This is a genomic window from Chromobacterium piscinae (assembly GCF_021129175.1).
Lineage (GTDB): Bacteria > Pseudomonadota > Gammaproteobacteria > Burkholderiales > Chromobacteriaceae > Chromobacterium > Chromobacterium piscinae.
The window spans coordinates 54,507-106,964 of record NZ_JAJOHV010000068.1 but is presented as its reverse complement, the minus strand read 5'-3'; the positions used below and the strand labels follow the sequence as shown (position 1 = coordinate 106,964).

At 64.0% G+C, this 52,458-nt stretch carries 60 protein-coding genes and 1 tRNA gene (1 of these 61 cut by a window edge); 20 read left to right on the top strand and 41 right to left on the bottom strand.

Going from position 1 to position 52,458, the window contains the following annotated elements; translation table 11 throughout:
* The 30 genes from LQR33_RS17700 to LQR33_RS17555 form a co-directional block, all read right to left on the bottom strand.
* Window positions 1–833 (bottom strand): DNA circularization N-terminal domain-containing protein (locus LQR33_RS17700; protein ID WP_231469952.1); only part of this gene is annotated, 833 nt, incomplete at its 3' end.
* Window positions 833–2,944, bottom strand: coding sequence for a phage tail tape measure protein (locus LQR33_RS17695; RefSeq protein ID WP_231469950.1), 2,112 nt, complete (start codon window positions 2,942–2,944; stop codon window positions 833–835). The genes LQR33_RS17695 and LQR33_RS17700, both read right to left, overlap by 1 nt.
* Before the next feature lie 102 nt (window positions 2,945–3,046).
* On the bottom strand, window positions 3,047–3,385 hold the full coding sequence (locus tag LQR33_RS17690; protein WP_231469948.1) for a phage tail assembly protein: 339 nt from the start codon (window positions 3,383–3,385) through the stop codon (window positions 3,047–3,049).
* A gap of 144 nt (window positions 3,386–3,529) precedes the next feature.
* Window positions 3,530–3,808: a hypothetical protein gene (locus LQR33_RS17685; RefSeq protein WP_231469946.1), complete on the bottom strand. Its 279-nt coding sequence runs from the start codon at window positions 3,806–3,808 to the stop codon at window positions 3,530–3,532.
* A gap of 33 nt (window positions 3,809–3,841) precedes the next feature.
* The gene (locus LQR33_RS17680) at window positions 3,842–4,327 is read right to left on the bottom strand and encodes a hypothetical protein (RefSeq protein ID WP_231469944.1); all 486 of its coding nucleotides are present in this window, start codon (window positions 4,325–4,327) and stop codon (window positions 3,842–3,844) included.
* The gene (locus LQR33_RS17675) at window positions 4,290–4,484 is read right to left on the bottom strand and encodes a hypothetical protein (RefSeq protein WP_231469942.1); all 195 of its coding nucleotides are present in this window, start codon (window positions 4,482–4,484) and stop codon (window positions 4,290–4,292) included. The genes LQR33_RS17680 and LQR33_RS17675 overlap by 38 nt, the downstream gene beginning before the upstream one ends.
* Window positions 4,477–5,034: a hypothetical protein gene (locus LQR33_RS17670; RefSeq protein WP_231469940.1), complete on the bottom strand. Its 558-nt coding sequence runs from the start codon at window positions 5,032–5,034 to the stop codon at window positions 4,477–4,479. The genes LQR33_RS17675 and LQR33_RS17670 overlap by 8 nt, the downstream gene beginning before the upstream one ends.
* A 52-nt stretch (window positions 5,035–5,086) precedes the next feature.
* Window positions 5,087–5,467, bottom strand: a complete 381-nt coding sequence (locus tag LQR33_RS17665) for a hypothetical protein (RefSeq protein ID WP_231469938.1) — start codon at window positions 5,465–5,467, stop codon at window positions 5,087–5,089.
* Between the two features lie 249 nt (window positions 5,468–5,716).
* Window positions 5,717–6,070 (bottom strand): phage tail tube protein, encoded by a 354-nt coding sequence (locus tag LQR33_RS17660; RefSeq protein WP_231469936.1) that lies wholly within the window; start codon window positions 6,068–6,070, stop codon window positions 5,717–5,719.
* 12 nt (window positions 6,071–6,082) lie between these two features.
* Window positions 6,083–7,564 (bottom strand): phage tail sheath C-terminal domain-containing protein, encoded by a 1,482-nt coding sequence (locus tag LQR33_RS17655; RefSeq protein WP_231469934.1) that lies wholly within the window; start codon window positions 7,562–7,564, stop codon window positions 6,083–6,085.
* A 3-nt stretch (window positions 7,565–7,567) separates the two neighbouring features.
* Complete coding sequence (locus LQR33_RS17650; protein ID WP_231469931.1) at window positions 7,568–7,771, bottom strand: DUF2635 domain-containing protein; 204 nt, start codon at window positions 7,769–7,771, stop codon at window positions 7,568–7,570.
* A complete protein-coding gene (locus LQR33_RS17645) occupies window positions 7,734–8,345 on the bottom strand; it encodes a hypothetical protein (protein WP_231469929.1) in 612 nt (203 codons plus the stop codon). The genes LQR33_RS17650 and LQR33_RS17645 overlap by 38 nt, the downstream gene beginning before the upstream one ends.
* The gene (locus LQR33_RS17640) at window positions 8,342–8,629 is read right to left on the bottom strand and encodes a hypothetical protein (RefSeq protein ID WP_231469927.1); all 288 of its coding nucleotides are present in this window, start codon (window positions 8,627–8,629) and stop codon (window positions 8,342–8,344) included. Before LQR33_RS17640 ends, LQR33_RS17645 begins: the two co-directional genes overlap by 4 nt.
* The gene (locus LQR33_RS17635) at window positions 8,619–9,191 is read right to left on the bottom strand and encodes a hypothetical protein (RefSeq protein WP_231469925.1); all 573 of its coding nucleotides are present in this window, start codon (window positions 9,189–9,191) and stop codon (window positions 8,619–8,621) included. The genes LQR33_RS17640 and LQR33_RS17635 overlap by 11 nt, the downstream gene beginning before the upstream one ends.
* Window positions 9,181–9,438, bottom strand: a complete 258-nt coding sequence (locus LQR33_RS17630; RefSeq protein WP_231469923.1) for a hypothetical protein — start codon at window positions 9,436–9,438, stop codon at window positions 9,181–9,183. The genes LQR33_RS17635 and LQR33_RS17630 overlap by 11 nt, the downstream gene beginning before the upstream one ends.
* Window positions 9,438–9,626, bottom strand: a complete 189-nt coding sequence (locus LQR33_RS17625; protein ID WP_231469921.1) for a hypothetical protein — start codon at window positions 9,624–9,626, stop codon at window positions 9,438–9,440. The genes LQR33_RS17630 and LQR33_RS17625 overlap by 1 nt, the downstream gene beginning before the upstream one ends.
* Complete coding sequence (locus LQR33_RS17620; protein WP_231469919.1) at window positions 9,611–10,099, bottom strand: lysozyme; 489 nt, start codon at window positions 10,097–10,099, stop codon at window positions 9,611–9,613. The genes LQR33_RS17625 and LQR33_RS17620 overlap by 16 nt, the downstream gene beginning before the upstream one ends.
* Complete coding sequence (locus tag LQR33_RS17615) at window positions 10,099–10,641, bottom strand: hypothetical protein (protein WP_231469917.1); 543 nt, start codon at window positions 10,639–10,641, stop codon at window positions 10,099–10,101. The genes LQR33_RS17620 and LQR33_RS17615 overlap by 1 nt, the downstream gene beginning before the upstream one ends.
* Window positions 10,638–11,267 carry a hypothetical protein gene (locus LQR33_RS17610; RefSeq protein WP_231469916.1) on the bottom strand — a complete coding sequence of 210 codons (630 nt, stop codon included), beginning with the start codon at window positions 11,265–11,267 and terminating at the stop codon, window positions 10,638–10,640. Before LQR33_RS17610 ends, LQR33_RS17615 begins: the two co-directional genes overlap by 4 nt.
* Window positions 11,264–11,758 carry a hypothetical protein gene (locus tag LQR33_RS17605; RefSeq protein ID WP_231469914.1) on the bottom strand — a complete coding sequence of 165 codons (495 nt, stop codon included), beginning with the start codon at window positions 11,756–11,758 and terminating at the stop codon, window positions 11,264–11,266. Before LQR33_RS17605 ends, LQR33_RS17610 begins: the two co-directional genes overlap by 4 nt.
* Before the next feature lie 45 nt (window positions 11,759–11,803).
* Window positions 11,804–14,359, bottom strand: a complete 2,556-nt coding sequence (locus LQR33_RS17600; protein ID WP_231469912.1) for a phage protease — start codon at window positions 14,357–14,359, stop codon at window positions 11,804–11,806.
* A 184-nt stretch (window positions 14,360–14,543) separates the two neighbouring features.
* Entirely contained in the window at window positions 14,544–15,443 is a 900-nt protein-coding gene (locus LQR33_RS17595; RefSeq protein ID WP_231469910.1) for a hypothetical protein, read from the bottom strand.
* Complete coding sequence (locus LQR33_RS17590; protein WP_231469908.1) at window positions 15,433–16,833, bottom strand: portal protein; 1,401 nt, start codon at window positions 16,831–16,833, stop codon at window positions 15,433–15,435. The genes LQR33_RS17595 and LQR33_RS17590 overlap by 11 nt, the downstream gene beginning before the upstream one ends.
* Complete coding sequence (locus LQR33_RS17585; RefSeq protein ID WP_231469905.1) at window positions 16,820–17,044, bottom strand: hypothetical protein; 225 nt, start codon at window positions 17,042–17,044, stop codon at window positions 16,820–16,822. The genes LQR33_RS17590 and LQR33_RS17585 overlap by 14 nt, the downstream gene beginning before the upstream one ends.
* Window positions 17,041–18,699, bottom strand: coding sequence for a hypothetical protein (locus LQR33_RS17580; RefSeq protein ID WP_231469903.1), 1,659 nt, complete (start codon window positions 18,697–18,699; stop codon window positions 17,041–17,043). Before LQR33_RS17580 ends, LQR33_RS17585 begins: the two co-directional genes overlap by 4 nt.
* Entirely contained in the window at window positions 18,696–19,655 is a 960-nt protein-coding gene (locus LQR33_RS17575; RefSeq protein WP_231469901.1) for a hypothetical protein, read from the bottom strand. Before LQR33_RS17575 ends, LQR33_RS17580 begins: the two co-directional genes overlap by 4 nt.
* Window positions 19,656–19,699: 44 nt before the next feature.
* Window positions 19,700–19,948 carry a hypothetical protein gene (locus LQR33_RS17570; protein WP_231469899.1) on the bottom strand — a complete coding sequence of 83 codons (249 nt, stop codon included), beginning with the start codon at window positions 19,946–19,948 and terminating at the stop codon, window positions 19,700–19,702.
* Between the two features lie 462 nt (window positions 19,949–20,410).
* Window positions 20,411–21,427 (bottom strand): tyrosine-type recombinase/integrase, encoded by a 1,017-nt coding sequence (locus LQR33_RS17565; RefSeq protein WP_231469897.1) that lies wholly within the window; start codon window positions 21,425–21,427, stop codon window positions 20,411–20,413.
* 637 nt (window positions 21,428–22,064) lie between these two features.
* Window positions 22,065–22,140 (bottom strand) — tRNA-Thr (locus tag LQR33_RS17560).
* A 46-nt stretch (window positions 22,141–22,186) separates the two neighbouring features.
* A complete protein-coding gene (locus LQR33_RS17555) occupies window positions 22,187–22,780 on the bottom strand; it encodes a hypothetical protein (protein WP_231469896.1) in 594 nt (197 codons plus the stop codon).
* Here LQR33_RS17555 and LQR33_RS17550 point away from each other — a divergent pair.
* Window positions 22,779–24,386 carry a methyl-accepting chemotaxis protein gene (locus LQR33_RS17550; RefSeq protein WP_205692365.1) on the top strand — a complete coding sequence of 536 codons (1,608 nt, stop codon included), beginning with the start codon at window positions 22,779–22,781 and terminating at the stop codon, window positions 24,384–24,386. The genes LQR33_RS17555 and LQR33_RS17550 overlap by 2 nt on opposite strands.
* 88 nt (window positions 24,387–24,474) lie before the next feature.
* Here the strand turns inward: LQR33_RS17550 and LQR33_RS17545 are convergent, their stop codons facing one another.
* Genes LQR33_RS17545 through LQR33_RS17530 form a run of 4 tightly spaced genes read right to left on the bottom strand, consistent with a single transcriptional unit; the run spans window position 24,475 to window position 29,734 of the window.
* Window positions 24,475–25,026, bottom strand: coding sequence for a cob(I)yrinic acid a,c-diamide adenosyltransferase (locus LQR33_RS17545; protein ID WP_231178901.1), 552 nt, complete (start codon window positions 25,024–25,026; stop codon window positions 24,475–24,477).
* Window positions 25,019–27,760 (bottom strand): hypothetical protein, encoded by a 2,742-nt coding sequence (locus LQR33_RS17540; RefSeq protein ID WP_231469894.1) that lies wholly within the window; start codon window positions 27,758–27,760, stop codon window positions 25,019–25,021. The genes LQR33_RS17545 and LQR33_RS17540 overlap by 8 nt, the downstream gene beginning before the upstream one ends.
* A complete protein-coding gene (locus LQR33_RS17535; protein ID WP_021477573.1) occupies window positions 27,757–28,182 on the bottom strand; it encodes a DNA polymerase III subunit chi in 426 nt (141 codons plus the stop codon). Before LQR33_RS17535 ends, LQR33_RS17540 begins: the two co-directional genes overlap by 4 nt.
* Entirely contained in the window at window positions 28,169–29,734 is a 1,566-nt protein-coding gene (locus tag LQR33_RS17530; protein WP_166438275.1) for a leucyl aminopeptidase, read from the bottom strand. The genes LQR33_RS17535 and LQR33_RS17530 overlap by 14 nt, the downstream gene beginning before the upstream one ends.
* 194 nt (window positions 29,735–29,928) lie before the next feature.
* Here LQR33_RS17530 and lptF point away from each other — a divergent pair, with 194 nt between their 5' ends.
* From lptF to LQR33_RS17500, 6 genes are all read left to right on the top strand, one after another.
* Window positions 29,929–31,035, top strand: a complete 1,107-nt coding sequence (gene lptF / locus LQR33_RS17525) for an LPS export ABC transporter permease LptF (RefSeq protein ID WP_231469892.1) — start codon at window positions 29,929–29,931, stop codon at window positions 31,033–31,035.
* A gap of 12 nt (window positions 31,036–31,047) precedes the next feature.
* Window positions 31,048–32,124, top strand: a complete 1,077-nt coding sequence (gene lptG / locus LQR33_RS17520; protein ID WP_166438273.1) for an LPS export ABC transporter permease LptG — start codon at window positions 31,048–31,050, stop codon at window positions 32,122–32,124.
* A 1-nt stretch (window position 32,125) separates the two neighbouring features.
* Window positions 32,126–34,696 carry a [protein-PII] uridylyltransferase gene (locus tag LQR33_RS17515; RefSeq protein WP_231178903.1) on the top strand — a complete coding sequence of 857 codons (2,571 nt, stop codon included), beginning with the start codon at window positions 32,126–32,128 and terminating at the stop codon, window positions 34,694–34,696.
* A 67-nt stretch (window positions 34,697–34,763) separates the two neighbouring features.
* Window positions 34,764–35,330 carry a GNAT family N-acetyltransferase gene (locus LQR33_RS17510; RefSeq protein WP_231469890.1) on the top strand — a complete coding sequence of 189 codons (567 nt, stop codon included), beginning with the start codon at window positions 34,764–34,766 and terminating at the stop codon, window positions 35,328–35,330.
* A 118-nt stretch (window positions 35,331–35,448) separates the two neighbouring features.
* Complete coding sequence (locus tag LQR33_RS17505; RefSeq protein WP_166438270.1) at window positions 35,449–36,210, top strand: alpha/beta fold hydrolase; 762 nt, start codon at window positions 35,449–35,451, stop codon at window positions 36,208–36,210.
* Window positions 36,211–36,283: 73 nt separating this feature from the next.
* Window positions 36,284–36,766 carry a MaoC family dehydratase gene (locus LQR33_RS17500; protein ID WP_166438269.1) on the top strand — a complete coding sequence of 161 codons (483 nt, stop codon included), beginning with the start codon at window positions 36,284–36,286 and terminating at the stop codon, window positions 36,764–36,766.
* Window positions 36,767–36,829: 63 nt separating this feature from the next.
* On the opposite strand, the gene LQR33_RS17495 is transcribed toward LQR33_RS17500, so the two are convergent.
* Both LQR33_RS17495 and LQR33_RS17490 read right to left on the bottom strand, forming a co-directional pair.
* Window positions 36,830–37,780 (bottom strand): GMP reductase, encoded by a 951-nt coding sequence (locus tag LQR33_RS17495; protein ID WP_231469888.1) that lies wholly within the window; start codon window positions 37,778–37,780, stop codon window positions 36,830–36,832.
* 183 nt (window positions 37,781–37,963) lie between these two features.
* Window positions 37,964–38,611, bottom strand: coding sequence for a ParA family protein (locus tag LQR33_RS17490; protein ID WP_166438267.1), 648 nt, complete (start codon window positions 38,609–38,611; stop codon window positions 37,964–37,966).
* 103 nt (window positions 38,612–38,714) lie between these two features.
* Here LQR33_RS17490 and LQR33_RS17485 point away from each other — a divergent pair, with 103 nt between their 5' ends.
* Window positions 38,715–39,374 carry an HAD family hydrolase gene (locus LQR33_RS17485; protein ID WP_231469887.1) on the top strand — a complete coding sequence of 220 codons (660 nt, stop codon included), beginning with the start codon at window positions 38,715–38,717 and terminating at the stop codon, window positions 39,372–39,374.
* Window positions 39,375–39,406: 32 nt separating this feature from the next.
* Here LQR33_RS17485 and LQR33_RS17480 read toward each other — a convergent pair whose 3' ends face one another.
* Window positions 39,407–40,342: an exopolyphosphatase gene (locus LQR33_RS17480; protein WP_104947526.1), complete on the bottom strand. Its 936-nt coding sequence runs from the start codon at window positions 40,340–40,342 to the stop codon at window positions 39,407–39,409.
* A 24-nt stretch (window positions 40,343–40,366) separates the two neighbouring features.
* Window positions 40,367–40,957: an IMPACT family protein gene (locus LQR33_RS17475; RefSeq protein WP_231469885.1), complete on the bottom strand. Its 591-nt coding sequence runs from the start codon at window positions 40,955–40,957 to the stop codon at window positions 40,367–40,369.
* Window positions 40,958–41,079: 122 nt separating this feature from the next.
* Between LQR33_RS17475 and LQR33_RS24245 the strand changes: the two genes are divergently transcribed.
* The 9 genes from LQR33_RS24245 (at window position 41,080) to LQR33_RS17435 (ending at window position 46,363) form a co-directional block, all read left to right on the top strand.
* Window positions 41,080–41,208, top strand: coding sequence for a hypothetical protein (locus tag LQR33_RS24245; protein ID WP_260454949.1), 129 nt, complete (start codon window positions 41,080–41,082; stop codon window positions 41,206–41,208).
* A 94-nt stretch (window positions 41,209–41,302) separates the two neighbouring features.
* A complete protein-coding gene (locus tag LQR33_RS17470; RefSeq protein ID WP_021477586.1) occupies window positions 41,303–41,725 on the top strand; it encodes an NfeD family protein in 423 nt (140 codons plus the stop codon).
* An 11-nt stretch (window positions 41,726–41,736) separates the two neighbouring features.
* Complete coding sequence (locus tag LQR33_RS17465; RefSeq protein ID WP_046156586.1) at window positions 41,737–42,678, top strand: SPFH domain-containing protein; 942 nt, start codon at window positions 41,737–41,739, stop codon at window positions 42,676–42,678.
* A gap of 60 nt (window positions 42,679–42,738) precedes the next feature.
* On the top strand, window positions 42,739–43,272 hold the full coding sequence (locus LQR33_RS17460; RefSeq protein ID WP_231469883.1) for a septation protein A: 534 nt from the start codon (window positions 42,739–42,741) through the stop codon (window positions 43,270–43,272).
* Window positions 43,272–43,574 carry a YciI family protein gene (locus LQR33_RS17455; RefSeq protein ID WP_166438263.1) on the top strand — a complete coding sequence of 101 codons (303 nt, stop codon included), beginning with the start codon at window positions 43,272–43,274 and terminating at the stop codon, window positions 43,572–43,574. Before LQR33_RS17460 ends, LQR33_RS17455 begins: the two co-directional genes overlap by 1 nt.
* On the top strand, window positions 43,571–43,837 hold the full coding sequence (locus LQR33_RS17450; RefSeq protein ID WP_021477590.1) for a BolA family protein: 267 nt from the start codon (window positions 43,571–43,573) through the stop codon (window positions 43,835–43,837). The genes LQR33_RS17455 and LQR33_RS17450 overlap by 4 nt, the downstream gene beginning before the upstream one ends.
* A gap of 20 nt (window positions 43,838–43,857) precedes the next feature.
* The gene (locus tag LQR33_RS17445) at window positions 43,858–44,646 is read left to right on the top strand and encodes a peptidylprolyl isomerase (RefSeq protein ID WP_021477591.1); all 789 of its coding nucleotides are present in this window, start codon (window positions 43,858–43,860) and stop codon (window positions 44,644–44,646) included.
* A 28-nt stretch (window positions 44,647–44,674) separates the two neighbouring features.
* Window positions 44,675–45,457 carry a peptidylprolyl isomerase gene (locus LQR33_RS17440; RefSeq protein ID WP_166438261.1) on the top strand — a complete coding sequence of 261 codons (783 nt, stop codon included), beginning with the start codon at window positions 44,675–44,677 and terminating at the stop codon, window positions 45,455–45,457.
* Window positions 45,458–45,634: 177 nt separating this feature from the next.
* Window positions 45,635–46,363, top strand: coding sequence for a peptidylprolyl isomerase (locus tag LQR33_RS17435; RefSeq protein WP_231178908.1), 729 nt, complete (start codon window positions 45,635–45,637; stop codon window positions 46,361–46,363).
* Between the two features lie 22 nt (window positions 46,364–46,385).
* On the opposite strand, the gene LQR33_RS17430 is transcribed toward LQR33_RS17435, so the two are convergent.
* Window positions 46,386–47,699 carry a chitinase gene (locus tag LQR33_RS17430; protein ID WP_231469881.1) on the bottom strand — a complete coding sequence of 438 codons (1,314 nt, stop codon included), beginning with the start codon at window positions 47,697–47,699 and terminating at the stop codon, window positions 46,386–46,388.
* A gap of 204 nt (window positions 47,700–47,903) precedes the next feature.
* On the opposite strand from LQR33_RS17430, the gene LQR33_RS17425 reads away from it, so the two are divergent.
* Window positions 47,904–49,406, top strand: coding sequence for a S41 family peptidase (locus LQR33_RS17425; RefSeq protein ID WP_231469879.1), 1,503 nt, complete (start codon window positions 47,904–47,906; stop codon window positions 49,404–49,406).
* A 61-nt stretch (window positions 49,407–49,467) separates the two neighbouring features.
* Here the strand turns inward: LQR33_RS17425 and LQR33_RS17420 are convergent, their stop codons facing one another.
* Window positions 49,468–50,151: a DsbA family protein gene (locus LQR33_RS17420; protein WP_231469877.1), complete on the bottom strand. Its 684-nt coding sequence runs from the start codon at window positions 50,149–50,151 to the stop codon at window positions 49,468–49,470.
* A 5-nt stretch (window positions 50,152–50,156) separates the two neighbouring features.
* Window positions 50,157–51,017, bottom strand: coding sequence for an MBL fold metallo-hydrolase (locus LQR33_RS17415; RefSeq protein ID WP_221668297.1), 861 nt, complete (start codon window positions 51,015–51,017; stop codon window positions 50,157–50,159).
* A 139-nt stretch (window positions 51,018–51,156) separates the two neighbouring features.
* On the opposite strand from LQR33_RS17415, the gene LQR33_RS17410 reads away from it, so the two are divergent.
* Both LQR33_RS17410 and LQR33_RS17405 read left to right on the top strand, forming a co-directional pair.
* Window positions 51,157–52,086, top strand: a complete 930-nt coding sequence (locus tag LQR33_RS17410; protein WP_166438257.1) for a LysR family transcriptional regulator — start codon at window positions 51,157–51,159, stop codon at window positions 52,084–52,086.
* Between the two features lie 234 nt (window positions 52,087–52,320).
* Window positions 52,321–52,458 carry the beginning of a class II glutamine amidotransferase gene (locus tag LQR33_RS17405; protein WP_166438256.1) on the top strand. It continues 645 nt past the right edge of the window, so only the first 138 of its 783 coding nucleotides appear in the window; its start codon is at window positions 52,321–52,323; the stop codon falls past the right edge of the window.

Genomic DNA, 52,458 nt, shown 5'->3' with positions numbered 1-52,458 from the left:
GCGCTGTAGGTCGCCACGCCGCCGGCCGGCCTGCCGCCTGGGCGGCTGGCCCCCGGTGCATCGGCGGGCCGCCGGCCCCGGTTGGGCTCCAGCGTCTGGTAGGGATGCAGCACGTCGCCGCGCAGCAGCTTGCGCCAGCTGGACAGCCCGGAAAACGGATTGCGCAGCCGGCCAATCAGCGACTGGATGCGGCCCTGAATGCGGCCTACCAGCGCCAGCGGCGCGTTGATGATGCGCTGCACGGCGTTGATCACCCCGTCAACGAATGCCAGCGCGGCGTCCAGCGGCGCCAGGAAACTCTCCAACGTAGCGCACAGCTGCTCCACCACAGCAGCGGCCTCCTCCGCCAGGCCGACGATGTCGTCCATCCAGTTGCGGGACAGCTCCTCCCCGCTGGCGGCCAGCGCCTCGTCCGCCGCCTCGTCCAGCTGGGCGTCAGTATCGTCCGCGGCGTTCGGCTCCAGGTTCTGGCCCGCCTCCACGAACACCATTTCCACCTCGGTGACGCCGCCGACGAAATCCGGGTCTCGTACCGTCGCCTTGCCCTGCAGCTGACACAGCAGCCGGCCGTGATAAGGGTGGTCCAGCTCGCCTGGGCCGGCGGCTTCCAGATCGTCCAGCAGCAGCTGCAGGTCTTGTTTGGCCGTGGGGCCGATGAACAGCGCGGTGACGCGGTACACCCGTGCCGCGCGGCCGATGTCCTCGCCGTAGGGAATGTCCCGGTACGGGTATTCGTGCAGCACGTTGCGCCGGCCCACCTCCGCGCCGGCACTCTTGAAATAGAACGGCCGGCCGCGCCAGCTGCCATAGATCGGGTCTGGTTTGGCCGCCATCAGTTGGGCCCCTGCATGGTGCGGCCCACCTGGAACTTCATGCGGCTGCTGGCCGGGGTGGCTTGCACGGTTGCAGTGGTTCCTGGCGCGGTTTCCACCTGGATCTTCACTGTCCCGCCCAGGTCAGCCTGTTTGATTTTTTCCGACAACGCTATCGCCCGCTTCGCGTCCTCTTCGCCGTAGCGCTGCAGAACCTTGTTGAGGCGGTTGGTTACGTCAGCATCGGAATCTTGCCGGGATTGAGCCGCTTTTGCCGCCTGCTTGGCCTCCTGCGCGGCTTTGGCTGTTTGCGCATAGGAGGACGCGGGGAATGGCGACGGATGTTTTTCCCCCTCAGAAATTTCTCTCGCCGTTTTTACGGTAGGAGACTCGGCGGCGGGACCGCCGCCTCTCAGCTCTTGAATCCTGCGGTTTGTCTCGATCGCCGTTTTTGCCTCTACGTTGCCAAACAGCGCGAGCACATGGGCAATCCCACCGCCAATCTTGTCAACGATCCAATCTCCCGCGCGGGTCCCCTCTGACAATTTGCTGGCGCCCGTGCCTACTCCATAACCCGCAGCCGCGGATGCCAAAACGCCAGCCGCAGCTGTCGCCCAGGCGCTGGCGCCCAACGACAAAAATTCCTTCAGAGGCAGCCCCATAGCCAGCGCAGCACCGGCCCGCCAGCTTACTACCCCTGCAGCACCAGCGGCAGCGCCGCCAGCAGCGCCACCAGGGAGGCCTGGAGCGGGAGGGACTGCCCCGCCAGGCAGACCACCAGACGGCATATTGACTACGTACACCGGCGTCACGCCGGCGGCTTCCTGCAACGCCTTGCCAGTCGCCACGCCGGCAGCGGTGCCGCCCAGCTTTCCAGCGATCCCTCCGATCAGTTTGCCGCCATATCGCGCGGTCAATGCGGTGCCAGCAACCACGCCCACCCCACCCAGCAGCATGTCCTTGCCGTCCAGCTCCAGACCACCATTTTTCTTTTTATCCATTGCCCAGCGAATGGACATTTGCAGGGTGTCGTTGATGGGCCTGGCGAAGCCGTCGGCAGCCTCTCGCAGCGAGGCTTTCAGCCTGCCGGTCTGGTCAACCGCGTTGCTGATGGCTTCCGGCAGCTCGCGCTTCAGCGTGCCAGACGCGTTGCGGATGCTGTTGTCGAAATCCTTGACGTTGGCCAGCGACTGTCCGGACAGCAGGATTTTCAACCCCTTGATCGTGTCAAGGTCGGCCTTGCCGAATGCCTTCTGCAGCCACAGCGCGCGCTCCTTGTCCGTCTTCAACTTCTGGAATCTGACGCGCAGGTCCTCCAGCACCGCCACGGTGTCACGCCGGCTTCCGTCGGCGTTGAAAAACTTAACCTTGGTCGCCTTGGCTGCGTCTTTGGCGTAGTGGAGATTGTTGAATAAACGCAGCGTGGAATCCGCCAGAGTCGCCAACCGCTCCGGCTGCCTCTCAACCATCGACAACGCCTCAATGAAGGCGAGGGTTTTTGTGAACCCCATTCCTGCAGATGCTGCGCTCGGCCCCACTCTGGCGAAAATATCCGACAGATTCTCCAGCTCGGCATTTCCTTTGCGTCCTGCCACAGTCATCTGGTCCAGCAGCTCCAGCGCGTTCCCCTCTTTCGAGAGATCAAAATTGAATGTCGCGCTTGCCACACCAAGCGCACCAGTCAATTTGTCCGCATTAGCGCCGCTGACCGCCATGGCGATGTTGGTCGCCTCGATTTCCTGCCGAGCCTCTTTCCACCCCTGCCCCATCTGGACAAGGTTATTGAAGCCCTGTTTGAGATCATCCACTCCCCGTCCGGTATCCGATCCCATCGCAAAAAGATCTCGACGCAGCTGCTCCATTTCTGTGTAGGTTGCGCCCGCCGTGAGTTTGATGTTGGTCAGGCTCTTGTCGAGGCCTGCCGAATCCATCCCCACTTTCAGCGCAGTCAACCCACCCGTGAGGGTCAGAATCTGGCCGTGGAGCCCGCCAAACATCTCCTTCACCGAAGTCAGCTCTTTGCGAACCGCCGCTGAGAATTTCGCAGTTTCACGAATGCCAACGCCCAGCCCTGCCGCGTAGCGGGCGGCATCGGCCATGATTCGGACGGTCAAAGGCAGTTCGTTATTCATCGTCGGTTTCAGCGGCTTCTATCAGGGTGTCGCGGTAGTAAACAAATTCCGGCACTGGCAGGCGCAAAATCTCATCACGCCGCCAGCCAGTTTTCAGCGCGATCAGCAGGACTCCACCGAGGAGGCCTTGCCGTCGTCGCTGCCGGCTTCCCCCAGCTGTTGCACCTCATGTAGGCCAGCCGAAAGCGCAGCCCAATCCGAGCCCTTCAGCTTGCCCAGCATGCCAGGCGTCACCGGGACGTCGGTGTCACCCAGCTTGACGATTTGGCGGGCTACAAGGGCGCGGCGGTAGGCCAGCGGCGTCAACGCGCTGTTGGCCTCCTCTTCAGCGGCGATCATGTCGTCAAGCAACGGCTCGCGCAGGACAACGGATTTGTGAATGGTGCCTCTCAGCGTGATGCCATGCTTCAGGTTGACGGTGAGGATTGCGAGTTCGGACATGCCAGCTCCTGAAAGAGAAAAAGATGGCGCGGGCGCGCCATGCTGGCATTGTGGGCGGGGAGTGATGGTGGGATAAGGGGTGGATTTGGACGAAGAAAAGCCCCGCGCATGCGGAGCCATTTATCAATTCAAATTTTACATTGCTTAAAAAGCGTCAACTAACTGCAAGATAGTACCCAGTGTCATGAGTAGAAATCCACCTCTATTAATCATGTTCCAACGCTTAATTAGCCTTTCCCCTATCTCATTTGCTTCTTTATGCGATAGCACAGACTGCCCTGGCTCGGCATCCAAATCATAACGCATATTTCGCTCAAAAATAACATTCTTAACCTGTTTGCTAGGATTCGCAAAGCAAAACAAAATTCCAGCCCCTATTGCATTTAAGCACAAACCCGTTATCGCAAGCATATTACTTGGCATGTTTTACATCTCCTAACACAGATATATAAACTGTTACTTTGTGACTCCTATCCTACTCGCTCGCAACGCGATGGCGTTGACAGTCCTGCCTGGCAGGTACTCCACCATGCCGGCGGGGCCGGTTGCTAGGTAGCGCTCACGGATCACCTGATCCTCTGCTGGGCTCCACCTCGGCGAGCTGGCATTGCCTCGCGGCCGTTGTTCGATGGGACGGTTTTCGACATGGTATGCCAGCCGGAACAGGATCAGCACCCTGTCGCGGGTGCTGATCGGGCGGTGCGTTGTACATCCTGGGGCGGTGCGCCATGACTCGACGGTATTCAGCGAGACCATGGCTATCTCAGCCAGCAGATGGTTTGTCAGCGGCTCGCCGGTGCGTTTGCGATACCAGTCTCGCAGTCCGTCCAGGAATTCCAGCTGGCCAAACTCCGCCAGGGCGGCGGGATCGGGCGGAGGGAGCCGGCGGCGCCAGTTCCAGCTGTTACTCTCCGTCACGTTGTTCAGCCTGATGCGCTGCATGGAATATGGCCCGAATGCGCGCCTGGCCGATGCTGTGCAGCCAGGCTTTGATTTCGGGGCTCACCATCACTTTCGCCGGCACCAGGCCGGAAGCGCCGTCGGCAGTTTTCCGGCCTGCGCCCTGGCGGGCACCGCCGCGCTGGGGCTTGTCATCCATGGTTCGGCCCTGCCGGCAGGTGATGGAAAAACACAGATGAAATTACCAGTGGGAAATGTTTCTCGCTATTTGCCTCGTAATCCATCCTGACATGCTCCAAATCAACCCATAACGCACGGAGCCATACCAGGTCGTAGACGCTACAAGGGCTGAATTTCTGCCCATGTGTTCGCAAAACCTTGATCATTTCAACTAGCCGGTCTCCAAACATGGTCCAGTCGTCTGTTGGCGTTTTAACCAAACGCTCAAACCGCGCCACGTTGATGTGTTTGCCATTTGGTTTATGCCAGGCCGTTTTTGAAAATGCGGTAATGCAGTCCTGAGCATTGCCATCCCATTCTAAATGTCGCAACTCTACAAGGGCACGCGCCAGGCACAGCAAACTATCAAATCGCTCTGAGCGACCATTATCGAGTGGCCATTTCTGGGAAATATATTTTGACAGCATTGCCGACAGGCGCAGTACATCAACCCGACTATCTGGGCATAGCTCCCTGAAAACACCTCGGCCAGGCTGTGGTGTCAAATGGAGTAATTGAAGTTCTTTCATTGTGTCTCCATGCAGTATGGCGGGGTTAACCCCGCCTCGGCTTGATCGATGCTTATCTGCCGTGATTCACGAATTTCCCCGATTGCACATCCGCGATTAGATCGGCGGCATTTTCTGACGGAGTGGCGGGCTTTGGGTAGCTCCAGCGATCGCGTTTCCAGTCAGCCAGGCGTTCTTGATAAATTTCGCTGTTTAGATCGTCATTTTCGGCCATGGCGTGATAGGAGAGCCGCACGCCATCTAATTCTATCCAGCAAACCCCGCGCCCGATATTGCCATAGCTGCGGGTGTTTGATTCTCTCACCTGGCGCAGCAGTTTGACTGCGCGCAGCAGGTTCTTGGGGGTGGTATTGAGTTCATGCTCGGTGGTGATGTGGTCGTCAGCGTGACCGGCGATGCTGGGATTGATTTGAGACTTGATGGTGATCGACATGACGCTCTCCTGAGTGGTTTGGTTCAGTGCTGTCCTGCTATGCTTGAATAATGGACCAAATCAAAAAGGATCGCAAGGGGAATTTGATCAGCATAGCGTACCTGTGGTTTCTGCGTACCAGGCAAAGAAAAACCCCAGCCACAAGGCCGGGGTTTGGGTCGGTTGCCACACCGTAGCACTACAAGAGGAGAACGCCATGAAGCGCAGGGCCAGTATGGCCCCCGCCGGGCGGTGTAAACAGGGGTGGAATCAGATCAGTTCGGCCGGATCGCCTGCCATGGTCATGTCCACTTTATTGCCCTTCAGCTCCACCTCCCCCACCGTGCCGGCATTGGCCACCAGGTAGCGCTGGCCGCTGTCGGTTTCAAAAATCAGCGTCACACCTTCCAGCTGCTGCAGCGCCACCACGTCCTCATCGCTCGCGTGCCGCAAGGAAAATTTCACTTCTCCGCCGATCACTTCCTTGGTGGCCAGGCCGCAGGGGCCGTTGGCGTCCTTGATCTGCTCGCGGATCTTGCCGCCCGGCTTGAGGCTGGCGTCGCCCTCGCTGCGCTTTTTTTGGCCATTGAGCGTGATGTACACCACGCCAGTCATGCGTGCCATGGTTGGTTTCCTTTACAGACGGTACTGCACGGAGGCAGCGAAGGTGACGAACTGGTTGACCAGGTTGGGCGGCAGCACGGCGTTGACGCGGTCCACGTCGGCGTCGCTGCGCATCACGATCAAATCGCGCTTGAATTGGTCAGTGTCTTCCACGATGCCGGCGAACTCCAGTTCGCGGTGCAGCGCGATCAGCTCGGCGCGGATGATGGACGGCGTCACCAACGCCTGGCCGGGGGAGACGTTGATGCCGTCGTTTGCCAGCTTGTGGCGCGGAAAACGCAGGGCGATGCGGCTGCGCACGGCGTAGCGGTAGTAGTCGGCCGTCCATTTGGTTTCCAGGCGCAGCAAGCTTTCGTCATCCATGCCGAATGGCGATTTCTGGTAGGTGGTGATCACCCGTTCCAGGATCACCTTGCCGCCGCTGTCCACCACGGTGGAGCTGATGCCGTCGCGCAGCAGCAGCTCGCGCTCGTTGCGACTGAAGCGGTCCTTGAGCCGCGGCGCCAGCACGCCCGGTACTTCCACCGCGCGCAGCGGCAGCGCGGGGTCGATCGCGCCGTGGAATTCGCACACGCCGGCCCAGGCAGCCGCACGCACCGGCGCCCAGGTGGGGCAGCCCTTCAGGCCCCAGGCGCTGACGTGAGGGCTGTTGCGTGCCGCGCCCCAGGTTGTGAGCTGGGCGTGGGTGCCGTCCCGCGCGGTAAACACGTGGCCGGTGCGCATGTTCATGCCGCCCCAGCGACCGTCCATGTCCGCCTCCAGCGCGGACAGGGTGGCGCCGTCGCTGTAGGGGCTGACGATGCTGTAGAACCAGTCCTCCGCCACGGCGGCCAGCGCCGCGCCCACGTCCGGGTTGCCGGCGCCGCCGGCGAGGTTGGCGCAGACGGCGGTGACGCCTTCCGGCAGCGCGTCCTCGTCGTAGTAGGCCACGGACAGCTCCATGCCGTTGCCGGCGTCGCCCTTGTGGCGGCTGGAGACAGTTACAACGCCGGCGGCGGCGCTGGCGGTAACGGGCAGATCCGCGTTGGCGCTGATGGCGTCGGCCAGCTTGGCGGCCAGCGCGGCGTTGGTGTCGCCGATGCTGGCGGCGGCCCGCACGCGCTCGCCGCCAATCCAGGCGGTAAGAACGCCGGGCTTGGTGACGGCGCCGGTCAGCGTGATAGTGCCGCTGGCGGCCACGCCAGCGGGTAGATCCTCAAGCGCCACGGCGTAGACGTCGATCAGGCCGTAGCGCGCCTTCACCGCGTCCAGGGCGCGCGCCATGACGTGCAGCATGGAGCCGCGGCCGTACTGGGTGGCGGCGTCGTCGGCATTGAGGATGCGGGATGGGACCAGCGCCGCGGTTTTGCCGGCCGGCAGGCGCTGGCCCAGCACCAGCAGCTTGCGTTCCATCTGCGGCAGGCCGTGAACCGCCTTAGTGTGGTCGATCTCCACGTAAACGCCGCCGGTGCGGACACCCACGGGGATGGACATGTAGGTGATGTTGTCGGGCATCGATTATCCCTCCGCTTTCTGTTTCGCCGACTTGGCCGGCTCCGGTTCGGGCTGTGCTTCCACCGCGTCGCCATCGGCCATGCGGCGGCGGTAGTAGGCGGTGAGCGGCACGGGCTGGCCGGCGGCCGGCAGGTAGCCGCTGCCGTCCTCCAGCCGCACCAGCAGGCCGTCAGCCGCCGGTTTCAGGTTGATCATGATCAGGTCCATGATGCTGGGTCTCCAGGGTGAGTTCCGGCCGGCTGGCGCTGTAGTCGCCGTGCAGCCATTTGTTGTGCTCGTCGCGGGTTTCGTGCGGTGCCAGGTCCACGTCCATGTGGGCGCGCAGCAGTCGGCCGGGCTGTTGGTTGGGCGGGTAGGTTTCGCTGTCCGGCGCGTCGGTCTCGTCCAGCGGGCCCATGTCCAGCTCCAGCGCCACCCAGCCATAGGGAAATTCCAGCTGGGAGCTAAAGCGCGCGCTACGCAGCGTCAGCCGCGGCACGGCCGGGCCGGGGTTGCGCAGCCAGGCGCGCAGCTGGCCGTACAGCGCCAGCTCGGCCGCTTCAACGTCATGCGGCTTGCAGACGTGCTTGCGCACCTGCAGCTGGCCCACCACGCGCAGCCGCAGCGTGCTGTCCCAGTCGCCGGGTTCGATCTCCGGCAACAGCGCCGTCACCACGCCCTGCTCCAGTTCGGCCGGCTGGCGCTGGACGTGGTCAACCAGTGACGCGGTGTGGATGCGATCGGGCAGCGCGGCGGCCAGGCTGGCGCGCAGGGCGTCCATGGCGCGGGCGATGGCGGTCATTGGCGGTTCCTCTGGTCGAGTTGCCGATCCACCAGCTTGTCCAACTTGAAGTCCATGGCTTTCAGCTGGTCCTTCACCTCGTTGGTCTGCTCGCGCTGGCGTTCATCCTGCTGGCGGTCAATCACCACCTGCTGGGTCTGCTTCTCTTCCACCACGGTCAGGCGGCGGTCCAGCGTCAGCATGAAGCCCAGCAGCGTGCCCACCAGCGCCAGGGTGGTCAGCACGTCCCCCAGGTTGATCCGTTTCTCAAAATGCCAGCTGGGCGCGCGCGATTCATTGGCCATGGGCGGCCTCCGCATGGATCTGGATCAGCGCGCCGCGGCTGGCGGCGACGGACTGGCACCAGGCGCCATAGTCGCGGGCATGGGCGAGGAGGTCCGCGCGTGATACCCCGCTGTCAGCGGCGGCGGCGGCGGCATTGTCCGCGTCAGGTTGGCCGGCAGCGGGGGCGCTGGCGTCGGCGCGCAGGCCGAGGGCGTCGTTGTAGACGCGCAGGCCGTCAACAGAGAGCAGGCCAGGATTGTCAGCGCCGGCAACCGGCGCAGGGCGTTGAGCGGCACGGGTTATCCTCCGGGTGATCTGGTCGCGCGCGGCGTCCAGAGCGGTCAGGGTGACATCCAGCTGTCCGGACACGTCGGCCAACTGTCGGGTTTGCTCCTGGTAGCGCAGCAGGGCGGCGGCGCCGTCGATGCGCCGCTGTTCCGCCACCTGGCCGCGGTAGGCGGACAGTTCGGCCCGGCCGACGGCCAGGCCCTGCTGGTATTGGCTATGCCCGTACCAGAACCCGCCAATGGCGGCGGCCAGCGCCGCCAGCAGCGCGGCGTCGAGGAGAGCGTTATTCGGCATTGCCCCTCCCCTCCGGCAGCAGCGCGCCCAGCCGGTCCGGCGCGTCGGACTGCGGGCAAGATTTTGCCTGGCAGCGATGCAAGGCTGCATTGTCGATGCGTCGTTGCTCCGCGACCTGTGCGCGGTAGGCGAACAGTTCGGCCCGGCCGGTTGTGCGGCCGGCGCTATATGCCAGCCCTCCCACTACCGCCAAGTCGATCAGCCCAAGCAAGACGGGCAAAATCATTCGTTTGAGGAAATCGACCATCAGTCCCCCTTCCTCTCCGGCAGCAGCGCGCCCAGCAGGCCGGAAACGGCCAGGCCAATGGCGATGATGGCGTTTTCGGTGTCCGGCGAAACGGTAATGCCCAGGGCGGTGGCCAGCATCACCGCGCCGCGCCAGGTGGATGGCTCCTGCAGGCGCGCCAGCAGGAACTGTTTCAGTCGTTGAGACATAGCGCCCTCTCTGCCTCGCGGCGGCGTTTCAGGCCGGCGATCACCTTGCCGCCGGCCTTGTTGAACTGCAGCAGCCTGTCGCAGGCGGCGCGCCATTTGCCGGCCCGCTCCAGATCCACAATGCTGGTGCCCGGCCGCGGCTGGCCGTCAGCGCCGGCGCTGCGCCGGGTGAGCGCGCCCACGCCCAGGTTCCAGGCGGCATCCGTGTAGGCGATCCGGCGGTTATCCGGCAGGCCGGGCATCAGCCGGTCCACCGGGCCCAGGTAGTCCGGCACCCGGCGCGCCATCTGCTCGGCGCATTGCTGGTGGTTCATCCTCATGCCGGGCTTCACGCCCTGGGTTTCCCCCATGCAGATGGTCCAAACGCCCACAATGTCCTGATAGGCAATGTGACGCTCGCCCTCCCACGGAGAGGTGAAGGCGATGATGGCGGCGACGATGCCGCCGCCGACGGCGGCTTTCTTGATGGCCATTACAGGGCCCCTCCATAGCTGCCGGTGAATGCATAGTGGCCGCCCACGCCTGTCACAGCGCGCACGCCGGCCTCCGCGCCCTCGCGCAGAATGGCAAACAGCCGGGATTGGGATTCGTCGTATGCGGGTTTGAAAAACGGCGCGGCCTGGGTGCCGTGGTCGCGGAAGTACCGCGCCAAGCCGCCGGCGCGGCGGCGGGCTTGCTTCTCGTCCAGACCGTGCTTGATGCGCAGCCACTCGGCCAGCGGGCGGATGGGCGGCAGTCCCCGGTAACCCGGGGCAGTGCCGTCTTCCACAAAACGGGCGTAGCGCACGCCGGCCACCACGTCGCGCGCCATGGCAAACGGGCGTTGAACGTGAATGGCGTTCATCAGCGTGGTGAATCCCATGCTGCGGTTGCTGCGCAATTTCTGGCGCACGGCGCGGTTCAGGTACTGGCCGGCGCGCTCCACCTTCGGCTCCATGGCCCGCGCCATCGCCTGCGGCGCCCGCTCAAACGCGGCGCGCACCACGTCGTCATTGACGTATACGTTGCCGATCATTGGCAGATCCTCCGCTCGAACTCCTCCATCAGCACGGTGTGCAGATAGGACGGCGTGCCGTTGCGCGGGGTGGCGCTGATGCCGTCCCGCACCTGGTACGGCGTGACGGCGTGGGAGATGGCCAGCTCGCGCATGGCCTCGGCCTGGGCGCGCAGCAGCACCAGCGGCTCGTCGCCGGCCGGGATGGTGCTGCCCTGCTCGTCCAGCGTGTGGCGCGAGCGGTAGCGGTAAGCGGCGGCGCTGCCCAGCAGGCCGATCTGGCGCGCGGACGGTGCCGGCATCAGGTACAGCACGCGGCGGTCGCCGTCGCGGCTGACGCGCATGTCCGGCAGGCGGCCAGGCCAGCCATCCGCCCACACCGGCAGGCGCGCCTTGTCCGCCCGGCCCCAGTCAAACGCCTGCACCGCCACCAGATCCGCGGGGCAGTCGTACACCACGCGCTCAGCCTCCAGCTGCAGGCGGCCCAGCACGATCAGCGGCCGGCGGCGGCTGTAGTCGTCCAGCGCCACCTGCAGCAGGCGCTGGAACTGCGCCAGGCTGCCCCGTTCCGGCTCGCGGTCGAATTCCTCTGCAGCGCCCAGCATGCTGGCGCGCAGGGACTGGGCCAGGGCGGACAGGGTGGTCACTTTTGTTTGCCCTTGGCGGCCTTGGGCTCAACCACCAGCCCGCCGGCATCGCTCGCCAGGACATCGACGGTCGCGGTATCGGATTCGCCGGCGGCCAGGTCCGCGCCCAGGATCTCGGCATGCTCGCCGTCGTCATCTTCCTGCGGCGGCAGGCTCTCACCAGGCACGCCCAACGACTCGCTGGCTAGGGTGAGCAGGCGCTCCGAAACAGCGGCCAGCACGTCTTTGCGGCGGCCCTCGGCCTGCTCGCGCTCGCCCAGCTGTTCCAGGTCCTCGCGCGCCAGCACGGGGATGGCGGACAGCAGCTCGAACAAAGAGCCAGCCAGCAGCGCGTCCACGATATGGACCGGGGCGTCGTCGTCCAGAGCGAGATCCGCCGCGGCATAGTCGGGCAGCAGGCTGGCGTCCACCTCGCGGGTTTCGCCAGGCGGCACCAGCATGGTGCCGACGGTCTTGTAATGATCGGTGTCGTTGTAGTACGGGATTTTCATCTGTCGCATCCGGTGATGCGGCCCGCCGGCGGCGGGCCGGCTGGGTTACAGCGCCGCGCGGGCAGTGCTGGAGTACACGATTACGCTGGTGAAGCGGTTGCGAACCGGACGCGGCACGGCGATGGCGTTGTATTCCTCGCCGTAGGCCGCTTTCTTGCCGATCGGGTGGCCATCCTGCCCCGTCAGCTCGAACGGCTCACCGGTGACGAACGGTTTGGCGATGGTGTAACCCAGCACGTTGCGCTGGCCCATCAGGATGCGTTCGTCGCCCAGATCCACGCCCGGCGCGTTGGTGCCGTATGCCGGGATGTCCTTGATTGCCTCCAGGTCGCCCTGGGCGTTGGTGTCGCTGCCGTTGCGCTTCATGCTCGCCACGAACTGCTCGGCGTTGGTGGCGGTGTCGTTCAGCGTGGACGACATCAGCAGGAACTCCGGCGCCACGTAGCGCTGGCTGTTCATCATGGCTTTGCGGTTGCCCACCTTTTGAATCAGGCCATTCAGCCACTTTTCCGTCGTCATGCCGCCCTGCGGGTCCAGGTCGAACTTGGTGACGTTGGTAGCCGCGGAGTAGCTGATGGCGTTGGTGCCGGTGGCGGCCGGGGCCACGGGCTGGCCAGCCTGGTCCACGAACTGCAGCGTGCCCAGGTTGAAGCTCAGCATGCGCCAGTAGGTGCCGACGGGCTGCTTGCCGCTGCCGTCCCACTGCTTGATCTGCACGCTGTTCAGCGTGACGGTGATGGGGTTTTCCGGCAGACCCACGGCGTTGCCCTGCAGGTCTCGCGCCTGGAAGGGACGCACCACCGGCCACTGCGCCAGTTTGACCAGCGATTTGCCGCTGCCCAGCTGGGCGGAGAGGTTTTCATTGTTCACCGGCACGGCCAGATAGCTGTCCGATGCGCGTTGCAGCTCGTTGCAGATGCGGCGCGCCACCAGCTCGCGAAGCACGCGGGAATTGCTCTCGATGTTGCGGCCCAGCGCGTCCCAGTTCAGCGCGGAGGCGCGGGTGAAGAACTGCACCTCGTTGGTGATAGAAAGCGCCAGCTTCATCGGGGTGACGGACACGGTATCCATGGCCTGGGTGATGCCGGCGAACGGGATCGATTGCCCCTCATAGACCACGCCATCGTTCATCACCTGGCTGACATCGCGCAGCTCATAAGGGATTTGCGTAGTGGCGGCGCCGGAGAAGTCGGTCAGGGTCTGCACCAGGGACAGCACGTTGAGGTCGGACAGCGCCTCGCGGATCACCTCGCGCTGCACGCCAAGCGGCAGCGCGGTGTTGCCCATGTCCAGCGTGCCCTGGCCCTGCGCCAGCACGCGGTATTCCGCGTCCAGCCGCGGCGCGTGGATGCGGTCGTATTCGGCAAGCACGCGCTGGCAGAACGGCGGCAGCGTCTGCTTGGCGTCCAGGTGCAGCTGGCCGGCAGAGGACGACTTGGCCAGGTTCTCCCGGAGGAACTCGGACAGCTTCTTCACCCCGTCGGCGATCACGGTGATCTGCGGCGAACCGGCCGGGCCATAGCCCAACTGGGCCAGCTGCCGGGCGGCGGCCACCTCGTTGGCGTTCTTGATCTGCATCTCGGCCAGCGCGCGCACCTGGTCGTCGGTGGTGTCGGCGGTGATCACGCCGGCGGCGGCCTCGGCCAGCGCCTTCTTGGTGGCATCGTCCAGTCCCGCCGCGGCGGCGATGGTTTCCGCCAGCAGCTTGCGCTTGCCTTCGGTGGTTTCGGCCAGTTGCTTGGCGGCGGTGTCCCGCTCGGCCAGCGCCTTGGCCACGGCCGCGCCGACGGCGGCGTGGTCCGTGCCGCCGACGGACAGCTGAAACACTGGCGCCAGGCCGTTCGCCGGCAACTTGGCCATCTGCTCGGACAGCTGAATGGCCGCCTGCTCCAGCTGCTCGCACAGCTGCTTGGCCTGGGCGTCATCGGTGATGGTGGCCAGCTGGGTTTCTGCCAGCTTCTTAATTGTGTCGATCGCCGGTTGCGACAGCTGCTTGGCTGCCAGCGCGGCCAGCAGGTCTTTCAGCCATTTTTCCATGGTGGTTTTTTCCTCAGATAGAAGGATTCGCGCCAGCTCCGGGTGGAGCAGCAAGGGAATGTCTGCGCCGGGTTCGGACAACAGAACGGGGTCAAGACCTTTGATCACGGGCCGGAGAGTAAGCCCAGCGCCCAGCAGAACCGGGCCGTGGTAATTGCCCTGTTCGTTGTCCTGCCAGTTTTCGGAAAATTCAGCGGAGAGATAGCGAAATGCTTTGTTCCTGACTGCGTCGCGGCCGTAGTTGGTCCACTCCGCCAGCGCGCGCAATTTGCCGCCTTCCACCTTGAGCTTGCGGATGGTGGCCGCCCCGCCCTCGCCGGGCTCGTGGTTCAGGTCCAGAAAGATGTCGGTGCCGGGCAAGCCCGCGTCAAAACTGCGAACCATACCCAGCAGCATGTCGTTGGTGATTTCAAAACGGCCATAGCGCGGGTCGGTAAATGAACCCACGCGAGTGACTGTCACCCAGCTGGTTGGACTGTTGCCAGGTGGCTCGACGACGCCAGACAGTACTCGGATCACCTGGCCCGGCTGCTCAGAGAGTTTGAAGTGTCGGTTTCGTTGCATCACATACCCTGCCTGCGCGCGGTTGCGCGGTTTCTAGCAGGTTACGCATGGGGGGATGGTGGGATAAGGGGTGGATTTAGCCGATTGCTCAGAAAATAGGCAGCGACAGGCAGGCACTGCAGAGATGGCTAAACGCTGCCCGCCCACCCCAGGTTATCCACAGAAATGGTGAATAACCCGGGCCTCACAGCTCGTCCGCAAACACCACCTCCACATAGCTGAGCGTGTTGGGATGCGCCGGCCACGGGCAGGCATCGCGGCTGGGGTAGACGCCCGGCCCAATCCCGTAGCGGTCGGCGGTGGCGTGTGTGTCGCACACATCGCGGACGCGGTGGTTGGGCGACAGCCGAAACCGCACGCCGGCCACCCCATCGGTCTGAAACGCCGCGCCCATATAGGCCTCGCCGTGGGCGCGGTTGATCTCGGTGCGGAACACCCGTTCCGCCTGGTACACCACCCCGCGGCCATTCACCGGGTCCGCTTCGCCGGTCATCAGGCTTCGCACCCTGCGCCCCAGGTTGCCGCCGCGGGCGCCGTTGTAGGCGCTGGCGATGTCGGCCGGCACGCCCTCGCCGCGGCCCATGCTGCGCAGCATGGCCTGGTGGGCGCTCTCGCCGTTGATCACGGCGAACTGGATATGGTCGGTCAGCACCTGGGCGGCGTTGCGGTTCAGCCGCCACAGGCGGTCCGACAGCTGCAGGCCATCGGCAGCGGTGAAGGAACGGACGAATGCCACGGCGGAGTGGTTGACGGCGAACAGGGTGGATTCCGGCAGCGCGCCGGCGAACACGCCGGCCCCAACGCGGGCGGACTGCTCGATGCGGCGATACAGCTGGCCGTCCCGCCGCTCCTGCAGGCGGCGCAGTTCCTCGCGGACATGGGACAGCACGTTCTGTAGCTGCTCCAGCTTCACCCTGTCGTCCTGGCCGGCCGCGCGCTGGATGTGCTGCGCGATCAGGTCGCCGGCGTCGTCGTAAGTTTCGATCAGCTCGCCCACCGCCGTGTCGTTCAGCCGGTTGCGCTGCTCCACCGCGGCCAGGGTGGCGGCGCGGATGGCGGCGGCGCGCTCCAGGCTAGTGGGCATGGCCTAGATCCGTGGCACTCTCCCCTTTGCGGCCGTTGCCCGGGGTGATTTTGACCGTAGGCCCGGCGCTGTCCTCCGGGTACGGGTCGTAGTGGGCGGCGTCGCTATCGCGGCGGGCCTCCACCGTTGCCGGGTTGTATCCCACCTCCTCCCATACCATCGATTTCGGCAGGCCCAGCGCGGACAGTTTGAGGGCGCGGTCCACGGTTTGGGTGGCGGTTTCGGTGCGGCGCTCGGCAAACGTCACCTTGAATTCCTCCGCGTCCGGGTTGATGCCCTTGAGCAGCAGCTGCAGGCGGAAGCCGAATTCATACACCCAGGCCAGGGTGTCCTGCAGCTGGTCCACCTCGTCGTAATAGTCGCGTTTCAGATCCTCAAGGATGTCCCGCGCCATGCCGTCGGTGTAGCCCATCAAGCCCTTGGGCAGCGGGGTGCCGGCGAAGAACGAATCCAGCAGGTAGAGCACGTCCTGGATCTCGCCCAGGGCGGCGTCGCCCTGCACCGCCGTCACTGCGCCCTTCTTGTTGAGGTAGAAGTCCGTCTGGATCAGCTCGGCATTGGCTTCCACCCGGTCCTGGTAGGCTTGCAACTCCGCCTCCGTTGCCCCTTCCAGCACGTGGGACAGGCGCAGCGGCGCGCGGTGTTTGCGGCGGATCACCAGGTCGGTGTCGGTCATGCGCAGCTTGCGCCAGATCTCGCGGCTGGCGTCCAGGAACGGCCGGCCCAGCGCGCCCATGTCGTCGAAATTCTCCGGGTCCAGCCGCGCCAGGGTGAGCTGCCACAGCGGGAAAGTGGCCAGATCCACGCCGTTGGTCAGGTCCATCTGGGTGTAGGCGGCGCGCGGGTCCAGAAACTGGCCGTTGATGCCGACATTTGGCCGCATGGTCTCGGTGGGCATGCGCACGGCGGACACAACGTTGCCGGCGGCGTCCAGCACCCATTGCATCGGCAAGTTGCCTTCTTTCAGCAAACCCCGGGCGTCGCTCTTCAGCTTCTCCGCCCGGTTCAGCTGCAGGCGGCGGACGAACCGATCCCATTCGGCGCGCAGCGGGCTATCCGGGTCGGTCTGCAGCAGCACCAGGCCGCCGCGGGTGACGTCCCGCGCCACCCGGGCGTGGATGCGCTTCACCCGGCCGTCCGCCTGGTCCATCTGGCGAATGTCCAGGATGGTGGCGCGCAGGTCGTAGTCCACATAGAACTGCCGGTACATGGCCCGGATCTGGTTCTCAGGCGTGGAGCGGCGGCCGGATTCGCTGGTGGCGCCGGCGGTTTCGCCGGGGAGCGTAGGCGTTGAACCCTCCGGGTCCGTCCGCGGCGGCTCGGGCTGGCTGGTGGTGGGCAATGTCGGCCGGCGGACAAAGCGGGCCAGCAGGGAATCAAGAATCGGCATCAGGGGCCTCGATCGGGGTTACGGACACCACATTGCGCCAGCCGTGAATCATGCCGGCGTCCAGCAGGTCGCGGATCAGTTGGTCGTCGCCAAACGCCTCGCGCCAGGAGTCGCGCATTTGGGCGGCGCGCTGGCGCTGCGTCGGGGTGAGCGGCGGAGGCGGCGGCAGGGTTTCGTCTACGTGGGCCCGCTTGTATTTGCCGTAGCTCATCGCATCCCCAGCAGTTGTTCAGTGGTCATGCCGCGGCTGGCGATCACCGTCGGGGTGTAGCTGGCCGCGCCGCGGGTGAGCAGCGCCCACACGCCAGCGCTGGCGGCGTCGAACAGGTCGTCGCCAATCTTCGGGTTCGCCATTTTGTAGCTGTTGTAGCTGGCTCCCTGGACCGCCTTGGATTTGATGTTGCCGAGCTGGCGGATGAATTTGCCCCAGTCGCTGGCTTCGGCCTGCACCTGGTCCAGCGCAGACGGCCCCCAGTGGGTGTTCGCCAGGTTCTTGGCGCGCAGCGCGTCGGTGCCGTCATCCACATAGGGAATGGCGGCCTGGCCGTTGTGGAAGGCGGCGCGCAGCGCGGACGCCATGGAGTGCTTGGTCATGCCTTCGAAACGAATCGGGGCGAATGGCCAGTGCTGCCAGGTGCTGGCGGTTGATTGGCCCTCGCCTATGCTGCGGCGGTCTATCTCGGTGAGGCCCTGGGCAAATAAACGGTCGTTCAGGCTGGTGAGCATGCCCAGGCCGTAGGCATCGCCCATGGCGTAGTCCGGCCGGAAGTACTCCCAGTAGCCCAGCAGGTCGCGCTCCACCACCGCGTCGTCGGTGCCGGCCGGCCAGGTGCGGACAAAGGGGAAGGTCACGAAGTTTCCCACCTGCTCGCACACCACCAGCGCGGAACAAGAGGCGTGCGCGCTCTCGCCGTGGCCTGAGTGGTCATAGCCGAATGAGAGCAAGCCATTCTTGCGGTAGCGCTGACCTGGCAGCGGGCCGGCGGCCTGCAGATTGCCCTGTAGCCCCACCGCCATGGCGCGGCGGATGTATTTCTCCCAGATCCAGTTTTGCGCAGCGGCGTTGATGCACAGGAACTGGCGGATGTATTCCGCCTCCGGCAGCTGGGACTGCATCTCCAGCACAAATGCCTCGTTGAGGATGCCCAGCTCGATGCCCAGGTACACGTCCACCGGCGGCAGGATGTGGTAGCCGCCGGTTTCGATCAGGTGGCTGAGGACGTCCGCCCCCTTGTGGACGCCGGTAATGCGGATTTGCGGCTTAAAGCTGACTCCCTGGTCCACGCCCAGCCGGCGCGCGGAGCCCAGCATGGGCAGGAATCGGGAAAACAGCCGTTCCGCCGGCATGTCGTCCGTCTCCTCCAGGCTGGCGAAGCTGATACCGTCGCCGTCTATCTGGCTCATGATGCCGTAGCAGCTGGCCTTGCTGCCGTTGGCGAACTGGTATTTCAGGTCGGCAATCTGGCGCCGGCCGGACTTGTAGGCCACCCAGCCGGTCAGGATGTCAGAGCGGCGGATGGCGTCGAGGTGATAGGTGATGTTCGTTTGGCTCTGCTGCAACCGCGGCGCCACAATGCCCTCTTCCTGAAACGGCGTCGTCGCCAGGAATTCCAGCGCGTACATCTCTTTTACGGCCGTCTTGCCCGTCCGCCGGCAGCTGAAATCCACCGTATTGGGGTTGGCGTCCATCTCCAGCATTTTCAGCACCTGCATGGAGTCCAGGTCCACGTTGTGAACGTGTTTGGCCCATAGCGCATGGGGCTTGATGCCGGTGGCCGGGTCCGGCCGGGCGTAGCGCATCACCTCAATCTCCGCGCGGTGCTGCACCTTGATGCGCTGGGCGGCGCTGACGCGATCGCCGCTCACTGCCCGCTCCCGTTCTGCTGCTGGTATTCAATCAGCACCGGGTCGCGCTGTTTGCGGGCGTTGGCGCGATCCGCCAAGGCTCTGAGGGCGACCATGGATTCGGCCTGCTTGGCCGCGTAGTCCTCCAGGGACAGCGTTTTCTGACCGTCGCCGGCTGGCGCCAGGCGGCCCATGCCCTGCTCTTCCTGCTCGATGGCCTTCGGCGTCATGCCCATGTCGGACAGCGCCAAGTTGTTGCGGGACAGGAATTCCTGCAACGGCTTGAGCAGCGGGTGGGCTTTCACCTCCATAATCCGCCGCATCTCCCCTGTCTCCAGATCCTTGTACTCGCCGATCACAATCTCGCCCTCACGCGTCACCGCCCAGGCAGGGGCCTCCAACTTCACGCCGTCGGCAATGATGGTCTGCAGGATCTGCTGGATGATGGCGGTAATGCTGGCCTGGATGGACGAGTAGATCGGCGTCAGGTGTTTGGGGTTGCGCTGCTCAAACGCCGCATGGTGGACCATGAAGAGCTGGGCCTGCTTGATGCAGGCCGGCTGCGCCGCGCAGTAGCTGCGATCTACGTCGCAGCTGCTGCAGGCGGGGTATTTCCCCGGACGGGCCGGGAAGTACTGTGCCGTTTCCGCCGTCATGCCGTGTTTCAGGGCGTTGAAGCGGGTGCGCAGGGCCTCTTCCGCCGTGGGGTGGCCTTCCAAGTTCTTGGCGCTGGCTGCCTTGCCGGCCGCCGTCTTCGGGCCCGTGGCGTTCGCCCAGGCCTTCACCAGCGATTTATGGAATGGCGCCTGCGCCGCATCCTCGCCGCAGCGGATGCATTCCGCGAAATAGGCGAAGGGGTGGTGTTCGAACTCGGGGGCATCCTCAACCCGCCCCGGCGCGGCGTCAAACGTGTTCCCGCACGCCGGGCAACGGAAGGTCAGAGATTCGAGCTGTTTGGAAAGGTCGCGCTTGGCCATGGTGGTATTTCACAGCATGGCCGGGGGTGGGATAAGGGGTGGATTCAGCCACGATTCCGATCAACGATCTTCTTGATCCATCCTGACTCCAACTCAACCCCCATCGCCTCGCGCAGCCGCTCGCGTATTGTGTTGGTTGTCTCGCCGCGTTGCGCCAGTTGGAGAATATAGGCATCGCGCTGGAACTGCTCATAGCTGCGATAGCGGCGCAGCCGCACCTCCATGCCGCCGGCAGAGTGGTGCCATTGCTCCTCGGCGTCCAGGATGCGCCACATGGCAAGAAAGGCGTCCATGCCGATCTCCTCGGCCACCCTCTGCCAGCTGTGATGCATCCCCATCCTGCGGAGATCATCCAGGCGCGGATCGCGCGCGCGATTTTTTTTGGTCCCATCGTGAAGTTCAGAAACATTGCAGACATCCAGGTACCCGCCCCCCCCTGCCGGTGGGTGCCCCTGCCTATGCCGACCCCCCACCCCTTTGACAGTCACACCACGAACTATATCGGCAGGTGCAATTTCGGCCACGCCACTTCGCTTTTCCATATCGCCACACCCTCCAGACACCCCGTGCTGTCGTCCAGCCACTTCGCATTTTGTTAGAAGGCGAAGTGGTAGCCCCTGGACAACAACAACGCTTTGATTTCGATTTAGCCCGTTTTGAAGCCTACTTTGAGAATCTGCTGTAACCCTCTCGGCACGGCACTCTCACCTCACAGCCAGTTACCGCCACCCTGGCTTGTAAGAATCAAACGCACATCAACGCGCGCCCGTTGGTTTGCGCGTCATCTCGCCCAACAGCTGGCTAACTGGGGTTGAGACCTTCCCCAGCGGATTCGCCTTGTCCACGCTGCCTGTCAACTTACGGATTGCCAGGTGGGTGTAGATGCTGGTGGACTTCGGGTCCGCGTGTCCCATCAGCTGCTGACGCTCCAGGACGTCCACCGCCTCCTCTGCCAGCTCGGTGCCGTAGAGGTGGCGCAGAGCGTGCGGGTGCAGCTGCGGCGCAGGAATACCCGCGGCCAGGCCATGGCGCCGCAGCATGGCAAACGCCCCCCGCGTAGAAAAGCGGCGGCGCTCGCCGTAGTACTCATGCGCCGGGCAGCGGCGGTTCCGGGTGGTCACGAACAGCACTTGGTCGCCATCTTCGGTGCCTCGATCGATCTCAGCCAAACCAGGGTGCTCCAGGTACACGCGCAGTAGCAGATCCGCCTCCCGTGGCACGGGGATCAGGCGGTCCTTATCCCCCTTCTCTGTCGGCCGGATCGCCATCCGGGTTTCGCCGTCGATGTTCTGCGTGGTCAGATGCCCCTCATTCAGCCGCACCAGGCCGCTTATACGGACGCCGCAGCCGATCAGCACCGCCAACATGGCCGCATCGCGTACACCCTCGAAACGGTTGAAATCCGGGGCCCACATCAGCCGCTCGGCATTGCTCAACTCCATGACGGTAGGCAGTTTGCGCGGCTTGCGCGGGTACGGGATCGACGCGGCCGGGTCTCGCGGGAGCATTTTTCGCACCGACCAGAGGTAACGATACAGCTCGCGGATGCATGCGACGTATGGGGTTCGGCTCACCGGCGCCAGATTCAACGCCTTGTGCAGGTAGGGGCCCGTGAAGGCCAGCAGCTGGTCCCCGTCTATGGTCAGTGGATCTCGCCCCGCCAACCAGTCCTCATACCGCTGCAGGATATCGCGGTATGCCCGGATGGACCGATCCGCAAGGCCCTTGTTATCAGCTTTGAAGAGAAGAAACTCTTCCATCAGTCGATTCATCACGGCTCCAAAAAAGGGACCCACTAGCAAAATAACCTGTGGAATTGTGGATCACCGCCAAAATCCGGCTAAAACCCTGTCCAATCAATATTTTACCATTCCACGAATTCCACCAAAACAGTGTTTTTCTGGTTTTGAAACTGTGGGTCAAAAAATAGGCAGTGCTCTGAAATCGTGGATTGCTCACACCTCCCTTTTCTTCGCTTTCTTTCTCTTTCTCTTTGATTTTTTAAAAGAAAAAAGAAAGAAAACCAAGGGACGGCGAAAATGGCCTTGTGGAGAAATTGGCAAATTCGTGGAATAGGAAATGAAACCGTGGATTAAAAACTGAAAACGTGGGCATGTTTTTCATGAAAATCAATGACTTGAGAGTGAGAGGCGTTCAAATCCACGGAATTTTTTTGATTGCACGTATTGGGTTTTGCTTGAGCAAGCCGGCCGGCCTGTTCGCCCGCTCATGCGGCTGGCGGACGGTTACGCAGGGAGCCACTGGCGCGGTAAAGAAGGGGTGGGAACTACAGAATGGGAATATGAAAAGCGAAGTCAAAGACCGGGAGGATTTGGGATTTTGCGGAAATAATGGGATTTTGCGGAAAAAAGCAAACGGGCCTTGTATCGCTACAAGGCCCGTGGAATCTGGTGCCGGCGGCAGGAATCGAACTCGCGACCCCCTGATTACAAGTCAGGTGCTCTACCAACTGAGCTACACCGGCGAAGAGAGACGCATTATGCCCGGCTGTTTATTGCTTGGCAAGAGCCTCAGCGCTTTTTCTTGTGCTTATGATGCGGCTTGGCGGCTGCCTTCTTGTTATGGGCCTTATGTTTATGCGCTTTGGCGGGCTTATGGGCTTTCTTTTGAGCGTGATGCTTGGCCTGCCCTTTTTTCAGATGCTTGCTGCCTGCTTGGGCCCGCTTGTTTTTGGCGGCATGCTTGGATTTCACGTGGCGCGGCTTGGCAGCATGTTTTTTGGCGTGGGCCTTGCCGGATTTGGCATGCGGGGTCTTGGCTTTGCGCGGCGCATGGGCGGCAGGCTTGGAAGCGTGGCTTGGCGCGGCTTTGGCGCGGGGCTGGTGCAGCGGCTTGGCTGCGGGGGCAGGCTGGAAGTCGCCAGGCAGCGGCTGGTCTTCCGGCTCTGCGTGGCTCAATGGGCTGGCGATGGCCAGGCCGATGGCGATGAACGGGCTTATCAGCTTGATCAGGTTCATTTTTTTATCGGATTCGTTTGAGGGAAACCGTTGATCGGAATCATGGCGGTATTTGCCTATATTAGCATGAGTGCGGAAGGCGGCCAGAAACCAGGCCCTGCCATAACCGCGTACCGAAGGATGTGCTGGTTCAGGAGTGACTGCCATGAAGCTTTCCACCCGCCTAGGCATTCTGGTATTGAACGCTGGCCTGGGCCTTGTCGTCCTGGCTGGCGTAGCTTTGTACAGCCTTCATGATTCGCAGCTGGAAGACCGCCGTTCTCAGATTCACACCTTGCTGACGCTTGCGGGACAGCAGGTTTCCCATTACCAGAAGCTGGAACAGTCCGGCAAACTGTCCCAGCCGGAAGCGCAGCGGCGGGCGATCGAGGCTATGAGCAGCCTGCGCGACAAGGGCACTTACGTTTTCGCCCGCGGCAGCGACAACCTGGTGCTGGTTCACCCGGACAAACGCAAGCTGGGCAAGAACGACCCCGGCGAAAAACTGCCGGACGGGCGCACGCTGGTGCAAGCTTACGAAGACGTGCTCCGCGACGCCGACTTCGGCTTCGTGCAGATCCGCACCCGCCGCCCCAATGGCGACGTGCCGCTGCCCAAACTCAACGCGGTGATGCGCATCCATGGCTGGAACTGGACCATAGGCACCGGGGTGTTCCTGGATGATGTCGACCAGGTGTTCGACAGGCTGGCGCTGCGGCTGCTGCTGATCGGCGCGGGGGTGCTGGCGGTGGTGATCGCGATGGCCTGGCTGGTGGCCCGCTCGATCTACGCCGTGATAGGCGGGGAGCCTTATGACGCTTCACGCACGGCGCTGGACATCGCGGCCGGCGATTTGACCTTGAGCGTGAAGAGCGAAGGCCGCGGCAGCCTGATGGAGGCGATCGCGACGATGCAGGCCAGCCTGCGCGGCATGATACAGAGCCTGCAGCGCGGCGCGACCGACCTAGAGCGCGCGGTAGGCGGCCTGAGCGGCCAGGTGGAGCGCATCAACGACGCGGCGCACCAATCGCTGCTGGCGACGCAAGGCACCTCCCGCGAGATCGAATCCATGGCGGCTTGCAGCAATCAAGTGAGCGCCTGCGCGGGAGAAACGGAGAGCGATTCGCTGCGGTCCTGCCGGCTAGCCGGCGAAGGCGAGAAGCTGGCGATGCTGGCGGCGGACGAAATCCAGCTGGTATCGGGGCAGATAGCCAGCGCGTCTTCGCTGATCGGCGGCCTGACCGACCGCTCCCGCGAGATAGACGGCATCGCCGGCGAGATCAAGGAGATCGCCGACCAGACCAATCTGCTGGCCTTGAACGCGGCAATAGAGGCGGCAAGAGCCGGAGAGACCGGGCGCGGTTTCGCCGTAGTGGCGGACGAAGTGCGCAAGCTGGCCGAGCGCAGCGCCCAAGCGACGGAAAGAATCACCGGCATGGTGAAGCGGATCCAGGAGGATACCGGCTCCGTGGCGGACAGCATGAGCGAGGTGAGGCCGCTGGTGGCCCGCGGCGTGGAGCGCGCGAAAGAGGCCGCCCAGGCGCTGCGGGAGATCAACCAAGGCGCCGAGCACACGCTGGATCAGATCCGCGCGATGGCAAAGGTGGCCACCGAGCAAGCTGAGGCCGGCCATAGCGTCGCCACCAACGTAGCGTCTATCTCCCAGATGGTGGACGCATCCCAAGCCTCGGTATCTGAAGTGAACGGCAATGTCGAGGCGCTGTCCGCGCTGGCCCACCAGCTCAAGGACTCGGTGGCCAAATTCCGTCTGTGATCAGCGCTCCTGCCCCATCCGCAAGATAGGCAGCCCGCTGTGGAATGAAAAAGGGCGGCTTTCGCCGCCCCTCTTTCCACCATGGCGTTCAGCGCGTCCTTCCCGCCCGCCATAACACGTCAGGCACGCCCTGTTCCCGATTCAGATAGCGCGCGAGCACGAACAGAAAATCCGACAAGCGGTTCAGATAACGGCGCAAGGCCTGAGACAGTTCTTCCTCGCGGGCCAACGCCACCACCCCGCGCTCGGCCCTGCGGCAAACGGAACGCGCCTGGTGCGCCAGCGCGGCGCTGCGCAAGCCGCCGGGAAGAATGAACTCCTTCAACGGCCCCAATTCCTCGTTCATGAAAGACACCAGTGCTTCCAGCGCCTGCACATGGCCGTCGGAAATGGCACTGTAGCCGGGAACGGCGAGTTCCGAACCGAGATCGAACAGATCATGCTGGATTTCCGCCAGCCACTCCGCCATAGGTTGCGGCGGAGACTCCGCCAGCAACACGCCGATCACCGAGTTGAGCTCGTCGACATCCCCAAGCGCCTGGATGCGGGCGCTGTCCTTGGCGACGCGGCTGCCGTCGCCCAGACCGGTGGAGCCGTCGTCTCCGGTGCGGGTGACGATGGAGGACAAACGGTCACTCATGTCCGTCCTCCCCTATTCTGCGCACGCCGTCGCCATCGCTCAGCGCCTGCCGCAAACTTTCTTTCAGCGCATCGCCGAACAGCATTTCATAATCCTCTTTCAATTGGTGCATCATCCCGGACAGCATTTGCTTGGCCTGCACCTCGATCGCGTCCTGCAGCCATAGCGACAGCTCCACTTTCATCCGCGGCAGCATGCGTTCGTACAGGGAGTTGAACAAGGCCTGCTCGTCCAGCACCGCCGCCGGAGGCCCTTGCCGCCCTGGCCCCGCGGCGGACGACATCGCGGCCACCTTGACCACCGAGACGGGCGCGTCCAGCGCCATCTCCTGCCGCGGCGCAGGCGCATCCTCCGGCGCAGGCGCGGCCAGGCTCCGGCCTAACAGGCCGGACAAGGCCGGCATGTCTTCGTCTTCCAACGGCGCAGGCTGCGGCACAGCCTCGTACAAGCTAGACACCGCGTCGCCATATCCCTCTGCCGCCGGCTCCGTCTGAACATTTTCTGCGTGCGCATCCGGCGTCGGGACGGGCTCTGGCGAGACCGCTTCCAGAGGAATAGCCGCCAGCGCTGCAAGGTCCGCGCCAAGGACCGGTTCGGCCTGGGAGTGAGCCGCCTCGGCAGGCTCCGCGAAACTATCCAGCGACTCAGCATGCGCCGGATCAGCGTCCGAAGCCAGCTCTACCGGCTCGGTCATCTCCCCCGGCTCCGATGGGGCCGTTTCATCCGACTGCGCGCCATCCAAAGAGGAAGGCTGCGGAACGGACTCATCAGACGCCTCCATCCCTGCGTGCGTAAGCATCGCATCAGTGGAAGCCTCTTCGGCAAATCCCGGCTCGACATCCGCCGCCGATTCCAGAACCGTCGACTCGGCCAATGCCGCCGGCTCCGACGGGATCACGACATCCGGCAGCGCGCCATCCTGAGACGACGCCAGATCAGTCTCGCCAAACGGCTCCGCCTCTGCCGGCGAAAATTCGGCATCAGCTGGCTCGCCCTCCCCCAATGCCTGCTCGACATCAGGCACAGGCGCCAAGCTCTCGGCCTGCTCAGCATCGGCTTCTATCTTCTCAGATGCTCCATCCTCCGCAGGCTCGGCCTCAATGAACGGCGCGGACTCGGCCACAGGCTCCAGCTCGGCCTCCTGCTCGACAAGCAAGGCCGCGGTCTCAAGCACAGCCTCATCCTCAGCAAACGCATCGGCGGCAAGCTCAATCGGCTCGGATGCAGGCTCCAGTCCAGAATCCACCAACGGCTCCGCGTCAGCGACCGGCAGCGCCTCTTCCGCCAACTGCGGGACAGCCGCGTCAAATGCCTCCACCGGCATGTCGGGATCAAGCGCCGGCTCGGTCTCCGCCGGCTCCGACAGCTCATCCGGCACGGTGAACGCCTCCATCTCCGGCATTGCCTGCGCCATATCCGCCTCAGCAGCGGCAACCGGCTCCGCCGGACTCTGCTCAAGCGCCTGGCGCTGCTCCAGCGGCATCGCGGCCAACGGCTCGACCGGCGCGTCCACAAATGGCTGCGGCGCTTCGCTCTCCAAGCCAGGAGCCGCCTCGTGAGCGGCGGCATCCGCCTCTGCTGTTCCCTGCGCCTGTTCGATGTCAGCCATGGGCTGAACGATCTCGGCCTCAAGGCCTGCGTCGGGCAGAGCGCTGTCGGCCTCCGCCGCATGCGGGACTTCCGGCGCGACCGCCGGGGCCTCGATGGGTTGCGCCGCGGCGATGGATGGCTCCTCCCGCTGCGGCAAGCCGAACGCTTCGGCCACTTCTCGATTGGCGGCCTGCTGCTTTGCCCTCTCCTCCGCCAGCACGCGCTCCGCCTCGGCGATCATGTCCTTGATCGTCGGCTTGGGCGGCTCGGCCTGTTGTTGGGACGGCAGTTCGGACAGCCACTCCAGCCCGCTGGACGGCGGCGGCTCGCGGCCTGCGCCGCCACCCAGCACGCCGCTGGGCAGGCTCTCGATGGAAATGGAAGTGAACGGCGGCGGCGCATCCGCCGCCTGGGCCATCGGCACTGCATCAGCCGGAGAAGCCTCCGGCGCGGACGGCGCTTCGCGACCGTCCGCCGCAGCCGGAACAGGCAGCTCGGGAAGGGATTCCGCCTCGACAGGCGGCGTCTGAATCGCGCCCTCCGGCTCCAGCGCCGGCAGCGCTTCGGGCGCGCTCTCGGCAGCGGCCTGATGCGCGTCGGCGGGAAGCTCGCTGGCCGCGGCCACCACATCGCTCCAGCCCATTTCTTCCGAAACAACCGCCTCCGCGGCATCTTCCGCTGACGCCGCCGAATGCGGCTCGAACGGCTCCTCGCCAGACGGCTGCGGATCGGCCCTGGCCATCAACTCAGCCAGTCCATCCGCCTCCGGGGAGTGCGCCTCGGCCTTGGGCTCCAGCACGAAGCCCAGTTCCTCGCCCTCGGCCGCGATGTCGGCGTCCGCCAGCTCCAGCGACGGCAAACCGCTGAAATCCAGGCCGCCGGCCGGCTCGGTTTCCGGCTTGGGCGCCTCCAGCAATTCGTCCAGCGTCAGTTCGGGGATTTCCAGCTGAGGCTCGCCTTCGTCCAGCTCGGCCGCCAGCAAATCCAGCTCGGAAGAGAAATCGAACTCGGGCACCTCCGCCTGCGCTTCCGTGGATGCTTCCTCGGCCAGTGTCGGCACGGCCTGTTCGTCCACCACTTCAGTCAGGACCGGCAGGTTGAGGCCGCTCCAGTCGGGCTCGTCGGCTTTCGGCGACTCGGTCATGGCGTTTGACTCATGTCGTGATGTTCGATCGCGCAACCGTGCTCACGGTAGGCACGGAAACGCTCGCGGGCAGTGGCCAGCGACTCCGGGTCGCGCCCCACTATTTCAAGAATGCGCTCAAACCTGCCGAATTCATAGGGCAATTGCGGCCCCAGATTCAGCAATACCGGGTGGGTCAAGTCGTCCGGCAGGCTCGCCGCGAGCCAGACCGGCGTCTCGGCCGCGCCCGGCTCGCCCAGCCGGCAATGCGGCACGAAGCGGGTATCGCCGAAACTCCACAAGCGGTTGCTGAACACTTCGACGCTGCGTTCGCTGTCCAGCCAGATCAGCAACCGTTCCTTCTTGCGCTGCACGGTATCCGCCAACCTGCAGGCGAAAGCCTGCGGATCGGCGACATTGGTGTAGAAATCAATCTTGCTCATCGTCTGCCACTTCGGGCGCCTCGCGGCGCGGGCGGCCGCGGCGCACCACGTTGCCCAGCGCGATGTCGGCGCGGTCTTGCAGGAACTGCACCAGCAGCGGCACCGGACGCGCGGTGGCGCCCTTTTCCTTGCCGCCCTTCCAGGCGGTGCCGGCGATGTCCAGGTGCGCCCAGTCGTAAGCCTTAGCGAAACGGGACAGGAAGCAGGCCGCGGTGATGCTGCCGCCCGGCCGGCCGCCGATATTGGCCATGTCGGCGAACGGGCTCTTCAGCTGCTCCTGGTATTCATCCCACAGCGGCATGTGCCAGGCTCGGTCGGCGACTTCCTCGCCGGCGGCCAGCAACTCGCGCGCCAGGCTGTCCTGGTTGCTGTACAGGCCGGTGGCGATATGGCCCAGCGCGATCACGCAAGCGCCGGTCAGCGTGGCGACGTCCACCACCGTGGCCGGATTGAAGCGCTCCGCATAGGTCAGCGCGTCGCACAGGATCAGTCGGCCTTCGGCGTCGGTATTCAACACTTCGATGGTCTGGCCGGACATCGAGGTGACGATGTCGCCCGGCTTGACCGCATTGCCCGCCGGCATGTTTTCGCAGGTGGGCACGATGGCGACGATGTTCAGCGGCAGATTCATCTCCACAGCGGCGCGGAACGCGCCTAGCACGGTGGCGGCGCCGCACATGTCGTACTTCATCTCGTCCATGCCCTCGCCCGGCTTCAGCGAGATGCCTCCGGAATCGAAGGTGATGCCCTTGCCAACCAGCACGATCGGCTTGTCGCTCTTATCCTTGGCGCCTTGGTGCTTGAGCACGATCAGGCGCGCTTCTTCGCTGCTGCCCTTGGCCACGGACAGGAAGGAATGCATGCCCAGTTCGGCGATTTCCTTCGGTCCCAGAATCTCGGCCTCGCCGCCGAAAGCATCGGCGACCTTGCGTCCTTCGTCGGCCAGATAGCTCGGCGTGCAGACGTTGCCCGGCAGATTGCCCAGGTCTTTGGCCAACTTCATGCCGTTGCCGATGGCCAGGCCGCGCTGCAGGCCTTTCTCGCCGTCGGCCAGATCGCTGCGGCGCGGCACCGCCAGCGTCAGCTTGCGCGGTTCGCGCGCGGACTCGTCCTGCTTGCTCTTGAAACGGTCGAAGCGGTACAGCGCGTCCAGGGTCACCACGGTCGCCTGCTCGATCATCCACTCCACATCATGCTTCTTGACGGTCAATTCGGACAGGTAACTGACGGCCTCGCTGGCGGAGGTCTGGGTCAGCGCCTTGACCGAGGCGCGCACGGCCTCGCGGTATTCCTTGGCGCGGAACTCCCGCTCCTTGCCCAGGCCGACCAACATCACCCGATCGCACAGCGTGTGCGGCACCGAATGCAGCACCAGCGTGCTGCCCAGTTTCCCCTCCATATCGCCGTGGCGGATCACGTCGCTGATGAAGCCGTTGGAGATGCGATCGAGCAGATCGGCGGCAAAGGTGAGCTTGCGCGATTCATAAACGCCGACCATCACGCAGGCGACGCGCTGCTTCTCCGGGCTGCCGCTTTTTATGTTAAATTCCATAGGTACTCCGCTGTAGAACGAGTGTCGTTGCGCCACCTCATGACGGCCGTCTAAGCTCGGGAAAGACGGACGGCTCGGCCGCCAGTAACGCAGGATTGTTGTATTAGTCCAAATTTGCCGGAATTGGCGATTCAGAATTGTCTCATCGAATTATCACAATGCTTTTCACAAAAAGTCAAAAAGGCACTGAATAAATGGTTTTTCAAAAAAGCCTGACACGGGAATTGACTTTAACCGCGCTGGGCGTATTCGTCGTGCTCCTCGCCATCATTGTTTCCACCCAAGCGATCAATCTGCTGGGGCGGGCGGCGGAGGGGCAGATCGCAAACGAGGCGGTCACCGCGCTGATCGGTTTCTGGACATTGGGATTTTTCCCGGTTCTGATGATCCTGACCGTATTCGTCAGCGTGCTGGTCGTGCTCACCCGCACTTGGCGCGACCATGAGATGGTGGTCTGGCTGTCCGCCGGCCTGTCGCTGCGCGACTGGGTCTGGCCCATCATGCGCTTCACCGTGCCGCTGGCCATGCTGATCGCCGGCGTGACGCTGTTCGTCGGCCCCTGGGCGGACCAGCGCAGCCAGGATTACGCGGAAATCATCAAGCGCCGCGAAGAAATCTCCGCAATATCGCCGGGCGTGTTCAAGGAATCTGCATCGTCCAGCAAAGTGTATTTCATTGAAAATTATTCCGGCCTGCACAGCGCCGCCACCAATATCTTCATGCAGGATATGACCGACGGCAAAGTGAGCTCCATTTTCGCCAAGCGCGGCTATATTTCGATCAAGCCGGACGGCGAGCGCGTGCTGGTGCTGGAAGACGGCAAGCGCTATGTCGGAGAACCCGGGCAGGCCGATTACCAGATAGGCGATTTCAAGCGTTACACGGCCAGCCTGGGAGACAGCCAGGCCTCGACCGGACCGGCCAGCAACCGCCAATCCATCCCCACCAGCGTTCTGCTCGCCGGCAGCGGCAACCCCGAATACCGCGCAGAACTCGCCTGGCGCCTTTCCATGCCGATCAGCTGCATCCTGCTGGCGCTGCTGGCGCTGCCGCTGTCCTATTACAATCCGCGCAGCGGCCATACCTACAATCTGCTGTTCGCGCTGTTGGTCTTCTTCGTCTATCAAAACGGCCTGACCCTGACCCGAAACTGGGTGGGCCAGGACAAGGTGGGCGTCTGGGCGGTGGCGCTGGTGCACGCGCTGCTGCTGCTGGCGGCGCTGCTGCTGCTCAAACACCGCGACCGTCCGCAGGCGCCTTTCTCGCACTCCCTGCGCCTGATGTTCAGCAAGAAAAGCTAAGCCACCACGTCGATGAAACTCATACACCGCTACATCATCAGCACCCTGACCCAGTCCACGCTGTTCACCTTGCTGGCGCTGCTGGGCCTGTACGGCTTTTTCGATCTGCTGGGCGAAGTGCCCGCCCTAGGCACCGGCACCTATACCGCCAGCGTGATGGCCACTTATGTGGCGCTGCTGGTCCCCGGCCACGCTTACGAACTGATGCCGCTGGCCGTGCTGATCGGCGGCATGGTGGCGATGACCCAGCTGGCCAGCTCCAGCGAATACACGGTGATCCGCACCTCCGGCGTCACGCTGGGCCAGATCGCCGCCACCCTGCTGAAGTTCGGCCTGGGCTTCGCCGTGCTCACCATTTTGCTGGGAGAGTTCGTTTCGCCGTGGGCGATGCAGGAGGCCGAGCGCACCAAGCTGACCGCCACCCACTCCATCGTCGCCAAGGAGTTCCGCTCCGGCACCTGGGTCAAAGACAACCAGAATTTCATCAACGTGCATGAAATGCTGCCGGACAACACCCTGCTGGGCATCCGCATCTACACCTACGATCAGGACTTCAAGCTGGAGCGCACCCGGATCGCCGAGCGCGGCACCTTCTCCAAGCAGGACCGCAGCTGGAATCTGGAAAACGTCAAGGAAACCGTGCTGACCGCCGATCACACCGTCAGCAACGCCTACCCGGCGCTGAAATGGAAATCCATCATCGAGCCGGAAATCCTGTCGGTGCTGCTGGTGGTGCCTGAACAAATGTCGGCGCACAACCTGCTCACCTACATCGAGCACCTGAAGAAGAACAAGCAGCAGACCCAGCGCTACGAGATCGCGCTGTGGAGCAAACTGTTCTACCCGCTGGCCTGCATTTCGATGGCGCTGGTGGCGCTGGCCTTCACGCCGCAACAACGCCGCCACGGCCAATTGGGCATCAAGCTGTTCGCCGGCATCTGCCTGGGCGTGACCTTCCACTTCGTGAACCGCCTGTTCGGCCACCTGGGCTTGCTGTACGACTGGAACTCCATCCTGTCCGCCACCTTGCCCACGCTGATCTTCTTCCTGGGCGGCATCGGCATCATCGCGAAACAGGAAAGGCGCTGACATGACGCTTGCGGCCACTCCCCTGCAGCGCTGGCGGCAGACGCTGGCCGACAAGCGACAACAACTGGCCGACGCCTACCGCGCCGACCGCGACGCGCCGGCCTTCCTGCGCCATTACAGCCAGGCGGTGGACCAGGCGCTGGCCGAGCTATGGCGCGAGCAGGGCCTGGACGAACTGGCCACCCTGGCGGCGGTGGGCGGCTACGGCCGCGGGCAGCTGTTCCCCAGCTCCGACGTCGACATCCTGATCTTGCTGCCCGACCAGCCATCCGCCGAAACCAACGACAAGGTCAGCCATTTCATCGGCCTGATGTGGGACATCGGCCTGGAAATCGGCCACAGCGTGCGCACGATGGACGAATGCCTGCGCGAAGCCGCCGGCGACATCACCATCGAAACCAATTTGCTGGAAAACCGATTGGTGGCCGGCCCGGCCGAGCCCTGGCGCAAGCTGATGACGCGGCTGGAGGCGCAGCGCGACCCGCTGGCCTTCTTCGAAGGCAAGACGCTGGAGCAGCAGCAGCGCCACACCCGCCACTTCGGCGTCAGCAACAACCTGGAACCCAATCTGAAGGAAAGCCCGGGCGGCCTGCGCGATCTGCACACCATCCTGTGGATCAGCAAGGCGGCAGGGCTGGGCGACAACTGGGACTCGTTGGTCCGGCGCGGCATCCTCACCCTGGCCGAGGCGCGGCTGATCAAGCACAGCGAGGAGCAACTGCAAAAGCTGCGCATCGACCTGCACCTGCTTGCCCGCCGCCGCGAAGACCGGCTGATCTTCGACCTACAGCAACAGGTGGCGCAGGCCTGGGGCCTGTCCGACACCCCGGCCAAGCGCGCCAGCGAGCAACTGATGCAGCTGTATTTCCGCGCCGCCAAAACGGTGAACCAGCTCAACGGCATCCTGCTGCCCAATCTGCGCGGCCGCATCTACAGCCAGGTGCCGCGCGTCACTCAGCACATCAACGAATACTTCCACGCCGTCAACGGCATGCTGGGCATACGCGAAGTCAATGTCTTCGACAAGCACCCGCACGCGATACTGGAAGCCTTCCTGACGCTGCAGCGCCACCCCGAGCTGTCCGGCTTCGCCCCGCGCATGCTGCGCGCGCTGTGGCACGGCCGCAGCCAGATCAACGACCGCTTCCGCCAGGATCCGCGCAACCGCGCGACCTTCATGCAGATCTTCCGTGAGCCCGCCGGCCTCACCCGCACGCTGCGGCGGATGAATCTGTACGGCACCCTCGGCCAGTACCTGCCCAATTTCGGCCAGATCGTCGGCCAGATGCAGCACGACCTGTTCCACGTCTACACCGTGGACGAACACATCCTGATGGTGGTGCGCAATCTGCGCCGCTTCGCCATCAGCGCCTACAACCATGAATACCCGTTCCTGTCGCGGCTGATCAACGATTTCGAGCGGCCGGAAGTCCTGTATCTGGCCGGCCTGTTCCACGACATCGCCAAGGGCCGGGGCGGCGACCACTCCCAACTGGGCATCGCCGACGCCGAGGCCTTCTGCCGCGACCACAGTCTGCCCCCGGAAGACTGCGAACTGGTCGCCTGGCTGGTGGGCCAGCACCTGACCATGTCCAGCATCGCGCAGAAGCAGGACATCTACGACCCGGAAACAGTGCAGCGCTTCGCCGACCTAGTGCAAACGCCGCGCCGGCTGGCTGCGCTCTACCTGCTGACCGTGGCAGACATCCGCGGCACCAGCCCCAAGGTGTGGAACACCTGGAAAGCCAAGCTGCTGGAAGACCTGTACCACGCGACGCTGCGCGTGCTGTCGCGCGGCGGCGAGATAGACCTCGCATCAGAGCTGGAAGCGCGCAAGAACCAAGCCCGCGCCCAACTGCGGCTGCATGCGATACCGGACGGCGCCGAGGCCGGCCTGTGGGCGCAGCTCGACACCGTCTACTTTCTGCGCCACGAGGCCAAGGAAATCGCCTGGCACGCCCGCGTGCTCAACCGCCAGCTGTCGCCCGACCTGCCGCAGGTGCGCGCGCGGCTGGCCGACGACCACGAAGGACTGCAGGTGCTGATCTACTCGCCCGACAAGCCGGAGCTGTTCGCCCGCGCCTGCGCCTTCTTCGGCCGCACCAACTACAGCATCGCCGACGCCAAGGTCTACACCACCCGCCACGGCTACGCGCTGGACACCTTCCACGTCTTCGTCCCCGAGCATCACGACGGCGACTACCGCGACATGATCAACTTCATCGAGTTCGAACTGGCGGCGGCGCTGGCCGCGGACCAACCGTTGCAGCTGCCGCCGCAAGGCCGGATCAGCCGCCACTTGAAGCACTTCCCGATCACGCCGCAGGTATCGATCCGTCCGGACGACCGGGACAACGACTTCATCCTATCCATCGTCGCCGGCGACCGCCCCGGCCTGCTCGCCCGCATCGCCAAGGTGCTGGCCGATTACCGGCTCAATGTCCAGTCCGCCAAGATCATGACGCTGGGCGGCCGGGCGGAGGACTCGTTCCAGATCTCCGGCGCCGCGCTGAAGGACGACAAGACCTCGCTGGCGCTGGAGGCGGCGTTGATCGCCGCGCTGCGGGTCTGACATCAATCTGATTTGAATATTTCGCTTGCGGCGTTACCATTGCATTGCACAATGCAAGGAGCATGAATTGAGCGAGATTCTGCTGGACATTCCCGACCAAATCGCAAGCGAACGCCTGATCATCCGCAGCCCGATGCCGGGAGACGGCCCCGCCGTTTATGCGGCGGCGGCGGCGTCGCTTGATGCGCTGCGCGCCTTTCCCGCCTCCATGCCCTGGGCAATGGAGGAAGTGTCGGTCGACAGCTTGGAAACCTTCTGCCGTCAAAGCCGGGTCGATTATCTCGCCCGCAAAGGGCTGACGATGCTGCTGTTTCTGAAGGACGGCGGCCACTTTGTTGGAGTCAGCGGGTTGCATAAACTCAACTGGAAACATAAACAGACCGAGCTCGGCTACTGGTGCCACAGCGAACTCCAAGGCCTGGGACTGATCAGCGAAGCCGTCCGCGCCATCTGCGCATTCTCCCAACAAGAACTCGGCTTGCGCCGTATTGCCTGTCTCGCCGGCGTTGAAAACCTGAGTAGCCGAAGAGTGGCGGAACGCGCCGGCTTCCAACTGGAAGGCATCCTGCGCAACGAACGCATCGCGCCGGGCGGCAGCCTGCGCGGTAGCGCGCTCTACGCGCTGGCCAACTGAACTCAAAAAACTTTATTGGCCGCGGAGCCATACAAAATGGCAAGGACCAGGCCGCAAGACCATGGCCCAACTTGCCTTCTTGCCGCAGCCATGAACCCCGCTTTATGGAAAATCGACGATGAAATCACACAAACTGAGCCAACCCGACTCCTGGCTGCGCTACCACGACATCCCCGGCCAAGGAGCGCCGCTGGTCATGCTACACGGCCTTGGCTGCTCATCATCCTTCGACTACCCTCGCCTGCTTGCAGGACCCGGCCTGATCGGCCGCCGCGCGCTGCTGGTGGATCTACTCGGTCACGGCTTCAGCGACAAGCCGGAAGATTTCAGCTACACCCCCGGCGCCCAGGCGCAAATCCTTGCGCAATGGCTAAAGGCCCTGGACCTGCGCGGATTCGATCTGTTTGCCCACAGCATGGGGGGCAGCATCGCCATTGAACTGGCCACTCTTCTGCCGAACGACATCCGGCATCTAGTGTTGGCCGAACCGAATCTAGACAGCGGCGGAGGCACCTATAGCCGCGCGCTGGCTGCCTGGGACGAGGTGGACTATGTCGCCCGCGGCCACCAGGACATCATCAATGCCTTTGGTGCCGACAACCCAAACTGGGCCGGCAATATGGCCGTCGCTTCGCCATTAGCCGTTCACCGGGCGGCACAGGGACTCGTCAACGGCGGTCCTGTCAGTTGGCGCGAACAATTGCTGGAACTAACCATGCCGCGCTGTATCATCTTTGGTGAAAAATCGTTGCCCCATCCGGATACCGAATGGCTTCCACGGCACGGCATCGCCACCCAAGTCGTAGCCAACGCAGGCCACTCGCTGGCCTGGGACAATCCCGCCGGCCTTGCCGAGGCGATTGCCGCCGCGCTGGATTGAGAATGATGCTTTGACCAATTTCAATGCCGAGGCTATGCTGCAAGCCTGATGTTACGTTAACGTAAGATGAATCATGCTCTACTTCGAAGACCTTAGGCCCGGCCAGCTTTTTTTAAGCGCCGAACACACGCTGAGCGAGCAGGAAATCATCGCTTTCGCCCGCCAGTTCGACCCCCAGCCGTTTCATACCGATCCGGAGGCCGCCCGCCAGACCTTCTTCAACGGCCTGGCCGCCAGCGGCTGGCATACCAGCAGCCTGTCGATGCGGCTGGTGGCAGAGTCTGAACTGGGCCGCGCCGCCAATGGCCTGATCGGCATGCAGATCGACAAGATGCGCTGGCCGCAGCCTAGCCGCCCCGGCGACACGCTGCAGGTGGAAGTGGAAGTGCTGGACAAGCGCCGCTCAAGCAGCCAACCCGGCTTCGGCGTGGTCAAGGTGAGCTGGACCACCCGCAACCAGCGCGGCGAGACGGCGATGCAGCTGGAGTGCGCGATCTGGCTGCAATGCCGCAGCAGGGCCGAGGCCGCCTCGCCGGAATTGGCCGGCGCCAAGTAACAGCAGACATGAAAACGGCCGCGCAGCGCAAGCCCGCGGCCGTTTGTCGTTTCAGATGCCGGCTCAGCGATAGACCTGGATCATCTCCACCTCGCGCAGCGCCGACAGCGTCGCGCCGCCGGCGTAGCTGACCGAAGACTGCAGGTCCTCCTGCAGTTCGCGCAGCAGCTTGCCCATGCTGCCCTTGTACTCGACCAGGATCTTCTTGCCCTCGACGTTGACGTAGGCGCCCTTATTGAACTGCGAGGCGCTGCCGAAGTATTCCTTGTAATGCTTGCCGGCGATTTCGACGATGTCGCCCGCCGATTCGTCGTAGCCGGCGAACAGCGAACCGGCCATCACCATGGTCGCGCCGCAGACCAGCGCCTTGGCGATGTCGCCGTGCTCGACGATGCCGCCGTCGGCGATCACCGGGATCGTCACCGCGGCCACGCAGTCGCGCACGGTGGAGACCATCGGGCGGTGGAAGCCGGTCTTGTTCTTGGTGATGCAGACGCGGCCGCCGGCGATGCCGGCCTTGATCGCGTCGCAGCCCCAGGCTTCGAGGTCGCGCGCCGCTTCGGCGGTGGCGACGTTGCCGCCGATCAGGAAGGTGTTGGGGAAATGCTGCTTGATGTGCTTGATCATGCGCTCGGCCTTCACGCACCAGGCGTTGGCGATGTCGAGCGTCATGTATTCGGGGCTCAGGCCGGCGGCTTTCAGCGCGTCCAGCTGCTCGTAGGTGTCGTCATTGACGCCGACGCTGATCGACGCGAACAGGCCCTGCTCCTGCATGTAGCGGGTGAAGGCCACCGCGTCGACATTGAAGCGGTGCAGGGTGTAGAACCAGCCTTCGCGGGCGAACAGCTCGCAGGTTTCGGCCGAAACCACCGACTTCATATTGGACGGATAAACCGGCATCGCGAAACGGCGCGGGCCGAACTGCACGGAGGTGTCGCACTCCTTGCGGCTGTCCACCACGGTTTTCTTCGGCACCAGGTATACGTCGCCGTAGTTGAGTTCGGTCTTGATCATGCGTGTGCTCCCACAAAAACAGGTTTGGATGAAAAAAACAGGGGCCCCAAACAAAGACGGGAGCCCTATTGGCTCCCATTTGCAGCTACCCCTGCGACGCCTGTCTTCGGCTCGCACGCAGTTACGAAGCAAAGCTACGCGCATTGAATCTCGACGTCAAGAGTCTGCGCGTAAAAATTTTCGCTACTTGTCGCACCAGGCCGCCGGATCGTCTCCCAGCCAGCGCAGTATCGGCAACCAGGCTTCGCGGTCCCGCTCGGTGCGCGAAGCCGGCAGATCGAACAAGGACATCCCCGCCGAAGCCGCCTGCACGTAAAGCTGGGTGTCGCGCAGCCAGCTGAGTACCGGCACGTCGTGCCGCGCCAGGAATTGCTCCAGCTCGCGCGCGGAACGGGTGCGCGGATCCACCCGCATGCCCACCACCGCCATATAGGCTTTGTTCTTGCGGATGGATTTTTCCTCCAGCATCTGCTCGAAGAAGGCCTCGCTGGCCCACTCATCGAACGGCGACGGCTGGATCGGCACGATCACATGCCCCACCTGCGACAGCAGCGAGCTCAGTTTCTTGCCGTGCAGGCTGGCCGGGCTGTCCAGCACCACCACCTCGGTGCCGCGGGGCGGGCGCTTGGGCTCGTTGGCGGCCACTTCCCAGCCGGAGATGCCGGGCAACGCGTGATCGCGCCGGGCCAGCCAGTGCAAGGAGGTCTGCTGGCGGTCCACATCTCCCAACATCACCTTCTTGCCACTGGCTGCGTAATAGGCGGCCAGATTGGTGGCCAGCGTCGACTTGCCGCTGCCGCCCTTGGGATTCGCTATCAATACCGACCTCACCCTCGCCTCCTTCGCCTTGCGCTTGACCCGGACCACTATACCAGAGTCATCGCCCTTGCCGGCAGCCTGGGAAAACGATAGTTTCGGATAGAAAGGAGAGGGAATGAACCGTAGTTTCGACGCCCTGCTGTTCGACATGGACGGCCTGATGCTGGATACCGAGACGCTGTCCTGCGTGGCCACCCGCCGCGCCGGCGCCGAGCTGGGCATACAGATAGACGACGCGATGCTGATGGGGATGGTGGGCTTGTCCGAAGCCCGCTGTACCCGCTATATCGCGGAATACCTGGCAAACGAGGAATTGGCCGCGCAGCTGCAGCAGACCAGCCGCGCCGGCTACCGCCGCATGCTGGAACACGAGGAGATTCCGCTCAAACCCGGCATCGTGGAGCTGCTGGACTGGGCGGGAAACCAAGGCATCCCGCGCGCGGTGGCCACCTCCACCCGCCGCGCGGTCGCCGACGTCAAGCTGGCGCGCAGCGGACTGGCCCGCTATTTCCGGCACACTATCGCCGGAGACGAAGTGGCCCGCACTAAGCCTGAGCCGGACATTTACCTGGCCGCCGCCGCGCTGCTGGGCGCGGCGCCGGAGAGCTGCATCGTGCTGGAGGATTCGCCGTACGGCATGCAGGCCGGCGTCGCCGCCGGCTCCAGGGTGATCCTGGTGCCGGACCTGATCGAGCCGTTGGAAACGCAGCGCGCGCAGGCGCTGGCCGTCTGCGGCGACCTGCATCAGGCGCTGGCGCTGTTGCGAACTCTGTAATTGGCGGCGGGAGGCCTCCGGCCTCTCCCGCGCTAGCCGTGGCCGCGGATGCGCGCGATCAATTCGTCCAGCACGTCCTCGGACTGGTCATGCCCCACCTGGCAGGTGCCGGCGGCTTCGTGGCCGCCGCCGCCGTATTGCAGCATCAACGCGCCGATATTGGTGCGCGAAGTGCGGTTGACGATGGACTTGCCCACCGCGAACACGGTGTTCTGCTTGTTCAGCCCCCACATCTGATGGATGGAGATGTTGCAGTCGGGGAACAGCGCGTAAATCATGAAGCGATTGGTCGGGTAGATGGTTTCCTCGTGCAGCAGGTTCAGCACCACTACATTGCCATGCACGCGCGAACAGCGGCGGATCTGCTCCTTGGCCAGCGTCTCGTACTGGCGGTACAGCGCCACCCGCTCCTGCACGTCGGGCAGCTGCAGGATCTCGTCGATGCCGTGATTGCGGCAGTAGCCGATCAAATCCATCATCAACTGGAAATTGCTGACCTTGAACTCGCGGAAACGGCCAAGGCCGGTGCGGGCATCCATCAGGTAGTTCAGCAGCACCCAATCCTTGGGATCCAGGATTTCATCGATGGAAAACTGGGCCGAGTCCGCCTTGTCCACCGCCGCCATCATTTCGTCGCTGATGCCGGGAAACGCCTTCTTGCCGCCGTAGTGGTTGTACACCACCCGCGCCGCCGACGGCGCGCGCGGATCGATCACGTAGTTGTCGACGTCGGTGGCGTTGCGCAGCGTCTCCGACAGATGATGGTCGAACACCAGATGCGCTTTGGCGACGTATGGCAGGTTGGTGGTGATGTCGTCGCCGGTGATTTCCACCTTGCCGTCCTGCATGTCCTTGGGGTGGGCGAACATCACCTCGCGGATCAGCTTGAGCTCGTTGAGCAATACCGCGCACACCAGTCCGTCGAAATCGCTGCGCGTCACCAGGCGGTACTGTTTCTGCTGCGTCATCTGCGCCTCCCGTTCGTTGCATTCTCAGCCGTCCGGCGCCGCCACCTCCAGCGCGCCGGCCATGCGGTCGGCCAATACGGCCAACCGCGCATCCACATCCGCCTCCGGCAGCTCCACCGTGAGCCAGGCCTTGTCGGCGTACTGCTGATCCACCACCGCCAGCCCCGCCTCCTGGCATGCATGCCGCAGACGGGCTTCGCCGGAGAAGTCCACCGCCAGCCGCCGCAAGCAGGTTCGGCTCACCGGCGTCAGCGCGGCCTCGGCCAGCGCGGCATTAACAGCTTGAGTGTAGGCTCTGACCAAGCCGCCCGCACCCAGTTTGATGCCGCCGAAGTAACGCACCACCACCGCCAGCACATTGGTAAGGCGCTTATGCTGCAACACGTTGTACATCGGCTTGGCCGCCGTGCCGGATGGCTCGCCGTCGTCGTCCAGCATCGAATCGCCGGCGCACAGCAACACCGCGCAGTAATGGCGGGCATCCGGCCAACGTGCGCGGATGCCCGCCAATTCGCGCAATGCCTCGTCGCGGCTGGCCACCGGCAGCACGATGCCGATGAAGCGGCTCTTGCGGATTTCCACCTCAGCCTGGGCCTTTTCTTGCAACTGGAACATTCCACGCATCCTGCGGTCTGAAACGGGCGGGCATTGTAAACCCGGAGGTCGCAATCCGGTACCGCCGGCAGCGCATTCGCGGTCTAAACTGAAAGCGGGAACCCCATCCGGAGGGAACGGCCATGACCACCCTGCTCCTGCTCGTACCGCTGATCGCCGCCGGCCTGTGGCTTTATGTCAGGAAATGCTGGCTGGACAGCGAAGACGCCATCCACCTGTCCCACTTCCTGCCGGATCGCGACCACGTCTGAGCTTTGTCCGCGCTGCCGGCCCCGCCGGCGACCCCGTTGTCATTCGCAAGAAATGGCCGGACAATAACCGTGATGATCGCCCCCTGAGGATTTCATGTCGCAACTCACCTTCTGGTTCGGCTGCGCGCTGGTCGCGCTGATCGCCGAATTCGTGTCGGGCACCTTCTATCTGTTGATGGTGGCGCTGGCCCTGGCATGCGGCGGCCTCGCCGCCTGGCTGGGCGCGCCGGAACCGTGGCAATGGCTGATCGCCAGCGTCAGCGGCGCCGTCGGCCTGCTGCTGATCTATCGCCGCAGGCGCAGCTTGATGCCTCCGCCCCCGCCCCAGGACGACCCCGACTGGGGCCAGCAGGTGGAAATTCGCGCGCTGACCACCCCGGGCCACGCCCGCATCCACTACCGCGGCGCCGAATGGGACGCCGTATTGCTGGACAGCGGACTCAGCGCCGGTGGCACCGGTTACATCTCCGGCCGCGAAGGCAATCAGTTCAAGATCTCGTCACAACAACCGCAATAAAGAGAAAATCCATGGAAATCGTCCTGATCCTGTTCGTGGCCGTCGTCATCTTCATTTTCAAATCGCTGGCGGTGGTGCCGCAGCAGCACGCCTACATCGTCGAGCGCCTGGGCCGCTACCACGCCACCCTGACTCCGGGCCTGAACATCATCACGCCCTTCATCGACCGCATCGCCTACAAGCACAGCCTGAAGGAGATCCCGCTGGACGTGCCCAGCCAGATCTGCATCACCCGCGACAACACCCAGCTGAAGGTGGACGGCATCCTCTACTTCCAGGTCACCGACGCCAAGCTGGCCTCGTACGGCACCAGCAACTTCATCGTCGCCATCACCCAGCTGTCGCAGACCACGCTGCGCTCGGTGATCGGCAAGCTGGAGCTGGACAAAACTTTCGAAGAACGCGACGACATCAACCGCACCGTCGTGGCCTCGCTGGACGAGGCGGCGATCAACTGGGGCGTCAAGGTGCTGCGCTACGAGATCAAGGACCTGGTGCCGCCACAGGACATCCTGCACGCGATGCAGGCCCAGATCACAGCGGAGCGGGAAAAGCGCGCCCGCATCGCCCAGTCCGAGGGCGTGAAGGTGGAGCAGATCAACCTAGCCACCGGCGCGCGCGAAGCGGCGATCCAGAAATCCCAGGGCGAGATGCAGGCCACCATCAACAACTCCGAGGGCAACAAGCAGGCGGCGATCAACCAGGCGATGGGCGAGGCCGAAGCCATCCGGCTGGTGGCCGACGCAACAGCCGACGCGATAAACCGCATCGCCGGCGCGGTCCGTACCGAGGGCGGCATCGAGGCCGTCAACCTGAAAGTGGCCGAGCAATACATCGACGCCTTCGGCAAATTGGCCAAGGAAAACAATACCATCATCATGCCGAGCAACGTCGCCGACGTCGGCGGACTGGTGGCGAGCGCGCTCAGCGTGGTCAAACAAACTAACCGTTAATCCCTTCGCAAACCCCGGCGCGGCTTGAATCTGGCCGCGCCAGCCCCCATAATCACCCGCATGAAATTTTTTACCGATCTCCTTCCTGTCCTGCTGTTCTTCGGCGCCTACTGGCTGACCCGCGACATGTTCCTCGCCACCGGCGTGGCCATCGCCGTCACGGTGGCGATGGTGGCATGGGCCTGGTTCAAGCACCGCAAGGTGGACACCATGCAATGGATCAGCCTCGGGCTGATCGTGGTGCTGGGCGGCGCCACGCTGCTGCTGCACGACAAGCACTTCATCATGTGGAAGCCCACCGTGCTGTACTGGGTGATGGGCGCCGGCCTGCTGATCAGCGAATTCGCAGGCAAGAACGGCCTGCGCCTGATGATGGGCAAGCAGATCGAGATGCCCGATCCGGTGTGGCGCAAACTCACCTGGGCCTGGGGCGGCTTCTTCGCCTTCATGGGCGCGCTGAACCTGTTCGTAGCCTATCACTTCAGCGAGGACGTCTGGGTCAACTTCAAGCTGTTCGGCGGCATGGGGTTGATGCTGCTGTTCGTGATCGCCCAAAGCCTGTTCCTGGCCAAGTACATCGAGGAAAAGAAATAATGCTGTACGCCATCATCGCGCGCGACCATCCCGGCAGCCTCGAGCGCCGCATCGCGCTGCGCGCCGAACACCGCGCGCGGCTGGCCGCGCTGCAGGACCAGGGCCGGATGAAACTGGCCGGCCCGCTGCCCGCCATCGACAGCGCCGATCCGGGCCCCGCCGGCTACTGCGGCAGCCTGGTGGTGGCCGAGTTCGCGTCGCTGGAAGAAGCGCGCGCCTGGGCCGCGGCCGATCCATACCAGGGCGGCGGCGTTTACGCCAGCGTGGACGTCCAGCCCTTCGTGCAGGTATTCCCCGCATGAGCGGCACCGTGGAACTGCTGGAAACCGCGTTGCGGGCCCTGGAGCCCGAGCATCTGGACATCCAGGACGACAGCGCGCTGCATGCCGGCCATGCCGGCGCCAAGAGCGGCGGTGGCCACTACACGCTGACCATCGTCAGCGCGCGCTTCGCCGGCCTGAACCGCGTGGCGCGGCACCGGTTGATCTACCAGACCCTGGGCGAACTGATGGCCGGCCGCGTTCATGCGCTGGCCATTCGCGCCCTGACACCAGAAGAACTCTGAATTTCTACCAAAGGGACAATATGAAACTCTCCCGTATCGCCGCCCTGACGCTGGCAGCCTCGATCAGCCTGCCGGTCGCCGCGGAGTCGATCGCCGTGGTCAACGGCGTTTCCATCGACAAGTCCGAACTGGACGCCGCGGTCGCCAATGTCGTGCAAAGCAATGGCGGCAAGGTGCAGGACAGCCCCGAACTGCGCGAGCAGTTGAAGAATTCGCTGGTCAGCCGCCAACTGATCCTCCAGGAAGCCACCCGCCGCGGCCTGGACAAGCAGCCCGCCTTCGTCAAGCGCATGGACGAGGCGCGCGCGGAATTGCTGCGCGATTCTCTGTTCGCCGACATCGCCGAAAAAGCCAACGTCGGCGATGCCCAGATCAAGGCCCGCTACGACGAGATGGCGGCACAGGTCTCCGGCAGCAAGGAAGTCCACGCCTACCAGATCACGCTCGGCAGCGAAGCCGACGCGCAGAAGGCCATCGCCCAGTTGAAGAAGGGCGCCAAATTCGAAGAGCTGGTCAAGACCCGCTCCATCGATCCCAACGCCAAGCAAAGCGGCGGCGACATGAACTGGGGCAATCTGTCCCGCATGGAGCCCAAGCTGGCCGAAGCGCTGAAGGCTATTCCCAAGGGCCAAGTCAGCGGCGCGCCTTACCAGTCGCAACTGGGCTGGCACGTGTTCAAGGTAACGGACGTCCGCAACGCCCAGATTCCGCCGCTGGACGCAGTCAAGCCGCAGATCGCCCGCCAATTGCAGGAAGAAGCCATTGCCAAGGCCGTGGAAGATCTGCGCGCCAAGAGCAAAATCCAGTAAACCCACCTCATCCGGGAAATAGAACAACATGCGTAAAATCTTGCTGCAAACCGCTCTGGTCGCCGCCTTCGCCGGCAGCGCCATCGCCGTGGCCGGCCCGACTGTCAACGGCCAGCAAATCTCCGACGCCCGCGTCGACGCCGTGGCCAAAATGATGGAAGCCCAGGGCCAAAGCGTGAACCCGCAGGCCCGCGACCAGATCAAGGACCAGCTGGTCACCGCCGAAGTGCTGCGCCAGGAAGCCGTGAAGAAGGGGCTGGACAAGTCGCCGGAATTCACCGCCGAACTGCAAAACATGCAATCGATGGCGCTGGCCAACCGCCTGATCAAGGACTACGAAAAAGCCAATCCGGTCAGCGACGCCGACCTGAAGGCCGAATACGACAAGCTGGTGGCCTCGGTTCCGGAAACCAAGCAGTTCCACGCCCGCCACATCCTGGTGAAGAGCGAGGCTGAAGCCAAGTCCGTCATCGACGCGCTGAAGAAGGGCAAGTCCTTCGACAAGCTGGCCAAGGAAAAATCGCAGGACCCGGGCAGCAAGGCCAATGGCGGCGATCTGGGCTGGCAGGAAGCCGGCACCTTCGTCGCGCCGTTCTCCGAGGCGATGAGCAAGCTCGCCAAGGGCGAAGTGACCGCCAAGCCGGTGAAGACCGAGTACGGCTGGCACGTGATCAAGCTGGATGACGTGCGCACCCAGCGCAACGTGCCGCAGCTCGAGGAAATCCGTCCGCAGCTGACCCAGCGCGTGATGGGCGGCCGCATCGAGAAGTACGTCGCCGATCTGAAGGCCAAGGCCCAGATCCAACAGTAAGCCTGCGCAGCGCGCGTTACGGGGACGGCATGCCGTCCCCGTTTTGCTTGACAGCGCCCGCCGCCGCGCTTACCTTCGCGCTCAACCGAAGCAGGCCCGCCCTGCCCTTGTCACCGCTGCCGCCGGCAGCCCCATTGGAAACGCCATGACATGGCCGCTCCCGCACAGGAAAATCACATGACCATCATCGTCAATGGCGTCGAAATCAGCGAAGACATGATCGCCTCGCAACTGGAACACTACGCGGACACCCCCAGCCCGCGCGATACCGCGATCCAACAACTGGTCCTGCACACCCTGCTGGTGCAACAGGCCAAGAGCGAAGGCCTGGACGTCGCCGACGAGCAGCAAGCCATCCAGGCCCTGCTGGACCAGAAACTGGAAGTGCAGCCGATCGACGAAGCCAGCTGCCGCGAATTCTACGAGCGCTATCCGGAGCGCTTCTCCGCCGGCGAAAGCGCCGTCGCCAGCCACATCCTGCTGCCCAAGGGCGAAGGCCTGGAAGCCAATCTGATCAAGGCAAAAGCCGAAGGCATCCTGGCGGAAGTGCAAGCCAGCCCGTCGCGCTTCGCCGCGCTGGCGCAGGAACACTCCACCTGCCCGTCCGGCAAGCAAGGCGGCAGCCTCGGCCAATTCGGCCGCGGCCAGATGGTGCCGGAATTCGAACAAGCCGTGTTCAGCACCGAAGCCGGCCAGATCACTCCGCACCTGGTGGAAACCCAGTTCGGCTACCACATCATTCAGGTGAACGAGCGCGCCGACGGCGGCAAGATCGGCTTCGACGAAGTCAAGGAACGCCTGCAGCACTACCTGACCGACATGGCCTTCAACCAGGCGATGCACGAGTATCTGAACATGCTGGTATCCGGCGCGCAGATCAGCGGTTACCAGATGACCGCCGCCTAAGCGACGGCCATCCAGCCACGCCCTACCAAGCCGTCCGCGTCGCGCGGACGGCTTTTTTCTTGCTCGCTGCCGCGGCAGGCAACTGGCGCAAGCTGGCCGCCACCGGCTTGGAGAAGTTGTAGCCGTCATGGCGGTCCCAGTTGATCGACCAGGTCATCGCGCCGCGGAAGGTCGGATAGGCCTGCGCCGGCAGCACGCCGCCGCAGCCCTGCAGCGCGGTCAGGCAGCTCAATGCCTTGGCCACGGTGTCCGGCGTGACGAAACCGGAATTGGCCGAACTGCGCCCCGACGGCACGCCGAAGGCCACCTGGTCCGGCCGCAGGCCCTTGAAGCTGCCAGACGCGCCGTTGCCGAGCGGGAAGCCCTCGATCAGCATCTTGCTGCCGCCGACCAGCATATCGGTCGACCCCTCGGCCAACGCGCCGGTGGAGTATGGCGTGTATAAGCCGCCATTGTTGTAGTACTGGACGTGGATCACGGAAAGATCGTCGCGCAGGCCATCGATAATGGGCAAGTAAGCGCCCCAGTTGCCGCCATAGGCGACGAAGCCGCCCTGCACATAGGGATGCTCCGGCGCCATCGACAGATAGAAGTTCGGCCCGACCTTGGCCTTCAGTTGCTTCACCGCGCTGACCAGATTGCTGACCACAGGCGCGCCGACGACGATGCCGCTGCCGCTTTCCAGATCCAGATCGATACCGTCAAAGCCGTATTGCGTGATGATGCCGTACAGGCTGTTGACGAAGTTCTGCACCTGGGTGGCGTTGTTCAGCGTCACCGAGCCGTTCTGCCCGCCCAGCGACAACACCACCTTCTTGCCTTTGGCCTGCTGAGCGCGAATGTCCTGAACGAACTGCGCGGCGCTGCCTGCCCCCGGGTCCAAGGTAAAGCTGACATTGCCGTTGCCGGCGTCGTCGGCGAAAGCGACCACGATCACATCCCAATCCGCGCTGACCTGGGCCAAGGGGAAAGCGCTGCCGCTCGGATTGGCGAAGTTGTGCCAGTAACCCACCAAGGCATGCTTGGCGAACGGCACGGTGTTGCCCGGCGGCGGGCTGGGCGGCGTAGGCGGATTCGGCGGCGTCGGCGGGGTGGGATCGCCGCCGGAGCAGCTGCCGCCGGCCGACCACAGCGTCGGCGAGGCCGCCGGATTCCAGTTGGCGCCGACATAAGCCGTATGCGCCACCAGCGCGGTGTAGTTGGCGTTGTTGTAGCTGACCACGTCGCCGGCCTTGTAACTGGCGCCCTCGGTCCAGCCCGGGCAAGCCGCCCACGCGCTCTGGCCGATGGCCAGCAACAAAGCCATTGCAATCGCCCTGCCTGTCAATCTACGCATCTGCCGTCTCCTCTGTGCGATTAATTGGTATCAGATTGGTATTTAATGGTATGTCGTAGACAATTTCTTTCAAGAAATAAATCCAAAATAAATATCAATGCCGATCATAAATTTCATTAGCACAGGCTATAGATCGCACAAAAACGACATTGGCATTTCAAAATCCAGCGTATAGGATAGCCGTTTGCTTCGCGCGCTCCGCCCATGCCGCCAATTTTCGCCATCCGACTTGCCCTCATCCTGCTGCTGGGGGCCCTCTCCTTCACACCATCCACGGCAAGCGCCGAAACCGGCTTCAACCGCCAAGGGTGGCTGGAAGACTACCGCTTGTTGAAGCTGGAACTGGAAAAACGCTATTCGCACCTCGCCTGGATGGCCTCCCCCGGCAGCGGCGCGGACCTCCCCCGCCTGGACCGGCAGGCCCAGGCTGCCCTAACACGGGCCCGCAACGATGCGGAAGCCAAACAGGCGATCCTGGATTTCCAAAGCGGCTTTCGCGACGGCCATTTCTCCCTGCTCAACACTGCGATCGAAACTCCGGCATCCGGCGCGGAACCGCCGGCACGCGATCTGTCGCATGACAACGCTCTTGATGGCTGCGCCTCGCTGGGCTATGCCAGTCGCGGCGCCGTCTCCTTCTCCCTGCCCTTCGAATCCCTGCCCGGCGTGACCTTGACCGCCGACGGGCTGGCGCGCCCGATGAGAAGCGGCGCCGCCGATCTGGGATCTGGCGGCACACTCGCCCTGCTGCGCATTCCATCCTTCAATCCCAACAACTATCCCCAGCTGTGCCAGCAGGCCTGGAACGCGATGCTGGCGCGGGATGGCCGTGTCGACACCGATAAGCTGTTCACCGACACCATGCGCGCCTGGTATCGCGAAACCGCCCTGCGCTTGCGTGAGCTGCGCGCGGCCGGCGCCCGCGCGCTGATCGTCGATATCGGCGGCAATTCCGGCGGCAACGACAGCGGCGACGCGATGTCCCGCCTGCTCGGCAATGGCCCGGTCCGCTCCGCGCCCTTATGGCTGGCGCGCTCGCCGCAGGGAGAAGCCTATTTGCGGGAATGGATAGAAAGTTTGAGCGCCGGCCTGCCGCCCGAAGCCACGGCGGCGGATAAAGCCGCCTTGCAACCGTTTCTCGACGCTTTCCGCGCTCAAGCGTCGAAACTGCGGCAAACGCCGCCGGTCGACATGAGCTGGGTTTGGCGCGAGCGGCGCGCCTTCGACCCCGGCGCCGCGCGCAGCCGGCTGGTCCAGATCGGCTACGCATCCGGCGCGCTCGACCGCCTGGAACCGGGCCGATATTCGAAAATCGTGTCCGAAGCGCTGTTCTGGCCTGCGCTAGCCTTCGGCAGCCAAGGGGCCTGGCAGGGACCGGTCTACCTGCTGACCGATGGCCAGACCTATTCCGCCGCCGAGATGTTCGCCGCCGTCAGCCGGGACAATCGATTGGCCAAAACAGTGGGGCAACGCACCGGCGGCGACGGCTGCGGCTTCATGGGCAAGGCCCAGCCCTTGACCCTGCCCCATTCCGGCCTGCGTTTTCGCATTCCCGATTGCGTCAGGCTGCGCGCCGACGGCAGCGACGAAGTCGCCGGCATCGCCCCGGACCTCCCGGTCAGCGCCGCGCCCGGGGAAAGCAAGCGAGCCTTGGCGCGCAAGACGCTGATGGCGATCGCCGCCGATCTGGCCTCCCATCTTGAATAAGCGCATGCGCAAAAAAACCGCCGCTCCGAATGGAACGGCGGTTTGATGGGATGAAAACAACTCAGCGGCAACTATCCGGCGTGCAGAACAAAGCGTCGTCGCCTGCGGCATCCGGCTTGGGCAGGCGCTCCGCCAGCGCGGCGGCCAGTTCGGCCGGCTTGCCCAGCCAGCCGGACAACTCCAGCCGCTCCAGCTTGCCGTCCTGCTCCAGCACCACCGACGGAAAGCCTCGCAATCCCAGCCGGCCCATCTGGCGGCGGGTGTCGTCGATATGCTTTTCCGCCTCCACGCGAGCCTGCTGCCAGGCCGCCAGGAAAACGCCGGCGTCCGCGCCCAGCTCGACCGCCAATTCGCTCAACACCGCGAATTCAGCGATGCGCCGGCCTTCCTGATAGTGGGCGCGCTGGATGCGGGCCAGCATCGCCAGCGGCGCGATGCCCAAGGCGTCCGCCGCCAGCACCGCGGCGATCGGCGGGTTGGAGGCCAGCGGCGCGCCGATGTCATTCAGCAGGCCATCGTAGTAAGCGTCGCCGAAAGGCTGCCCGCTCATCTGGGCGATGCGCTTGTCGTGCGGCATCACGTAAGCGCGCCAGTCCGGCGTGATCGTGCGGCCCTCCTCTTCGTCTATCATGCCGCCGGCGTGCATTTCCACGCTCACGCCGGGCAAGGCGGCCACCGCTTGCAGCAGCGGGGAGGCGCCGTAGCACCAACCGCACAGCGGGTCGTAGAAGTAATGCAGTTTCATGCCCGTTACCACTTCATCTCGCCCTTGCGCACCTTGGCGCCCAGCTCCAGAGTGGAGACTTCGGCCGCCTTCGGATAGGCCTGCTTCATCGCCTCGATCAGCTCGCCGCTATTGCGGGTTTCGGCATTCTTGGCTTCAAAGGTCTTCAGATAGTCGCGGGTGTAGCGGATGGCGGACACGTCCATCTTGTCGCCGGCGATCATGTGGCCCGGCACCACCACTTCCGGCTTCAGCGCTTCCATGTCGTCCAGCTGCTTGTACCAGCCCTTGCGCTCGGCGTCGTTTTGGGTGTCTGCGGTCCAGACATGCATGCCGGAGTAGATGCCGACATTGCCGACGATGGCGCGGATGGACGGAATCCACATATAGCCGCGGTGCGCCATCACGCCCTTGGTGTCGCGCAGCTCCAGCGCCTTGCCTTCCAGCATGATCTTGTCAGTCTTCAGCGCGGTCGGCAGCAGCGGCTTGGCCTGCGGCGCGTTGGCGCCCATCTTCGGGCCCCAGAACGCTACTTTGCCCTTCACATTGCCCTTGATGTGGGCCAGCACTTCCGGCGCGGCCACCAGCTCGGCCTTGGGGAAGATCTGCTTCAGCACCGAAGCGCCGAAGTAGTAGTCCGGATCGGCCTGGCTCACGTAGATGGTCTTCAGGTTCTTGCCGCTGTCCAGCACCTTGGCGGCGATGCGGTAGGCGTCGGCGCGGGTGAAGCCGGTATCGATCAGCACGGCGTCCTTGTCGCCGGTGACCAGCACGGAAGAAACATTGAAGCTGTTGCCGTCGGCGTTGTACACCGACAGTTTCAGGTCGCCTGCATGGGCGAAACCGGCGGCGGTCAGAGCGGCGGCGATCAGGGTTTGGCGGATCATAAGGTGACTCCTTGGTCTAATGCCGGCGCCCGCCGGCGGGTTGAACTGCGTTTCAGTGATGTTGCACACTATAAGCGCAAGAAACGATCCAATAAATCGGCTAAACTGCACATTATTGTTTCTTAAATCGTGCAAATAAATGGACCGCCTCACCGCCATGCAAGTGTTCGCCGAAGTCGCCCAGCTGGGCAGCTTCACCGCCGCCGGCGACAAGCTGGACATGTCCCGTCCGATGGTCACCCGCTATGTCGAGGAGCTGGAGCAATGGCTGGGCGTCCGCCTGCTGCAGCGCTCCACCCGCAAAGTCACCCTCACCGACGCCGGCCTAGCCTGCCTCGCCCGCTGCCGGCAGATGTTGGAGCTCGCCGACGAAGTGCGCGCGGATGCCGGCCAGCGCGACGGCCAGGTGCGCGGACTGCTCCGCGTGGCGGCCAGCACCTCGTTCGGACTGGCGGTGCTGGGCGGCGCGGTGGCGGAGTTCGGCGAGCGCCATCCCCAGCTGCGGGTAGATCTGCAGCTGGGCGATCGCGCCGTCAACCTAATTGAAGAAAGAATAGACCTCGCCATCCGCATTACCAACGAACCGGATCCGGGCCTGGTGGGAAGGCGACTGTGCGACTGCCGTTCCTTGCTGGTGGCCGCGCCATCCTACCTGGCCCGGCACGGCGCGCCGCTGAGTCCGGAAGACCTAGAGCGGCACCGCTGCCTCAGCTACAGCAACTTCGGCCGCAGCGAGTGGAAACTGAACCGCGGCGGCGAAGAACGCAAGGTGCGGGTGGCCGGCAATATCAGCGGCAACGAAGCCAGCGCGCTATTGAGCGCGGCGGTGGCCGGCGCCGGCATCGCGATGCAGCCCAGCTACCTGGCCGCTCACCACGTCAGCCGCGGCGAGCTGGTGGCGCTGCTGCCTGAATGGCAGCCGATCGTCCTCGGCATACACGCGCTCTACCCGTCGCGACGGCTGCTGCCACTGGCGCTGCGCAGCCTGCTGGACTTTCTGGTGGACCGCTTGGGTGGGCCGCTGCCGCCATGGGACATCCCCTCGGCGCTGGCCGGGCGCACCGCTTGAACGGCGATCCGCTACCAGGCATTGCAAACCCATGCCCTGTGTTCCTGACGCAGAACTCCGCAGCGCCCCTCGACCTCCACGCTTATATCGATCAGTCATGCCTGCATAACTTTTGCTATCGGCTGTCGCAGGGCGATTGCCTGCAGCCGCAAGATCGCCTAAGCTCAACTACAAGACCATCCCGGCAGCCAGGCCGGAGCCGCGCAAACCGTTTCAAGAAGTGGAATCAAGCCGATGTGCCAGCTGCTGGGCATGAATTGCAATACCCCGACCGATATCCTGTTTTCCTTCGAAGGCTTCCACCGCCGCGGAGGCCTCACCGACCACCATGCCGACGGCTGGGGCATCGCCTTCTTCGAAAACAAGGGCTGC

Bases quoted from the DNA above. Each gene is read 5' to 3' on its own strand.
- LQR33_RS17695 (WP_231469950.1), bottom strand. From the start codon at position 2,944: ATGAATAACGAACTGCCTTTGACCGTCCGAATCATGGCCGATGCCGCC.
- LQR33_RS17690 (WP_231469948.1), bottom strand. From the start codon at position 3,385: ATGTCCGAACTCGCAATCCTCACCGTCAACCTGAAGCATGGCATCACG.
- LQR33_RS17685 (WP_231469946.1), bottom strand. From the start codon at position 3,808: ATGCCAAGTAATATGCTTGCGATAACGGGTTTGTGCTTAAATGCAATA.
- LQR33_RS17680 (WP_231469944.1), bottom strand. From the start codon at position 4,327: ATGCAGCGCATCAGGCTGAACAACGTGACGGAGAGTAACAGCTGGAAC.
- LQR33_RS17675 (WP_231469942.1), bottom strand. From the start codon at position 4,484: ATGGATGACAAGCCCCAGCGCGGCGGTGCCCGCCAGGGCGCAGGCCGG.
- LQR33_RS17670 (WP_231469940.1), bottom strand. From the start codon at position 5,034: ATGAAAGAACTTCAATTACTCCATTTGACACCACAGCCTGGCCGAGGT.
- LQR33_RS17665 (WP_231469938.1), bottom strand. From the start codon at position 5,467: ATGTCGATCACCATCAAGTCTCAAATCAATCCCAGCATCGCCGGTCAC.
- LQR33_RS17660 (WP_231469936.1), bottom strand. From the start codon at position 6,070: ATGGCACGCATGACTGGCGTGGTGTACATCACGCTCAATGGCCAAAAA.
- LQR33_RS17655 (WP_231469934.1), bottom strand. From the start codon at position 7,564: ATGCCCGACAACATCACCTACATGTCCATCCCCGTGGGTGTCCGCACC.
- LQR33_RS17650 (WP_231469931.1), bottom strand. From the start codon at position 7,771: ATGGACCTGATCATGATCAACCTGAAACCGGCGGCTGACGGCCTGCTG.
- LQR33_RS17645 (WP_231469929.1), bottom strand. From the start codon at position 8,345: ATGACCGCCATCGCCCGCGCCATGGACGCCCTGCGCGCCAGCCTGGCC.
- LQR33_RS17640 (WP_231469927.1), bottom strand. From the start codon at position 8,629: ATGGCCAATGAATCGCGCGCGCCCAGCTGGCATTTTGAGAAACGGATC.
- LQR33_RS17635 (WP_231469925.1), bottom strand. From the start codon at position 9,191: ATGCCGAATAACGCTCTCCTCGACGCCGCGCTGCTGGCGGCGCTGGCC.
- LQR33_RS17630 (WP_231469923.1), bottom strand. From the start codon at position 9,438: ATGGTCGATTTCCTCAAACGAATGATTTTGCCCGTCTTGCTTGGGCTG.
- LQR33_RS17625 (WP_231469921.1), bottom strand. From the start codon at position 9,626: ATGTCTCAACGACTGAAACAGTTCCTGCTGGCGCGCCTGCAGGAGCCA.
- LQR33_RS17620 (WP_231469919.1), bottom strand. From the start codon at position 10,099: ATGGCCATCAAGAAAGCCGCCGTCGGCGGCGGCATCGTCGCCGCCATC.
- LQR33_RS17615 (WP_231469917.1), bottom strand. From the start codon at position 10,641: ATGATCGGCAACGTATACGTCAATGACGACGTGGTGCGCGCCGCGTTT.
- LQR33_RS17605 (WP_231469914.1), bottom strand. From the start codon at position 11,758: ATGAAAATCCCGTACTACAACGACACCGATCATTACAAGACCGTCGGC.
- LQR33_RS17600 (WP_231469912.1), bottom strand. From the start codon at position 14,359: ATGCAACGAAACCGACACTTCAAACTCTCTGAGCAGCCGGGCCAGGTG.
- LQR33_RS17595 (WP_231469910.1), bottom strand. From the start codon at position 15,443: ATGCCCACTAGCCTGGAGCGCGCCGCCGCCATCCGCGCCGCCACCCTG.
- LQR33_RS17590 (WP_231469908.1), bottom strand. From the start codon at position 16,833: ATGCCGATTCTTGATTCCCTGCTGGCCCGCTTTGTCCGCCGGCCGACA.
- LQR33_RS17585 (WP_231469905.1), bottom strand. From the start codon at position 17,044: ATGAGCTACGGCAAATACAAGCGGGCCCACGTAGACGAAACCCTGCCG.
- LQR33_RS17575 (WP_231469901.1), bottom strand. From the start codon at position 19,655: ATGGCCAAGCGCGACCTTTCCAAACAGCTCGAATCTCTGACCTTCCGT.
- LQR33_RS17570 (WP_231469899.1), bottom strand. From the start codon at position 19,948: ATGGACGCCTTTCTTGCCATGTGGCGCATCCTGGACGCCGAGGAGCAA.
- LQR33_RS17565 (WP_231469897.1), bottom strand. From the start codon at position 21,427: ATGAATCGACTGATGGAAGAGTTTCTTCTCTTCAAAGCTGATAACAAG.
- LQR33_RS17550 (WP_205692365.1), top strand. From the start codon at position 22,779: ATGAAGCTTTCCACCCGCCTAGGCATTCTGGTATTGAACGCTGGCCTG.
- LQR33_RS17555 (WP_231469896.1), bottom strand. From the start codon at position 22,780: ATGGCAGTCACTCCTGAACCAGCACATCCTTCGGTACGCGGTTATGGC.
- LQR33_RS17545 (WP_231178901.1), bottom strand. From the start codon at position 25,026: ATGAGTGACCGTTTGTCCTCCATCGTCACCCGCACCGGAGACGACGGC.
- LQR33_RS17540 (WP_231469894.1), bottom strand. From the start codon at position 27,760: ATGACCGAGTCGCCGAAAGCCGACGAGCCCGACTGGAGCGGCCTCAAC.
- LQR33_RS17535 (WP_021477573.1), bottom strand. From the start codon at position 28,182: ATGAGCAAGATTGATTTCTACACCAATGTCGCCGATCCGCAGGCTTTC.
- LQR33_RS17530 (WP_166438275.1), bottom strand. From the start codon at position 29,734: ATGGAATTTAACATAAAAAGCGGCAGCCCGGAGAAGCAGCGCGTCGCC.
- lptF (WP_231469892.1), top strand. From the start codon at position 29,929: ATGGTTTTTCAAAAAAGCCTGACACGGGAATTGACTTTAACCGCGCTG.
- lptG (WP_166438273.1), top strand. From the start codon at position 31,048: ATGAAACTCATACACCGCTACATCATCAGCACCCTGACCCAGTCCACG.
- LQR33_RS17515 (WP_231178903.1), top strand. From the start codon at position 32,126: ATGACGCTTGCGGCCACTCCCCTGCAGCGCTGGCGGCAGACGCTGGCC.
- LQR33_RS17505 (WP_166438270.1), top strand. From the start codon at position 35,449: ATGAAATCACACAAACTGAGCCAACCCGACTCCTGGCTGCGCTACCAC.
- LQR33_RS17500 (WP_166438269.1), top strand. From the start codon at position 36,284: ATGCTCTACTTCGAAGACCTTAGGCCCGGCCAGCTTTTTTTAAGCGCC.
- LQR33_RS17495 (WP_231469888.1), bottom strand. From the start codon at position 37,780: ATGATCAAGACCGAACTCAACTACGGCGACGTATACCTGGTGCCGAAG.
- LQR33_RS17485 (WP_231469887.1), top strand. From the start codon at position 38,715: ATGAACCGTAGTTTCGACGCCCTGCTGTTCGACATGGACGGCCTGATG.
- LQR33_RS17480 (WP_104947526.1), bottom strand. From the start codon at position 40,342: ATGACGCAGCAGAAACAGTACCGCCTGGTGACGCGCAGCGATTTCGAC.
- LQR33_RS17475 (WP_231469885.1), bottom strand. From the start codon at position 40,957: ATGTTCCAGTTGCAAGAAAAGGCCCAGGCTGAGGTGGAAATCCGCAAG.
- LQR33_RS24245 (WP_260454949.1), top strand. From the start codon at position 41,080: ATGACCACCCTGCTCCTGCTCGTACCGCTGATCGCCGCCGGCCTGTGG.
- LQR33_RS17470 (WP_021477586.1), top strand. From the start codon at position 41,303: ATGTCGCAACTCACCTTCTGGTTCGGCTGCGCGCTGGTCGCGCTGATC.
- LQR33_RS17465 (WP_046156586.1), top strand. From the start codon at position 41,737: ATGGAAATCGTCCTGATCCTGTTCGTGGCCGTCGTCATCTTCATTTTC.
- LQR33_RS17460 (WP_231469883.1), top strand. From the start codon at position 42,739: ATGAAATTTTTTACCGATCTCCTTCCTGTCCTGCTGTTCTTCGGCGCC.
- LQR33_RS17455 (WP_166438263.1), top strand. From the start codon at position 43,272: ATGCTGTACGCCATCATCGCGCGCGACCATCCCGGCAGCCTCGAGCGC.
- LQR33_RS17450 (WP_021477590.1), top strand. From the start codon at position 43,571: ATGAGCGGCACCGTGGAACTGCTGGAAACCGCGTTGCGGGCCCTGGAG.
- LQR33_RS17445 (WP_021477591.1), top strand. From the start codon at position 43,858: ATGAAACTCTCCCGTATCGCCGCCCTGACGCTGGCAGCCTCGATCAGC.
- LQR33_RS17440 (WP_166438261.1), top strand. From the start codon at position 44,675: ATGCGTAAAATCTTGCTGCAAACCGCTCTGGTCGCCGCCTTCGCCGGC.
- LQR33_RS17435 (WP_231178908.1), top strand. From the start codon at position 45,635: ATGACCATCATCGTCAATGGCGTCGAAATCAGCGAAGACATGATCGCC.
- LQR33_RS17430 (WP_231469881.1), bottom strand. From the start codon at position 47,699: ATGCGTAGATTGACAGGCAGGGCGATTGCAATGGCTTTGTTGCTGGCC.
- LQR33_RS17425 (WP_231469879.1), top strand. From the start codon at position 47,904: ATGCCGCCAATTTTCGCCATCCGACTTGCCCTCATCCTGCTGCTGGGG.
- LQR33_RS17420 (WP_231469877.1), bottom strand. From the start codon at position 50,151: ATGAAACTGCATTACTTCTACGACCCGCTGTGCGGTTGGTGCTACGGC.
- LQR33_RS17415 (WP_221668297.1), bottom strand. From the start codon at position 51,017: ATGATCCGCCAAACCCTGATCGCCGCCGCTCTGACCGCCGCCGGTTTC.
- LQR33_RS17410 (WP_166438257.1), top strand. From the start codon at position 51,157: ATGGACCGCCTCACCGCCATGCAAGTGTTCGCCGAAGTCGCCCAGCTG.